Here is a 56,827-nt window from a genome sequence, read left to right as displayed (position 1 = left end):
CGAATGATCGAGGTGCACCACTATGATGTCACTTTAGACCTCAAGTATTCGGATACCCACTTCCTGTCCACCACGAAGGTGAGCTTTACCTCGCGAGAGATCGGCTCCACCTTCATAGATCTGCGCGCCGAGGAAATCCATGAGGTGCGCCTCAACGGAAACCCACTGCCCACGAATTCCTATAACCCCACCTACGGCATTCCACTGTCTGGCCTCCAGGTAGCCGACTACACGCTAGAAGTCACCGCCAAGATCCCGTATTCCCGCACCGGCGAGGGCCTGCACCGTTTTGTCGACCCCGCCGATGAGAAGGTCTACCTTTATACCCAGTTTGAAACCGCCGACGCCAAGCGCGTATTCGCCTGCTTTGATCAGCCGGATATGAAGGCCACCTACGCGCTGCATTTCAAGGCGCCCGAAGAGTGGACCATCATCAGCAATGGCCCGATGCGCTGGGAAGGCGATGTAGCCAGCACGGCTATTGACTATCCACTATCGACCTACCTGGTGGCCCTGTGCGCCGGCCCATACCACGAGGTCACCGATACCTGGCGCGGCGAGCTGACCGCGCACCCAGAGGGCAAGCCGGCCCAGAAGCTCGAGGTGCCACTTGGCATTTACTGCCGGTCTTCGCTCGCCCACGCGCTGGATGCCGAGCGCCTATTTACTGAGACTAAGCAGGGCTTTGATTTCTACCACCGCAATTTTGGTTTCCCCTACCCCTTTGGCAAATACGACCAGATTTTCGTGCCGGAGTTCAATGCCGGCGCGATGGAAAATGCCGGCTGCGTCACCATCCGCGATGAGTACGTCTTTGCTTCCCAGGCCACGCACTATAAGTATGAGCGCCGCGCAGATACCGTCCTGCACGAACTGGCGCATATGTGGTTCGGTGACTTGGTCACCATGCAGTGGTGGGACGATCTGTGGCTCAACGAGTCCTTCGCCACTTGGTCCGCCGCCATCTCCCAGGCGGAGGAAACCGAATATGATACCGCGTGGGTGACCTTTGCCAATGTGGAAAAATCCTGGGCCTATCAGCAGGATCAGCTGCCGACCACCCACCCGATTTCCACCGATGCCAGCGATATCGAAACGGTGGAGCAAAACTTCGATGGCATCACCTATGCCAAGGGTGCTTCGGTGCTCAAGCAGCTGCAGGCTTATGTCGGCCGCGACAACTTCCTGGCTGGCGTGCGCCGCCACTTTGCCGCCCATGCGTGGGGCAATGCCACCTTTGATGATCTATTGCGCCACCTAGAAGAGGCCTCCGGCCGCGACCTTTCTTTCTGGGCGCAGCAGTGGCTCAAGACCTCGGGCATCAATACGCTTAGCGTGGCACTCAATGCGGATGAATCCGGCGCGATTACCCATGCTTACCTCACCCAGAGCGGCGATACTTTGCGCACCCACCGCGTAGCGGTGGGCCTTTACAACCTGCAGGAAGGCCAGGTGGTGCGCACCGATCGCATCGAGATGGATATTGATGGCGCCTCCACCGAGATTCCTGAGCTCATTGGCCGCCCATTAGCCGATATCGATTTCTTGCTGCCCAATGACGATGACCTGACTTATTGCCTCATCGATCTGGACGCGGGTTCCCTGCAATTCCTACTGGATAATATTGATAAGTTTGCCGATCCCATGGCCCGCACCCTGTGCTGGTCTACCGCCTGGGAGATGACCCGCGCCGGCACTATGCGCGCCCGCGATTTCATCCAGCTGGTAGCTCGCGGCATGCAGGCCGAAACCGAGCTTGCAGTCCTCGAGCGCATTGTCCTGCAGGCCTCTAGCGCGCTGAAGAACTATGCCGATCCACAGTGGGCCACTCAGAGCACCCTGCTTGCCGACGCCCTCCTCGACGGCGCCCACAGCCCCGATGCCCAGCGCTCCATCATCTGCACCCAAGCGCTGGCGAAGATTCGCCTGCATGATAGCGCGCGCGAGTACCTGCGGGGCGTGCTCGAGTCCTCCGAGGATGCGGGGCTGCGCTGGTCCGCACTGGCGGCACTCGCCGCCGATGGCGCGGTAGAGGACGTCGCTGCTGCCACGGATGCGCAACTCGAGCGCGATAATTCCGCCACCGGCTACTACTCTTCCCTGCGTGCCCGCGCAGCCGTGGCAACCGCTGAGAACAAGCGCGCGGTATGGGAAGAAATCGTGGCGGGAAATCTCACCAACCGCGAGCTCACTTCCAAGCTGGAAGGCCTGCTCTACCCGCATAGCGATGAGTTCCTGCCCACCGCAGAGTTCTTCGACATCGCGGAAAAGGTGTGGTCTTCCCAATCCTCCGAGGTGGCGCTAACCACCGTGACGGGTCTCTTCCCTTCCTGGGATATCACGCAGAAAGGTCTGGACCGCGCCGATGCCTTCTTGAAGAAGGAGCTGCCGGGTGGTCTGCGCCGTACGATTACCGAGCAGCGTGACCGCGTAGCCCGGGCGCTGCGCAACCGGCAGGTAGACGCTAGCTAGGCCGGCTTCCCAGCGCCGCTTCCCTTCTCAGGTAGGGGTCGCGGTGCGGGATCCTCGCCCAAGACCACTTCTACGTTGGCGATATCAGAGCGCAGCGACTCTTCAATATAGGCAAAGACCGCGCCCGACTTATTCTTCAGCAGCCGCACAAACCGAAGCAGCGGGTGCGACCGACTCACGTGCAGGAGTTTCTGTTCTTCGGTGCGAGCGGTAGCGGCACTCATACTCTCGCGATTAAAGACGGGCTTGAGGTTATAGCCAGCCAGGATTTCCATAATGGGCTCGCGCAGATCGTGCTGATTGAGATCGGGAGCCATATCTACCGGAATGGTGTAGCGCGAAAGGATGATGGGCTTGCCATCAACGGTATAGAGGCGCTTGATATCCCACGCAAAGGTGGAATCGCTAACCCCTAGAACCGCTGCCACGTGCTTGGGCACGTGGGCTTTGTTAACGGAGACCACGCGCACGGCGGTGTCGTGCCCGCGCTCGCGCAGCTGGGTGACAATATTGTCCTTATTGGTCAGGCTCAGTGTAGGGGGAACCGTGCGCACATAGGTGCCGCCACTGCGCCCGCGGCGGCGGTCAATGAGGCCTTCTACTTCCAAAATGTCTAAAGCATGGCGCACGGTCATGCGCGCAACATGGAATTCTCGGACCAATTCGCGTTCGGTAGGAAAACGCTGACCGGGTTCTAATTCATTGCGTTCGATCTTGTCGCGTAGGGCATCCGAGATACGGAGATAGGCGGGCCGCTTTCGGCTTTGGGAATTCACAGCCCCCGAGTGTAATGGACACCCCTAGAAACCAACCCCATTAATGTGTGATGTCCATTACCACCACTTGCGTTCCTACTTGCGCAGATGTAGCTCGATTCGCGGCCTGACCTGGATTTCCGTCAGCTGGGTGGTGGGGCCTGCCTCTACCACGGTACGAATGGCACGAGCCACCTCAGCCGGGGCAATAACCTGGGAGGGATCATAATCCTGTAGTCCCTTAAGCATCGGGGTATCGGTAGGCCCCGGAGCCACGGTGGATACTCGGATCCCCGGCTCAGAGATGCGCAGTCCATCGGCGAGCGCATACAACGCGTGCTTGGTCGCCGCGTAGATGACGTTATCGCCGTAGCTGTGGCGTCCAGCGCCGGAGTTAATAAAGACCACGGTGCCTTCCGCTTTGCGCAGCTGCGGCAGCAAGGTGCGGGTCAGCTCAGCAGGGGCGTGCACGTTGAGGTCCATGTGCGCGCGCCAATTTTCCGGCGTGGCCTCCTCCACGGAGTACTTGGTAGCCCGTGCTGCAGCGTGGACGAGCACGTCCACGCGGTCTAGCTCCGGCAGCTTCATGCCTTCATCGAGGCCGGCGACGAGGTCGATGGCCATCGGAGTAATGGAGTCCGCTTCGGGCAGATCTGCCGCGCTCCGTCCCAGTGCGTACACGTGGTAATCACCGACCAGGTCAGCGATAATTTCGCGGCCCATGCCGCCGGTAGCGCCGGTGACGACGGCGACCTTCTGCGGGGCTTCGCTCTCCGAGCGTGCTGGTGCGGTGGCGTTCTTTGTATCAGTCATGCCGCCCCATCATAGGGATCCTTTGCTTTCAGCGCCGCACCGCACCAGTCGCCGGCGGTAGCCGATTAACGGAAGCGCTTAGGCACGTCCGGCTGGCCCAAGGTGAGCATCAAGCGATTAGCCCAGTTGAAGAAGGAGGAAGCGTAGATGAGGTCCAAGATGGATTGTTCATCGAATCCGGCCGCACGCAGGTCCGCGCATAGTGCCGTATCAAAGGCGAAGGGGGTTTCCGTCAGTGCCACGGCGGCGCGACGGATAAGATCCCATTCCTTTGAGCCAAGGTCGGCGTCGATGCCCTCGTCCAAGAGGCGGTCTACAATTTCACGGTCGCCGCCTTCCTGGACGCACCGCGCCTGATGCACGGAGGCACAGTACTCGCAGCCGTTGTAGCGCGATGCCACAGTAGCGGCGAGCTCGCGGTCCGCACGGGAGAGCCCACCTTCGGTGTTATAGAAAATGTCCAGGTCAGTCAGCGTGCGCGCTTTCAAGGCCGCAGGGTCGCGGGCGAGCAAGCGGAAGTACTCGGAATCGATACGCTCTGGCTTGATGAGGGCATCGGTATGCATCGCGGTAAAATCCTCCTTCGCCAGCGCCTCTACCCAAGGCTTCCAGCCCAGGGAGTGATTGACAAAGTGGTCCGGCAGCACGGTATTGGGCTGCAATGTAGTCGCGGTTACCTCCCAACCCGGATCGGCCACGCCGGCGGCGCGCTCGGCTGCGGGGTGGGATGCGGGATCCTCACCAGAAAGCACGCGCAGGCCGTGGACCACGCGCAGCTGGAAGGCCAAAAATGCCACCAGCTGGGACAGGCTGACGATATCCGTAGCAGACCATCCTGCGGCATCGAGGTGTCCGATCGCCTGCGGGGAGGCATCCTTGGGGTGGAGAGCCAGAAGGTGCGCCCAATCGAAGGCTGCAGCTAGGCGCGCGCCCAGCGCGGCTTCCGCGGCGGTATCGCCGAAGATAAGGAAATCACCCTGGTGGTACGGGCCGGTAGACACACCGCGCTGGCTCGCGGCGCGCACGGCGGCAACAAGATCCTCGTCGGCCTCATCTTCCAGCAAGTCGAAGTAGAAATCCGCAGCCTCGCTCGCCCGGTAGGTTGCAGCCGTAAAAGCCGCTACGGCATAGCGCTCCGTATAGGAGAACTCGCCTGGTTCTGCAGGCTCGAGCAAAGCGCTAAAGCTCAGTTGCGCATTGTCCTGCGCATCGTGGCGCGCACGGCGCAGCTGTTGCACCTCGGCGCTGGCATGGGAGAGTTCATTAATAATGTCGGTCATATTCTCAGTCCAACCTTTCTGGGGCGCGGTTATAGCCCCAAGTTTAAGTCTCCGGCACGATAGCGGGAGCCAGGGATGGCGTCAATGAGCTGGCGCGTGTACTCGGTTTCTGGGTGCGCAAAGACCTGCGCGGTAGGTCCAGATTCCACTTGCGTGCCGTGGGAGAGCACGGAGACGGTATCGGAAATTTGGTTGACTACCGCCAGATCGTGGGAGATGAAGATATAGGTAAGCTCCAGCTCGCGCTGCAGCTCGTCGAGCAAGCGCAGTATCTGCGCCTGCACGGTGACGTCGAGTGCGGACACGGCCTCATCAAGCACCACGAGATCGGGCTCAATGATCATGGCGCGGGCGATGGCCACGCGCTGGCGTTGGCCACCGGAGAGCTCGCGGGGACGCCGGGAAGCCATGGAAGAATCCAAGGCCACCAAATCAAGAAATTCGCGTGCTTTGGCACGCGCATCACGCTTGGAAGCACCGGTAAAATTGCGCACCGGTTCGGCGATGGTATCGCCAATGCTCAAGCGCGGATCCAGCGAGCCAAAAGGATTTTGGTAGACCATCTGGATCGAGCGGCGCAGCTCACGACGGCACTTGCCACGGGCGGAGCTAATGTCTTCCCCGCCCAAGCGAATGCTGCCGGAGGTGGGCGTGCTCAACAAGGAAATGGCGCGGCCGGTGGTTGTCTTTCCGGAGCCAGACTCCCCCACCAATGCATGGGTGGTGCCGCGGGCCACGGAAAAGTTGATGTCCTCCACCGCGGTGAAATCCCCGAAGCGTTGGCTCAGCCCTTCCACCTCGAGCAAGGTTTCGCGGTGCGCGGGCGCGGCTGCCTGCACAGGAGATGCGGTCTGGGAGGAAGTGGGGGCGGTGAGCGAGGGGGCGTCGGCAAGCAGGCGCTTGGAATAGGCGTGCTGGGGGTCGGTGAGGACGCGGGCAGCAACGCCCGACTCGCGGACGGTGCCCTTTTCCATCACCACGATGTTATTGGCGCGGTCGCCCGCTACGGCCAGATCATGGGTAATGAAAAGGATGCCCATGGTGAGCTCTTCGCGCATCTCATCCAGGAGGTCCAGAATGATCTTCTGCACGGTGACATCGAGCGCGGAGGTAGGCTCATCGGCGATGATAAGCTCCGGCTCCAATGCCACGGCCGCGGCAATGAGCACGCGTTGCTTCATACCGCCGGATAGCTCATGCGGGTACTGGTCATAGCGGCGCTGCGGATCATCAATGCCCACGCGCTCCAAAAGCTCCAGTGCACGCTTTTTCCGGGAGGCCTTATCGCCCTGCCCGTGGATGGCCATACCCTCCTCCACCGAGGCACCGATGGTCTTGAGCGGGTTAAGCGAGTTATTGGGATCCTGCGGAATAAGTCCAATACGGCGACCGCGCAGTTCCCGCCATTGCTTTTGGGAATACTGGGTAACGTCGCGGCCGTCGAAAGTAATGGTGCCAGAAACGATCGACGCATTGTCTGGCAGCAGGCCGATGGCGGCCATGGCGGAGGTGGACTTGCCGGAACCAGACTCGCCAACGATGGCGGTCATTTCGCCAGGGTTTACCTCAAACTCAATGCCACTTACCGCTTCTACCTCACCATGAGCGGTGCGGTAGGTAATGGATAGATCACTAATGCTAAGCAGGGACATTAGGCCGCCTTTCGCAGTGTCTGGCTGAGGTGGTTGGCCGCGAGGACCACCGCGACGATGACAAGGCCCGGGGCGATGGTCAACCAGCCGGCCGTGGCGATGTAATCGCGCGATTCAGAGATGAGCAAGCCCCATTCCGGGGTTGGGGGCGGTGCGCCATAGCCCAGGAAACCTAGGGTGGCTAGCTGCAAAATGGCCAGGCCAAATTGCAGCGCTGCTACAGCGAAGACCGCGGTGAGTGAATTGGGAAGAATATGGCGCACGAGCACCTGGAAGGAAGAACCGCCGGAGCCATAGGCGGCCTCGACGAAATCGGAGCCGGCAACGCTAAGCACCTGGGAGCGTGCAAGGCGTGCAAAGGTGGCCACGGAGGTGATACCTACCGCGATGGCGGCATTAAAGATGCCGTGTCCGAGCACGATGATGACGGACAGGGAGAGCAAGAGTCCAGGGATGGACAGCAACACATCCACAACGCGCATGATGACGGCATCGACCCAGCCGCGGCGCACTCCGGCGATGATGCCCAAAATGGTGCCGACGATGAGGCCGAAGAGTACGGCCAGCAGCGCGCCAAGTAGGGATTGGCGCGCGCCATAGACCACGCGGGTATAAAGATCACAGCCGACGGCATCGGTGCCGAACCAGTGCTGGAAACTGGGTTGCAATAGCGCCGTGGTGTCCCCGCCCTGGTTAGGGTCCTGGGAGGTAAACAGTTGGGGGAATAGCGCGCAGAGCACCGCTAGGCCCAGCACAATCAGCGAGAGGATGGTGCCCGGGGTGAGCTTCAGCTGTGTGGATTTAAGCTTCATGCTTGGACCTTCTTCTCGTCTATTGCGGGGGTATCGGTGGTGGTGGCGGCGGAACTGCCAGATGCCGTGTCGTGCTCGCGCTCGCGCAGGCGCACGTCAAGCACTGGGTAGAGCAGGTCCACAATCAGATTGATAAGGACAAAGACGGCGGCGGCAAGCACCACAATGGCCAACAGCACCGAGGTATCGCGGTTAGCCACCGCATCCACGGTGAGCGCACCGATGCCGTGGCGGGCGAAGACCGCCTCCGTCACCACGGAGCCGCCGACGAGTTCACCAAAGGTAAGACCGGCCATGGTCAGCGCCGGCAGCAGCGCGTTGCGCAGGACGTTGCGCCACAACAACCAGGCACCGCTAGCACCCTTAGCGCGCACTACCTGTACGAAGGACATATCCATTACCTCATCGATGGAGCGCAGTAGCACCTGCGCCAGCGGCGCGGCCACGAAGATGGCCAGGGTAATTACCGGCAGGATGAGGCTTTGAGCGTCGCTCGCGCCGATGACTGGTACCCAGCCCAAGCCAAAGGAGAATATCTGGATCAAGATGATGCCGATCCAGAAGGTGGGCAGGGAAACCATCACGGAGGGCAGGCTGCGGAAGAAACTGCGCAGCCAGGAAAATGGGCCAAAGGTGGAGACAATAGCCACGACGAAGGCCAGGACCACTCCTACAAAGAAGGCGAAGACCGCCAGTGCCAGCGTGGAGGGAAGGGCATCTGCCAGCATCTCCGATACGGCGGTACCAGTGGCGACCGAAAAGCCGAAATCACCGGTGAGGAACCCGCCGAGCGCGCTGAAGTAGCGGCTCAAGAGTGGCTCATCGGCGCCATAAACCTCGCGGATAGCAGCCAGCTGCTCGGCGTTGAGCCCCAAGTTGGGGTTGTCATAACGGGTCGCGACGGCGTCACCAGGCAGTGCCGCCAAAAGGATGAAAGAAAGGGTGAAGGTTGCCCAGATGACGAGCACGGCTTGGCCGATGCGCAGGGCAATAGTTTTCAGGCTCATGGATTAGTCCTCCCCTTCCGCGGGGTTGATTTCTACCGCATAAAACGACGGGCGGCCGATGGCCTCGGTGCTAAAGCCTTCGATATATGGCTGGAAACCATAGACCTGCGGCTCTTCAAACATGGGCAGGATATAGGCCTGGTCGGACAAGTAGTCCTGCATGCGGCCAGTCATGGCCAGGCGCTCTTTTTCACTGCTGAGGTTGAAGTAGTCCTCCACCAGCTTCTGCAGTTTCTCATCGCCAAAGCTATCGGTCTCCTCGTCATAGTTGAGGAAAGAATTGCGCCCGGTGCCATCCAGCCACGTGGCCAAGGTATCCACGTTGGCACGGCCAGTCATGGTGTGGCGTACCTGCACGGTATCTTGGTCCTTCATTGCCTTCTGCTGCGCAGAGCGGTCACCTGGGTTGAGGTTGGCCTCGATGCCGACGTCTTTGAGCATCTCCTGAGCCTTGGTGAACATCTCTTTAGAGCGCGGCTGTGGGACGGCCTCATTGAAGGTGACAGAAAGGCGCTTGCCGTCCTTTTCGCGAATGCCATCTTCGCCTGGGCGCCAGCCGGCCTCATCGAGCAGGCGCTTGGATTCTTCTGGATCGAAGGCATAGTTCGCGGACTGATCCTTATAGCCAATTGCCGTCTTGGCCAGGATCGAGGTGCCCTTGGGGTAGGAATCAGAAAAGAGAGTGTCCAGGATGTTATCGCGGTCGATAGCGTGGATGATGGCCTGGCGCACGCGCTTATCTTCCAGGAGTGGATGGCGGAAGTGGAAGTGGAAGCTATTATTAACGCCACGGGTGGGGGCGGCGAAAATCTGCAGGTTTTGATCCTTCAGGTGCTTCTCATCGGGGGCTTCGATCTGGCGCGCGACATCGGACTGGCCGGCTACAAGCGAGCCCACACGCACGGAGTCCTCGGCCGCAAGCACGATATTGATGCCCTCAATATCGGCCGGGCCCTGGTGGTCCTTGCGGGCAGGGGGCGCCCAGTCATAATCCTCGCGCTTCTTGAGCACCAGCTTGGTGCCCAGCTCTTCTTCCTCAATGACGAAGGGGCCCGAACCGGAAATCGCGGTGGCGTTGCCCGGCGCGAAGCCGGTGTCATCCAAATCCAGGGTGGCATTAGAAAGCAGGCCCTGGTTCATCACGGAGGTGGACTGCGGGAAGCCTGGGGAAGGCTCACTGAAGTAGAACTTCACCGTGTAGTCATCGATGACCTCGGACTTTTCATAGTTGGGCAGCTGCTCCGATGGAGTGAGCATGCGATCTTCGTCGCCTAGGGCATAAAGGTCATAGTTCTTCTTCACGTTCGCGGCATCTAGGCGGGAGCCATCAGAGTAGGTCACGCCCTTGCGAATCTTGAAGGTGAATTCGGTGTTGTCCTTGTTTGCCTTGGGCATCTCCTCCGCAATCCACGGGTGCAGCTCGAGCGTATCCGGGTCCTGCCAGAGCAGGCGGTCCGTGATGTTATTGAGCACACCCCCATTGGGGTAATAACCGCCGGAGGGCGGATAGAGGTTGTTGAACATATTGGGCTCGACATAGGTGACCATGCCATCTTCCGCGGCGTGGGAAGTAGAGGCACACGAGGTAAGCGAGAGAGCTAGCGCGCCACTGGCTAGGACCGCAGCTACGGGCCGCAGGAGCCGAGAAAGTTGCTTCATAAAAGCTCGAGTTCCTTTAAGTCTTAAGTAGTACTCGCCCATTAGACCACACACCTTCCCTCAAATACAAGACCGGACGGTCTACTTCATTACCTGGCAAAACAATAGTTTATAAATCCGTCGATAGACCTTCTGGTCTATTTTATTCTTACTGCCAGGTCCGATGATCCTGAAAGGGCCTGAATGTGGCACGATAGGAGGTATGTCTACTCCAGCAATCGCGATCGTCGGCATGGGCCCGCGCGGCATTTCCATCTTGGAACGCCTCTCCGCCCGCATGGACGATTCCAGCGACCCCATTACCGTCCACCTCATCGATGAGGCCCAACATGGCGCCGGCCGCATCTGGGAAACGGACCAAACCAAAACCCTGTGTATGAACACCCGCGCCGGCGCGGTCACCCTCTTTACCGAGCCCGGCTCCACCGTGGATGCCCCTGTGCTCGAGGGCCCCATTCAGTACGAGTGGATCCAGCTGCTGCGCGGCGATGGCGAGAATATCTCCGCCGCCAAGCGCGAGCTTTTTGAGCAGCACCCACCGGCCGCACATATTGCCCAGGACTACCGCGAGGAACTCGCGGCTACCCGCCCCGAATCCAACCCTTCGCGCGCACTGTATGGCGAGTACCTGCGCTGGGTCTATGACGTGGTCATTGCACGTCTGCCCAAGAGTATTTCCACCGTGAATCACTTCAGCCGGTTGGAGACCATCAAAGAGGACGGTCACCAAGATGTCCTCCACCTAGCCGATGGCTCCGAGGTGCGCGCCGATGCCACAGTACTGGCCTATGGCTGGATGACTCCGGAATACAACGAGCAAGAAAAGCAGTTAGCCGCTTCCGGTTTAAACTGGATCGCCCCTGATAACCCGGTAGAGCAAGACTACGCCGCCATTCCGGGCGGCGAGGACGTGCTGGTACGCGGTCTGGGCATGGGCTTTTATGACATTATGGCGCTGACCACCATCGAGCGCGGCGGCAAATTCGTGGAGGATCCTTCCGCGCGCTCCGGCCTGCGCTATGAGCCTTGCGGGCAGGAGCCCAACTTCATCATTTCCTCCGGCCGCGGCTACCCCTACCACCCCAAGTCCGAGTACGGCGAGCTGCCGCCTACCATGCCGCGTCGCCGCCTGAAGGAGGTCATCACGGAGCTCAGTGGCGCCCAGGACATCGACTTTGACGCCCAGGTTTGGCCCGCCATCGCGCGCGATAGCTACGAGGCTTATATCACCACCTTGGAGCGCGTGCGCCCGGATTCCCTCCTGCGCCCGCGCGCAGAGATTCTCGAGGCCATCGATGCCACCGCCCCCGATGAGCTGGGCGCGGCCATTGCGCCCATGGTCACCGAGCCATGGGACATGAACGATCTCATGTACCAGATTGCCGGGTTTACCGGGGACATCGCTGAGCTCACCGAGCACATTGCCCAGTCCATGGAAGGCGATATTCGGGAGGCCGCCGCCGGCCATGACTCCCCCATCAAGGCCGCGTTGTGGTCGCTATCGCAATCCCGCAAGCCGGCCTCCATCCTCGGCGCAGAGGGCCGCTACACCCGCGAGTCCCGCACCGGCCGCTACGGCCAGGTCATGTCCTTTGGCCAGATGATCGGCTCCGGCCCACCACTCTTCCGCGTGCGCCAGTTGCTCGCGCTTGTCGACGCCGGCCTGGCCCACTTCCTAGGCGATCACCCCACCGTGTCCATCGAGGCCGATCACTTCACCCTGACCTCCGGCCCTCGCTCGGCTTCGGCGCCCACGCTTGTCGACGCCTTTATGCACCGCCCCGATATCCGCACCGCCGGCGATGCCATGACGCGCTGCTTGGTGGATTCCGCCCGCGTGCGCCCCTTCCCCGATCACGGCCAACCCACCGGCTCCCCAGAGACCGATGGGGCTACCCGCCGCACTGTTCACCCGGACGGTGAGTTGGATGCACGCCTGCACATCGTGGGCATCCCCACCTATTCCCAGTGGCCGGACACCACCATTTCCCCCATGCCGGGCACGGACCCGCTCATGCTGCAGGAAACCGACAAGGCTGCCGGTTCCCTCCTTGCCGTGGTGCGCTCCTAGCCACCGCACCTGCGCTATGGGCCAGTGCCGCGGCCTATAGCGCGTCAAGGGCCTGCTCCAAGTCTGCGAGCAGGTCATCGATGTCTTCAATGCCGATGGAGATGCGCACCAGATCCTCCGGCGGCACCAGCTCGGACCCTTCCGCGGATACGTGCGTCATATTCATTGGATGCTCGATGAGCGATTCCACTCCGCCCAGCGACTCCGCCAAGCAGATAAGCCGGGTATTGAGGCAAATCTGCTTGGCATGCTCCGCGCTGTGGAAGCGCACTGACATCATGCCGCCGAAGCCACGCATCTGCTGTGCCGCCAGTTCATGCCCTGGGTGCTCCTTGAGTCCCGGGTAGAGCACCTGTTTGACCTCGGGTCGGCCCTGCAGAAATTCTGCTACCTTTTGCGCATTGGCGCAGTGGCGGTCCATGCGCACCGACAGCGTCTTGATACCACGGGCGGTAAGGTAGGCGTCAAAAGGCGAGCTCACTGCGCCCACATTGCCTTGGAAGTAGAGCAGGCGCTCGTCCACGTGGGCGTCATTAGTAACTACCGCGCCACCCAGTACATCTGAATGCCCACCTAGGTACTTGGTGGTCGAGTGCAGCACATGGTCGGCGCCGAGTTCCAGTGGGTTCTGCAGGTAGGGCGTGGCAAAAGTATTGTCCACCAGTACCTGCGCTTTGCCCTTAATCTTGGCCACCGCGGCAATATCGGTGATATTGAGCGCCGGATTGGTGGGCGTTTCCAGCCAGATAAGCTTGGTATTCTCTTGGACCGCGGCCGCAACCGCAGCGGTATCGCTGGTGTTCACGATGGACATCTCCACGCCCCACTCAGTGAAATCATTGAGCAAGCGGTAGGAACCACCGTAGGCGTCATTGCCCAAAATGACGTGATCTCCTGGGCGCACCAGGATGCGGATCAAGGTATCGGCAGCGGCCATGCCGGAAGAAAACACGCGTGCATACTCCGCGCCTTCCAGTGCCGCTAATGTGCGCTCCAGCGAGCGCACGGTTGGATTGGCCACACGGCCATATTCGAATCCGCCGCGCAGCTGCGCCAAGCCGTCTTGCGCAAACGTGGTCGAGGCATAGATGGGCACGTTGATAGAGCCCATGTGCGGATCCGGGTGATAGCCGCCGTGGATGGAACGGGACGTAAAGCCTTGAGCGAGGTTCTGCGTGCTGCGTTCTGTCATAGCCACACAGTCTAGACCAAGCTGTTCAGTCCCAACGGAAAGAGGAGTATTTATTTTCACGCTCTCGGACGCCCACGACTCAACGCGCTTTCAGCCTCTGCCCTTACAATGGGCGCGGTTCATATTGTCCTCGACTAAGAAAGAATGATGAGTACACAATTCTTAGCCTCAGCCGCTTCCACCACGGACTCGGCCGTCGAGTCCGTGTCCAGTTTTTGGAATGACGAGAAGGTGCAAAGCTGGCTTATCGAGCGCCCGATTCGCATCGCCATCATCCTTATCCTGGCCATAATCGCTCACTGGCTGCTCCACCGCATCATCAACAAGGTGGCTGACAACAGCATAAAATCCACTGGCCTGGATAAGCAGCGCTTCCGCGAGAAGTTTAAGGGACGGCCCCACCGCCCCGAGCTAAGCCAGCAAGAAGAGGCTATGCGCCATACCCGTGAAGTTCGGCGTGCCTCCCGCATCAAGACGCTAGCCGGGGTGGCCCGCTCCGCCGCCGCCATCTTCGTTTGGGTGTGGGCTGTTATTGCTATCTTGGATGAGCTCGACGTTAACGTGGCACCGCTTATCGCCTCTGCCGGTGTTATCGGTGTCGCCCTCGGCTTTGGCGCCCAGGCGCTGGTGAAGGATTTCCTTTCCGGCATCTTCATGCTCATTGAGGACCAGTACGGCATTGGTGACGTGGTTGACTTGGGCAATGGCGTCTTTGGCGATGTCGAGTCCATTTCCCTGCGCATCACCACGGTCCGCGATATCGATGGCGCCCTGTGGTACGTGCGCAATGGTGAAATTCTCCAGGTGGCCAACCACTCTGATGAGTACTCCGTTGCCCGCATCCAGATTCCGGTGGGTCTTTCTAACGATCCAGAGGTGGCCGGCGAGGTCATCGAGGACGCAGTGAAAGAAGCTGCACAGGACGATAAGGTGCGCAAGCTCATCCTCAGCACGCCACGTGTGGACGGCATGTCTGGCTTTGAGCCGGATTATGTATCCTTCCGCGTCTCGACCAAGACCTTGCCAGGCAAGCAGTGGGACGTTCAGCGTTTCCTGCAGTCCCGCGTGCTCAATGTCATGCACACTAAAGGTATTACTACCCCCTACCCTCACGGCATCGGCATTCCCGATCCCCGCAAGGAAGAAGAAGAGTAAATGGATTCTGTTTATGAGGCCATTGGCGGCATGGAAACCTTTGAGCGCCTCGTCCACGGCTTTTATTCCCAAGTCAAAGAGGATGATGTCATTGGCCCGATGTACCCCGATAACGACTGGGAAGGCGCCGAACAGCGCCTTACCTGGTTCTTAGCGCAATACTGGGGCGGCCCGCAGCTATTTTCTGAAAACCGTGGGCACCCGCGCCTGCGCATGCGCCACGCCCCCTACCCCATCGATATCACCGCGCACGACCGGTGGTTAGAGCTTATGGGTAACTCCCTCGCGGACATCGACGAGGAAACCATCCCGCCGGCCTACCGCGAGATGATCTGGGATCATATGCAGCGCGTGGCCGCCATGATGATCAACAAGGCACCATAACCGCACCGTCTTCCCCCGCGCACGAGACAAGCCCGGCCCCCGCTATTTAGCGAGGAGCCGGGCTTGTGGTTTATCTAGCCCACACTATGGGGACCCGATGCTTAGTCTTCCCAGTCAAAGGCCTTACGCACAGGCTCGGAGACCAAACGGCCACCACGAGTCATTACGCCACCTTCTAGGCCCGGGAAGCGCTTGATGGCAGCATCCAGGTTGTCATTGGCCACCGCGCGAATGTAGGGCAGGGTTGCGGAGGACAGGGCACGGGTGGAGGTATTGGCCACCGCACCTGGCATATTCGCCACGCAGTAGAACAGAGTGTCATGCACCTTGAAGGTCGGTTCATCGTGAGAGGTCTTCTTGGAGTTTTCGAAGCAACCACCCTGGTCGATGGCAACGTCCACGAGGACGGCACCCTTCTTCATTTTCTTTACGGTCTCCTCACGCACCAGCTTCGGTGCGGCAGCGCCTGGAATAAGCACGGCGCCAATGACAAGGTCGGCTTCTTGCAGTTCCTTATCGATGGTGGCCGGATCCGAAATCAAGGTACGAACGCCGCCGGCGTACTGATCATCGAAGCGCTGCAAAACGTGCGGATCAAGGTCGAGCACGGTGACCTCGGCACGCAGACCATGGGCCATGGCAACGGCGGACGCGCCAACCTGGCCGCCGCCGATCACGACGACGCGTGCTGGCTGGGTACCCGGAACTCCAGAAACCAACAGGCCGCGGCCACCCTGCGTGGAGAGCAGGTGGTGGGTGCCCTCGATTGCAGCGAGGCGGCCTGCCACCTGGGACATCGGGGTAAGAAGTGGCAACGTACCGTGGCGGTCAGTAACCGTCTCATAGGCGATGGCAGTGGTATTGGCCTCAACAAGCGCTTCAGTCAAGGGACGATCCGCGGCAAGGTGCAGGTAGGTAAAGACGATAAGGTCCGGACGCAGGTACTGGTACTCAGACTCGAGCGGCTCCTTGACCTTCAGCAGCAGTTCCGCCTGCGCCCAAGTATCCTCCGCGGTACCAACGATGCTGGCACCGGCGGCCTCGTACTCGGAATCCGGGAAGGATGCGCCCTCACCAGCACCGGTCTCGATGAGGACCTCGTGGCCGTCGTGAACGAGGGTCTGCGCGCCGCTCGGGGTAAGAGCCACGCGGTTCTCGTTATTCATGATTTCTTTAGGCACAGCAATACGCATTACGCAATCTCCTTACGGGTGGAGTAAATTACATCGACCACGTAAGGGTAACGCAGGACACGTTTGCGTGTCGCACTATGTTCATGAATTCACAAAGCGGGGGTAGCAACACAGCGAACCATAAGGTAAATGTGCAGTTCAAAAGAGTATTACTCCCCACTTGGGCAGAATCCCCCTCCCCCTTAGGCGGACCACTTTCGGGCAAAATCGCCAAAGCAGGACGCGTTCGCGCCGATTCTATTGAACAGAACTGGGCCGTGGTGGGCCGGTTTCTCGCGAGCCAGCGAAGTTAGAACAGCGACAGGCGGGTGGAACGGTAGATGCTGCCAAAGGGGGCGTCGAGACGCACCCATCTTCCCAATTGAGCCACCCGCAGGTGCCGCGGCACATCCATCGGTGCCGAAAAGCCAGGAATCAAACCTAAATTGGTGCAGGCAAAAATCATGCGCATAGGGATTTCCACCGTGGCACCTTGCCCCTCCACCGTGACGACAGTCTGATTCAACAAGCTGGACGGCGGGCCCATGGGGCCGGAAAATTGCCGGGTCAATTGCTGACCTTTATCGGAAAGTTCACGAACAACGGTGACCGGCAAGGTATCGACCACACTGTAGCCAGTCGCCGGCGGCAAGGCTCCCGGCCAGGATGGATCGCGGGCTGGACCCAAATCTAACGTGCCGCTGGATTCATGCTCTTTGAGCTGCTCGGCGAGCGTGGCAGCAGAAACCACTGCCCCATCGCGGGACACGACGCCCTGCACGCGGCGGGAGGCAACCACCTCGAAGGGGGTGGTGACAAAGACATCGACGACGTCGTCAGTCAGCTGGCGCAGCCTTACCGAGGCACCCGCGTCCAAGCCGACTGCGCGTGTGACAAGGGCCCGAAGGCCAGGTCCACCGCTTCCAATTTCTAGAGTCTCGGTGACCATACCTTCGGGCCCTGCCTTTCTCATCTTCGCTCTGCGCCGCGGTTAATTAGCCGCGGTATTTTGCAGAATATCCTTTTCCTGTTCCGTCAGCGGACGAGGAGTCTGCCGCTGACGATCGATGACTACCTGCACGCACTCCACAGTTGCCGCGACTTCCCCTTGGTCATCCTTGACCTGCTGGGTAGTGGTAAACGAGGTGGTGCCAATCTGCGAAATGGTAGTTTCTACCTCCACCGTAGTGGTGTCCTTAAACTCCATCGGGCGAAGGAAGTCCACATCAAGGTGGCGCACGAACGCGATGAAGTCAAGGCCCTTGGAATAGATATGCTCCTTCGCAAAGGCCAAGCGCGCCTCCTGGGCGAGCTCGATGTAGTTTGCGTTCATCATGTGGCCGTACATATCAAAGTCCGACCAGCGGGTTTGAATACGATACGTGTGCACACTTGGGGTTGCCATCATTCTCCTCAATAAAGGCTTCAGCTACTTAGCGGGTCAGCTTGCGGTGGGTCACGCGAGAAGGACGAGCTGCCTCTTCACCGAGGCGATCGACCTTATTCTTCTCGTAATCGCCGAAGTTACCCTCAAACCAGAACCACTGGCCTTCTTCCACATTGCCCTCCCAGGCCAAGATGTGGGTACAGGTGCGGTCCAAGAACCAGCGGTCGTGGGAAATGACCACGGCACAGCCCGGGAACTTCTCTAGCGCGTTTTCCAGCGAGCCAAGGGTTTCCACGTCCAAGTCGTTGGTCGGCTCGTCAAGGAGGATCAGGTTGCCGCCCTCTTTCAAGGTCAGCGCCAAGTTCAGGCGGTTGCGCTCACCACCGGAAAGCACCTTGGATGGCTTCTGCTGATCCGGGCCCTTGAAGCCGAAAGCGGACAGGTAAGCACGCGAAGGCATCTCGTTCTGACCCACGTGAATGTAATCTAGGCCGCCGGAGACGACTTCCCACACGGTTGCCTCAGGATCAATATTTTCACGGTTCTGGTCCACGTAGGACAGCTTGACGGTATCGCCCACCTCGACAGAACCGGCATCCGGCTGCTCCAGGCCAACGATGGTCTTAAACAGGGTGGTCTTACCCACGCCATTCGGGCCGATAACGCCCACGATGCCGTTGCGCGGCAGGGTGAAGGAGAGGTCCTTAATCAAGGTGCGACCATCAAAGCCCTTCTGCAAGTCCTTGACCTCCACGACCTTATTGCCCAGGCGCGGCGGGGTAGGAATCTGGATCTCTTCGAAGTCGAGCTTCTTGTACTTCTCGGCCTCAGCAGCCATCTCTTCGTAGCGCTCCAGACGAGCCTTATTCTTGGCTTGGCGAGCCTTCGCACCGGAGCGTACCCACTCCAGCTCGTCCTTCAAGCGCTTGCGCAGCTTCGCATCCTTCTTGCCGGCGACCTCCAGGCGCTCCTGCTTCTTATCCAGGTAGGTGGAGTAGTTACCCTCATACGGGTAGAGCTTGCCGCGGTCAACCTCACAAATCCAGCCCGCGACGTGGTCCAAGAAGTAGCGGTCGTGGGTCACGGCCAAGACAGCACCCGGGTAATCGGCCAAGTGCTTCTCCAGCCACTGCACAGACTCCGCGTCCAGGTGGTTCGTAGGCTCGTCGAGCAGCAGCAGGTCCGGCTCGGTGAGCAGGAGCTTAGCCAGCGCTACACGACGGCGCTCGCCACCAGAAAGGTTGGTCACTGGGGCGTCGGAAGGCGGGCAGCGCAAAGCTTCCATGGCCTGCTCGATCTTGGAATCAACCTCCCAAGCATCGGCGGCGTCCAGCTCTTCTTGCAGCTTGCCCATCTCTTCCATGAGCTCATCGCTGTAGTTGGTGGCCATTTCCTCGGCGATCTGCTCGAAGCGCTGCTTCTTTTCAAAGATATCGCCCAAGCCCTCTTCGACGTTGCCGCGCACGGTCTTCTCGTCATTGAGTGGCGGCTCCTGCTGCAGGATGCCCACGGTGGCACCCGGATCCAGGAAAGCCTCGCCGTTGGAAGGCTGGTCCAGGCCGGCCATAATCTTCAGAATGGAGGACTTACCGGCACCGTTAGGGCCGACCACACCAATCTTGGCACCTGGGTAGAACGCCATTGTTACATCGTCAAGGATGACCTTATCGCCAATTGCCTTGCGCACGTTTTTCATCGTGTAGATGAATTCGCCCACTTTTACCCCTTTGCAAAAATTTGGGAGACGTATTTATCTACACAAACACTACATCAGAACCACCGCCCAAGTGCCTCGGGTCAGGTATACCCGAGGCGATCAAGCCGGGGAGGAAACGCTTAAGCGTTCACCGGGGCGGATTCTGCCTCGGCAGCCTCCTCTTCCACTTCGGCGTCGAAGGTATCTTCTTCCCCACCGCGTGCAGCTGCGGCTCGTTCGGCTAGGTAGCGGTCCGCTGCGGTATCGGCAGCGGTATCTCCCTGCCCCGCCTGCTGTGACGGCAGGCTGTGGTCCACGTCCGGTTCGATGGCGTTGTCCCCTAGTTCTGGGACCGCAATATTTTCCTGGTTGTACTGCGGAGCAAGCCGCTTCGTACCGATAACGTGGCGGTTTAGATCCAGGCCCACATACTGCGCCTTAATGAAAGTGCGGAAGTGATCGGTGCCCTGGTCATCGCGCCATTGTTCTGTCACTAAGGAGCCCACGATGATCAGCGGCATGCCTTTAGCCAGGGATTTGCGCACATTGATGGCGAATTGATTCCACATTTCGACGTCGATGTAGAGGTGGTCCACGTCGCGCCACTGCGGGGCTTTGGAGTTGTGTCCTTCCGGATCATTGGCGCTGGCATCGACCTGACGGTCCGGTATTCGGCGCGAGGAGGCAACGCGCAGCTTGGCTTTATAGGCGCCAGTAGAGGTTTTGGTCAGGATGGGATCGCGAGTAAGGCGACCGGTCAAGGTAATTGGGTATTGGGACATGGTGCTAGAAAATCCTTTGCTGGATAGTTGGATAGGCGAGTTCGGTTTTCCTCGCTCGCTTCCACATCCTGATACCGGCGCGCAAGTCACACCATGCCGACCGCCCTTAGCCTGTGAATAACTTGTTGTACCCGTCAACAAAACTCGGGATTTGCGGTGATTTTTACCCGGTTATCCACAGGCTAGCGCCCGCGGAAGCTCGATTCATCGCCGTGGCCCATATCCTGCAGCATCGCGTTATAGCGTTCGAGCTCGGCATCATCGTCCGCATCCGCCTGCATATCGTGGCGGCGAGCCGTAGCGCGATCATCGCTAAGCCAATCCAGGAAGAGCTTGCCAAAGACGATAACCAGCGGGAACTGACCAAAGCCCCACGCGATGCCACCGCCCACGCGTTGGTCTTGGAGCAGATCCTGATCCCAGGGCAGCTCCAAATACTGGTAGAAGTCTGCCCCCAACACGCTTTGCAGCTGCATCAGGTACACGCCGGCAAAAAGGTGGAATGGCATGGAAAGGAACAACACGGCCAATCGGAACGGGGTGGAGTGGCGCTTGGGCAGCGGATCCGGCCCGATGATTTCCCAGAAATAGAAGCAGCCGGAGATGATGAACATAAAGTTCATAATGAGGTGGCCGGCGTGCTCGGAGATAGCGAATTGATATAGGCCCGGGAACAAATACAGCACGTAGAGGAAAAATAGGTACTGCACGAGGTTGACAAATGGATTAGTGATAAACCCGACGATCTTGGACTGGGTGGCCGCCAGCGCATAGTCGTGCAGGCTAGGCTTTCCCTCCGACCCCGCTTCAAAAGCCTCCATAAGCAGGGTCAGTGGCGCACCAAGCACGAGCAGGAGCGGTACCGCCATGGACAAAATCATGTGCACCAACATGTGCATGGAATACATCGCGGGCATGTAAAGACCTAGGCCGGTAGACATTACAAGAGTCAGACCAAGCGCACCGCACATAAACCATGCGGTGCGCCCCTTGCTCCAGGTCAGGCCACGCTTATGCACGCGGTAGACGCAGTAGCCATACGCCGCGGCCAAGAGCAGGCCAATGGTGCCAAACATGATGTCAAAGCGGAACATGGTCCACACGTTGAGCACCGTAGGCTTTTCAAAGAGCTCATAGCCCATCAAAATCTGCATCGAGTTGAGGTTAGGATCGCGCGGCGCCGGCGGCACAGTGCGGCCCAGCGTAATGGCCACGCCAATGGTGGCGGCCATGACCGCTACTTCCACGATGGCGATGCGAAGGAAAAGGCGCGGATTCTTGCCCAGCTGCGGGATGGTGAGTTCACGGTGTGCAAGGCCGAAAATGCCCAGCAAAATCGTCAGCACGAACTTGGTAATCAGAATGATTCCGTACGCGGAATCCACCAGATCGGAGATATTCATGCGGATAAGCGTGTTAATCAAGCCCGAAACAGCGAGCACCACAATAGCCATAAAAGCGATACCAGAGTAGCGCTTCACCGCAAAGGCGAGATTGGGGCCGAGACGCCGACCGTGGGCGATAAGCGCCATAAGCCCGCCTACCCAGAGCATGACAAAGACCAAGTGCCACAGCAGCGAATTGGTGCCGTAATCATGGTCGCCGCCCGCCGCGGAGTGGCCTTCCATGCCAATTGGTACGACCTGCATTATGGACAAGAAAAGCAGGACTGGCTGCATGGACCAGCCGCGGCCCACGAAACCGAGAATGCCCACTACTAGGGCGATGACCACGGAGATTGCCCACACAATGGTGGTGGAAATTTCCGTCAGCGCCATTTTCAAAATAGAAGGAGTGAATACCTGAGAAAAAGGCGCGCCGGTGAGGTCTGACATAATGAGCGGAATTTCCACGAGCCCTACGGCCGCCACACCAAAGGAAGCCCACGTACCGGTGCGCGCGGCGATGTGGCCGTCGACGGACAAGGGGGCATCGATAAGCGCAGCGTTATTTCCGCGCGGAGCGATGAGGAAGGACGAGGCCAAGAAAGAGCCCACGGATAAAGCCATGAGAACCCACGCCATGCCACGAAAAAGGGGCAGGCCAAAGGTGGTTATGCGGCCGGGATCCGGAATGCCTAGGGCAGCTAGGGAATCGGCTAGGAGAAACAGGGAAATAAAACCGGCAACTAGGCCGGCAATAAGCATCGCTGCGATATAAATTCCCCAGGAAGGGCGGGGCTTCCTACCCGCCGCGTTCACACTGTTAACCTGCTCATTTGCCATAGTGCGCATTGTATAGCGCGACCTAGTTTCGCACATAACACACGTTTTGTCTTTACATGTGTCATCATGGAGCTTATGGACACCCGTCAACTTCTTTATTTCCGCGCCGTTGTAGACAATGGCTCATTCACGCACGCTGCTGAATCCCTCGATATGACCCAGCCATCCCTGAGTCTTTCCATCCGGAAGCTAGAAAAGGAACTGAACGCGCAGCTGCTCTCGCGCGGGCGCTCTGGCGTCTCCACCACGGAGGCTGGCGATTATGTCTACGAAACGGCCGTTAAGGTTGATGCACTACTGAGCGAAACCCAGCGCCATATCAGCGAAATCACCGGCGATAAAGCCAGCACCGTGTCGCTAGCCTCCGGCGCTATTTTGAACTGGGAATTTACCCCTGCCGCCCTCGCTGAGCTCAAGCGGATTTACCCCACCGCCAATATCTCGCTGGATGACGCCGAGCCAGTCACCGCTATCAAACACCTACTGGATGGCCAGGTGGACCTAGCGCTCTTGCCGACGTCCGATCCGAAGGCCTTCATTCGCCGCTACTCCCCCGAACTCACCGTCCACCAAGTGGCCACGTTCGACTACTCCGTCGCCCTTCCGCAGCGCCTCGCCGAGTTGGAATCCCCCGTTTCCCTCGCCGAGCTAAAAAAGGAAACTTGGCTTGTCCCACCGCGCAGCCGCGAAGTTCCTGAACTGGCCGAGTTCTATCACGACCTATGGAATAGCCGCCCGGGTCTCAAGCCGGAACAGACCCAGGAGGTCGCCAGCCTCAATAGCGCGATTCCTATGGTCTCCAGTGGCCTCGGCGTCAGCATCGTGCCCAATTGCGCACCTACTGTGCAGCCACACGGCATTATCACCCGCCCCATTGCTGATGATCTGCCGCGCTACTACGCCATCGTGGCCTACCGCACGGATCGCGAGCTGACCGCAGCTGCCCAAGACTTGGTGGACATCCTGCGCACGCCGCAGCGCACCCTGGCTTAGGTTTCCCCGCCCTCGTGGGCTACTATGAGTGCGTTGTAAGCCCCCATAGCTCAGTGGATTAGAGCAGTGGGTTTCTACCCCATGTGTCGCGGGTTCGAATCCTGCTGGGGGCACCGTGCGAAAGCCTTGAGGCGTCGAGTTTCTCGCCGCTTCAAGGCTTTTTGTTTACGCTAGGACTCACCATGCCCCACTCCGGAAAGGCTTAACCATGTCACTTCCCGCCCCTTCCCGCACGTCTTATGCCCTCGTTACGGGTGCCAGCCAAGGCATTGGCAAGGCCATGGCGCAGGATTTCGCAGCACTGGGCTATAACGTCATCCTTGTGGCCCGCCGCCGCGAGCTCCTGGAGTCCATCGCCGCCGAGCTCGAGCAGCGCCATAATATCGAGGCCATTGCCCTGCCGGCGGACCTAGCGGTAGCTGACGACGTCGCCCGCGTGGCCGAGACCATCGCCACCCGCGAGGTGTCGATCCTGGTCAACTCCGCCGGCATCGCCAGCTTCGGCCCCTTCATGGACCAGGACTGGTCGTACGAGACGACGCAGTTCGAGCTCAATGGAACTGCCGTCCACCACCTCACGCGATCCGCCCTGGATCAGATGCTGCCTCGCCGTAGCGGCGCCATCTGTAATGTCGGCTCTGCCGCGGGCAATATCCCCATTCCTAATAACGCCACTTACGTTTTCACCAAGGCGGGCGTCAATGCATTTACGGAGGCCCTGCACTATGAGCTGAAGGGCTCCGGCGTCTCGTGCACCCTGCTTGCCCCCGGCCCAGTGCGCGAGGCCACCATCGCAGAGGAAGACCAGACGATCGTGGACAAGGTGGTACCGGACTTTTTGTGGACCACCTACGAGTCGTGCTCCCAAGAAACCATCGAGGCCATGCGCCGCAATCAGCGCCGCGTGGTGCCCGGCCCGCTGTCTAAGGCGATGAATACCCTCAGCCAGGTGCTGCCCACCCCGGTGATTGCACCGCTGGTAGGCAGCTTCTACGCCAAGATGGGCTAGGCCCCGGCGCCTTCTAAGTCCTTGTCTTTGTCTTTGAGCACGCTGCCCTCGCCACGTGCTCGTTTGCGCTCTACCCAGAAGTCCGCATTCTTAATGCCCAAAGCTTCTGGGTCGAACTGCGGATCCTTGCCGGCCTTCTTCTGCTTTTCGTAGTCCTTGAGTGCCTTGATGGCGGGGACCTGCAGGAAAAGAATAGCGATGATATTGAGCCATGCCGTCGTGCCGACGCCGATATCGCCCAGCGCCCACGCCGCACCTGGAGTGGTGGTGGCGCCAACGATGACAGAAATAATAATCAGTGCGCGCAGAACCCAGATCAGGCCACGGCGGGCCGTGCGCGAGCGAACCCAACGGTTGAAGTAGGTCAGGTTGACTTCGGACATGTAGTAGTACGCCAGGACCGTAGTAAAGGCGAAGAAGGCAATGGAGACGGCAATAAAGGTTGGGCCCCAGCCGGCAAAAACACTATCGAGGCCGGACTGCACGTAGCCGGGGCCGACCTCGACGCCATCAGGAAGCGAGCCGTTGAAGACCACTTCGCCGTCCTCGGAGCTGCCGCGGAAGACGGTGTACATATCCGTAGAAATAATCATGAACGCGGTGGCCGAGCAGACAAAAAGCGTATCAACGTACACCGCGAAGGACTGCACAAAGCCCTGCTTAGCAGGGTGGGAGACCTCAGCAGCCGCCGCGGACTGCGGGCCGGTACCCTGGCCGGCCTCATTGGAGTAGATACCGCGCTTCACACCCCACATAATGGCCGCGCCCAGCATGCCGGAGAATCCGGCTTCCATATTGAATGCAGACTTGAGGATGAGCCCGAAGACCTCCGGAATCTGCGAGAAGTTCATGCACATGACCACCACGGAAATCACGATATAAATGAGCGCCATAAAGGGCACGACAATGGTGGCGAAGTTCGCAATGCGCTTGACGCCACCAATAATGATGATGGCCAGGATGCCCGCGAGGACGACGGCGGCCCAGGTGGAGTTGATACCCCAGGCGGTATCGGCCGCAGCGGCCACCGCATTGGCTTGGATGGCCGGCAGGAAGTAACTCGTCGCCAGGATCATGGCGACGGCAAATACGATGCCGTAGACCACCATGAACGGCGCGGCCTTAGTGTGCTTGTAGGCCTTTTCGATGTAATAGGCGGGCCCGCCGCGGTACTCACCGGTGTCCTGATCCTTTTCCTTGTAAATCTGAGCCAACGTACATTCGATGAACGAGGTGGGCGAGCCCAAAAGCGCCACTGCCCACATCCAGAACACGGCACCAGGACCACCGAAAGCGATGGCTGTGGCCACGCCGGCGATATTGCCCACACCCACGCGGCCAGAGAGCGAGACCATCAAGGATTGGAAGGAAGACACTCCATCCGCGGACTTTTCTCCGTTAACGATCTGCTTGAGCATGTCCGGTAAACAGCGCACCTGCAGGCCGCGTGTCACCACGGTGAAATAAATACCCGCGCCGAGGCATAAAAACACCAAGACGGGGGACCAAATTACGGTATTGAGGGCATCGAGGAAATTTGCCATCTGGTCTCTCCTAAGTCTGTCGCACCTCCCGGATGAAGAGCGATTAACCAAAGTATGCCGTAGCTCACATCTACAAGTGAGGCAAATCACCTATTAATTTTATGCAGCACAGCGCCACACTCTCTAAAAGGTTGCGTTGTCCAGTAGCAATCGTCCCTCCAGGGCAGCCGGGTTCGTACCCCATACAGGGGTAAAAGCACGCGGGCGTAGAATGGACCGCATGCCACATTCCGAGATAGCCGCAAAACACGACCGCCTCGTCTGGATCGATTTGGAGATGACGGGCTTGGACCCCGAACGCCACGTCATCGTCGAGGTCGCTGCCGTCATCACCGATGGCAACCTCAATATCCTGGGCGAGGGCATCGACCTCGTCGTCCACGCCACCGAGGATGAGCTGGCACAGATGGATTCCTTCGTCACCGAGATGCACGCTAAGTCCGGGCTAGATAAGGAAATCCGCGAGTCCACCACCTCCATCGGGGAAGCCGAAGAGGCCGTACTCGCGCTCATCAATGAGCATTGCGATCCTGAGCACCCCGCTCCCCTAGCCGGCAACTCCATCGCCACAGATCGCAGCTTCATCCGCGCTTATATGCCACGGCTCGATAACGCCTTGCACTACCGCATGATTGACGTCTCCACCATCAAGGAGCTTGCCCGCCGGTGGCACCCGCGCGCTTACTTCAACCAGCCTGATAAGGGCATGGCCCACCGCGCACTGCAGGACATTATCGAATCGATCCGCGAGTTGGACTTCTACCGCCGCAGCGTCTTCCGCACCGACGAGGGCCCCACCTCCCCCGAGGCGGAGGAGATCAAGGCCGAAACCACCGCTGACTACCAGGCGTTTTTGTAATTTAGGCGGCGTGAGTTAACCTATATCTCGTTGCTTTCACGCAGCGATGGTGGCTGTAGTTCAGCTGGTAGAGCACCAGGTTGTGATCCTGGGTGTCGCGGGTTCGAGTCCCGTCAGCCACCCCAAATGCCCGAGCCTTGTGCTCGGGCCTTTTCAGTTTTCCGCCTGCATGCTCGCCAGCAGCTCCTCCGAACGTGCCCGACCAGCCACATCTGGCATGTCTCCGGTCACCACAAACTCGCTAACACCCAGCCGCTTGCCGACGCCCCTAAGCTCCTCCCCCACTTCCCTCACCGTTCCCCATACGTCTTGGGCCAGCGCCTCCTCAATGCGCCGGCGCTGCTGCCCCGTGAGCGCATCCATATCCAGCTCTCCTGCAGGCCGCAGGGCCGGGAACTCGCCGGTAGATTGTGCGAGTACCTTGGCATAGGCCTCCGGTAACAACAGATCACGGGCGGCCGCGGATGTCTCGGCGACGGCAATATTGAGCGAGGAGATGATAGGTGGGGCGTCGGCAAGCGCATGCTCCCGATACACCCGCGCGGCTGCCTCCTGCGTGGCCACCGGACCACCCAAGATGACGCCGAGCCCCATCTTGGCCGCAACCATGGCCGATCGAAAGCCCGCCAAGACGTAGATCGGAGTGCCCACATACTCCGGCCGCACCGTCACCGCCTCCTCGCCGCGCAGGTAGCGCACCAACGTCGCCAGCTCCGCCTCAAAGCGCTGTTTCACCTCGGCCGGGTCGCCCTGGCGCAGCGCCCGCCGCACCGGGCCGGTAAAGCCAACAGAGGAACCAATTCCAATATCGATGCGCCCGGGATACAGCGCCTCGAGGAGGTTTATCTGCTCGGCCACCAGAAACGGCGGATGATTCAACAGCATGATGCCGGCCGTTCCCACCCGAATGCGCTGCGTGTGCGCCGCCACGTGCGCCGCCAACATGCCCGGCTGGCCTGCCGGAATTCCCGGCACACCGTGGTGCTCGGCCACCAGAAATCGCCGGAAACCAAGCCCCTCTACGTGCCGCGCGTGCTCAGCCACCTGGTCCAGCGGGCTGGCCGCCCCGCGGTCTAAAACAGAAAAACGCATGGCCACCACTGTAGCCATGCGCTCATCGCCTGCACCGCGGTTGGGCGCTACTGATTGGCGTCCGCGTTACCCTTAGACCACTCGTCCCAGGACATATTCCAGTCACCTAGGCCATCCAGCGCATTAAGCGTTTCACCGTAGGTATTGAACACGCGCACCACGTCGCCGCGCTTCATCGTCTCCTGGAACCACTGGGCAGCCTCCGGCGTCACGTTGATGCAGCCATGAGAGGTATTGGTATTGCCCTGCGCCCACACTGACCACGGAGCGGAGTGGACATAGATGCCGGAATAGGACATCTGGGTAGCCCAGTCCACGGTCGTGCGGTAGCCGCCTGCCTCATGGGCTAGGCCAAAGGTCTCCGAGTCCATGACTAGCTGCGGGTGCTCGTCACCGATGATGTAGCGTCCGTTCGGCGTATCGTACTGATAATCGCGGCCTAACGAGACCGGGATGGCGCGCAAGAACTTCTTATTCTTGAAGACCTTCATGGTCTTGGTGGCGTTATCAATAATCGCGACGGTGCGGTCCCCAATGGTGAAATTGGTCTTGGCGTTCTCGCCGCCATAGATTCCGCCGCCTAGGTCCTTGCCGTACTGGTCCACCTTTACTTCAACCTTAGTGCCCGGCTCCCAGTAGTCCTTCGGACGCCAGCGCACCTCCTGGTTGTTGACCCAGTGGAAAGCGCCTTTCACCTTGGGGTTGGTGGTCACAGTAATAGTCTTCTCGGCTGCCTTGCGGTCCGTAATCGGCACACCAAAGTTCACACCAATAACCTGGCCTACGCCCACCTCAGAGTCCGGGATCGGAGTAAGCGAGACTTCGGCAACGCCCGCCGCTTGCGGGGTGGAAAAGCTGAGGTTCTTCTTGTTGCCATCCACATCGGAGGCAACGATGGAATAGGTGTGGTTATAGCCCAAGTCCTCCGCGGTAGACCACTTCTTAGCGTCCTTGGAGAGCTTTTCTTCTACTTCCACGCCCACTTCATTGGTCATGGTGACGCTCTTGAGCTTGCCGTTGGTCTCCACCGTTACCGGCTTCGACGGGTCTACGTCCTGCGCCCCGTCCTTTACGGAAACCTTCAGGCCGTCCTTTTTCTTTTCGGACTTTTTGTCACCATCCTTCGCGCCGTTCGCGCTCGCGGCGGCGGTGGATTCTTGGTCAGCGGTTTGATTCTCGGCAGAGGAATCAGAGGAGCAGGAGGCGGCGGCTAGGGAAATGCACGCAACGCCCGCGGCCGCGATGAGGCGGCGCGCAATAGGGAGGGAATGTTTCACTGAGTTGCCCTTAGACACGTAATTGCTGCTTTCAAAGACCAATTTAGATTAGCGTCTCACTCCAGCAATTACCAGAAGCCACTTCAGGCATTAACCAATTCGTTATAGACCCCTAAAAACACGCCGTAACCAGGCGATTTTACACTTTTTAAGAATGGCTGCTAGAGTATCTACTCGTTGCACAGAGAGCCACACGGCAGGAAGTCAACAATGCGCCATTAGCTCAATTGGCAGAGCAACTGACTCTTAATCAGTGGGTTCGGGGTTCGATTCCCTGATGGCGCACCAGTTAAAAATTTAAGTTAAAAAATTAGGCCGGGCAATAGCCCGGCCTTTTGTTATCTCACCCGCAGCGGGGCGATGAGTGGAGCGCCGCCATGCTGGACGACGTCCGCCTCTACCCCATACACACCTTCCACCAGCTCCCCCGTGAGAACGTCCGAAGGTTTGCCCTGAGCGCGAATATGGCCCTTTTTGAGCACTACCAGCTGGTCGCACATGCGCGCAGCCAGGTTAATATCGTGGATGGCCACCAAGCCCAGGCTGCCGTCGCGCTTCGCCTTGGCACGCACCTCGTCCAATACAAAGATCTGGTGATGGAGGTCGAGGGCGGACGTGGGTTCGTCGAGAAGCATGAGGCCCGGGTTGCCCACCAACATCTGCGCCACCGCCACCAGCTGGCGCTGGCCTCCGGAAAGCTCGTTAAGGTAGCGCGAGGCAATCGCATCCAGCCCCAGCGAGTGCAGCACCTCACCGGTGCGCGTAATCGGGTCCTCGCAGGCCTCACGGCGCGCAGAGATCAGCACGGCCTCAAACGCCCGCAGCGCGGCCGTGCTCGTGAGATCCTGCGGCACGTAGCCGATGAGCTGCCGGCGGCGCTTGCCGCGCGGTGCCGTACCATCGACGCGAAAATCCACTTCGCCCTGGCAGCCGCGGTGGACGCCGGCCAGGGACTTAATCAGCGTGGTCTTGCCGGAGGCATTCGGCCCCAACAGGCCCACCAACTGCCCGCCGTGGAGTTTTTCCACATCCACGGACTCCAGTACGCGGTGCTTGCCATAGGCCGCACTCAGCCCGGAAATAGTCAGTTCTACGTCCACAGTGCCCTCCTTCGGGTCATGACGATGGCAATGAAGAATGGCACGCCCAAAAGCGAGGTAACGATACCAATGGGAATGGCCAAGCCCGGCTTAATCATCAGGCTGACCGCATGCGCGGCACACATCACGGCCGCGCCCGCAGCCATTGAGGCGGGTAAGAAGTAACGCTGGTCCTCGCCCACCAGCATGCGGGCAATATGCGGGCCAACCAGACCAATGAAACCGATGATGCCGGCAAAGGCCACGGTCGTCGCCGCGACGAGCGACACCACGATGAGCACCACGATGCGCAGGCGGGAGGTATTAACGCCCATGGCGGTGGCGCGGGCATCGCCAAGCCGCAAAGCAGTAAGACGCCAGCCCAGCGCCCACAGAATGGGCAGGGCGATAATCAGCACGGCCGCCAGCACGCCGTTGGCCGCCCAATTGGCGCGGGTAAGAGAACCCATGGACCAAAAGACGATCTGTTGCAGCGCCTCGGCCGAGGACTGGTACTGGATAAGCGCCAGCATGGCTTGGAAGAAGAACACCAAGCCGATGCCCAACAGCACCATGGTTTCTGCCTTCGCACCACGGATGACGGCCGCGATAACAATAATGGCCGTAGCCACCGCGGCCGCAAGCCACGCCATCAGCGCCAGGTTGAACTGCGGCTGCGCAATCAGCTGCCACTTGAGCACGATGGAGGTGGCGCCGCCAAACGCGGCGGCCGCAGAAATGCCGAGGGTAAAAGGCTCGGCCAGCGGGTTATTGAGGATGGTCTGCATTTCCGCGCCGGCCAAGGACAAGGCCATACCGATAAGCACGGCCATCACGGCCATGGGCAGGCGCAGTTGCCATAGCACCGTGCGCGTCTGGTCATCCAGCCCCGCGGGATTGACTATACCCTTCATGACCTCGCCTGGGCTGATATCAATCGCACCCACGAAGTTGCTGATAATAAAAGCCACGGCTGCGATGAGCGTCAGGCCCGCAACGATGCCTATGCGTTGCCAGGTTAACTTCTTATGTTGCCGCGCGAGGGCGGCTACCTCTGCGCCCTCCATTAGTTGGTGCTAAAGAAGGTTCCCTCGCCAGAGACCGGCGAGTACTTTTCTTGCGCATCCATCCACTGCTTGGCGACGTCCATATCGGCATACGCCTCCGGGTCGATCCACTCCGCTACCTGCAGCAGTGCCAGGTAGTTAAACGGCGAATCATAGAACTGGTGCCACATGCTGTGCAGGTGATGCTCCTTAACCGCCCGCAGCTTATCGAAGCCGGCCTGCTTCTCCGGAAGCTTCGCGATGCTACCCTTGGCTTCCTTTTCATCAATGCCGTAGCCCACTGCAGCGTATCCGACAGGGTGGCCTTCATCGTCCTTCATCTCGGACCAATCGCCACCGGTGGCGATGATCATATCCGGGTCAGATTCCAGGACCTTTTCCGGGGTGATTGTGCCGGACTCGCCCGGAATGACTTTATCGCCGATATTCTCGCCACCGGCCGCGTTGACCAGCTGGGAGATATTGGAATCGTTCCAGGAACCGCAGCAATCGGACACACCTGCTGCTCTCCAAACGAAAGTCTTTGGTTTATCTTTTACCTTCTCTGCGCGGTCCTCAACCAGATCCACGGTCTTTTGCCAATCTGCGTTGAATTCCTCAGCGCGATCCTCTTGGCCAAAGATCTCGCCGAAGATGTCCATAGTCTTGGGCGTATTCTCCAGCGGGTCGCGGCGGAAGTCGGTGACCGCATACTTCAAGCCAGCCTGGTCCATCTTGTCGGTCAGGCCCGCCTCACGGGAAGCATCGTATTGATCCAGCGACAGCACGATAAGATCCGGATCCAAGCTCACAAGCTTCTCCACGGTGACATCGCCCTTGGTAAAGCCGCCGATTTCTGGCACCTCGTTGACGGAGGGCAGCTCCTTTTCCAGCACGTTATAGTAATCCGGCACGTTTTGTTTGAGGTCCGTGCCGATGCCAACGACCTTGTCCAGCGGATTATCGGTATTGAGTACGCCGGTAGCAAAAAGCGATCGGCCCTCCCCCAAAATCACGCGATCGGGAGCCTTATCCAGTTCCACGTCACGGCCGGTGATATCGGTGAAGGAGAACTCAGCATCGCCGCTGGAGCCGCCAGTTACTTCCTCAGCTGCGCCGCAGCCGACGAGTGCGGTTGCCGATGCCGCCACAACCGCCATCACCTTGAAGGGAGTATGAGCCATTTTTAGTCCTTGGTCGTTGGATGCCCTCGCGGCTAACGCGAAGGGCCTTACATAGGACATCCTAACCTGATTAAGTAAGGCAACCCAAACCTAAACGGGTTCACCGTTAATCATGTAGTCTTCCGGCTCTCCCTTGGGCACCTGAGTACCGTCCGACATGGTGCGATCTTCCAGCTCTCCATCCGGATCCACGATCGCAATATCAAAGCCGGACTCGCGGATGCGGCGCAGCCCCTCTTTCAGCATGCGCCGACCCATACGGTTTGTACCGGTGATATGCGATAGCTCGAGCACTACCGTACCTTCGCCAAAATCCGACTCCATCAGCTCGTACAAGATGGTCTCGGCCGCGTTGAAGTTAATCAAGCCCTGCAGATAAATGACGGTCAGCTCCGCATCCTGCTCCACCTTGCGCACCGGGTTCACGCCATAACGCTCATCCGTAGACATCAGGTGTAGGCCCATATCCTTCGACAACAACTTAAACGCATCCACCCCGCGCACCGAGTTGCCTTCCTTGTTCAGCCGCGGTGAGAATGTAGCCACGCCCAACTGGCCCGGCAACGTGCCCAACAGGCCGCCCGAGACGCCCGACTTCGCCGGGATGCCCACCTCGGCCATCCACCGACCGGCGCCGTCATACATGCCGGCCGAGCTCATCACCGAAAGCGTCAACCGGCACACGTCCGCATCCAAAATTTGGTCGCCCGTCACTGGCTGGACGCCACCATTGGCCAAGGTTGCCGACATCACGGCCAAATCCCGTACCGTCACCACAATCGAGCACTGCTCGATATAGGTCGAAACCGCATCGTGCGCCTCATCCTGGATGATGTCGTAATTGCGCAGCATATGCGCCAGGGAGAGGTTGCGTTCGCTGACTTCGAGCTCGGAGTCGCGCATGGGGGCGTCGATAAGCAAATCGCGGCCCGCCAGCCGCGAAAAATAGGTGCGCAAACGCTCCACACGCTCGGCCGGCTCCGAATCCACGCCATTAATTAACTGCGTGACCGCAATCGCGCCCGCGTTAATCATGGGGTTGACCGGCCGGTGATCATCACGGTTGAGCGAAAGCTCATTAAAAGCCTCCCCCGAAGGCTCCATGCCCACAATATCGCGCACCGCAGAAAGGCCGAGCTCCTGCAGCGCCAGTGCGTAGACAAACGGCTTGGACAAGGATTGCAGGGTAAATTCCACCTCATCATCGCCCGCTGAGTAGACGTGGCCGGTGGTGGTGCACATCGCGGCGCCGAGATACTCGGGCTCAGCCTTGGCCAGCTCCGGAATATAATCCGCCACGGCACCGTCGCGATTATCGCGCACCTTGGTGAGGATTTCCTGCAAATAAAAAGGGATTGGTGTCTTCATCCCAACCCAGCCTACGAAAAAAGTCCCCGCAGTGTGCGGGGACTTCCATAATTTAGTGGCGCTCGGACAGCAGGCGCTGCAGCTCCTTCAGGTCGCTCTTGCGGCGGCGAGAGCGGAAGACCGAGAAAGCAATCAGACCAACCACAGCGGCGCCGACGCCGCCCAGGGCCATCTGCACGTTGCGGTCCTGCAGCTTATCGGTAGCCGCGTTCTTAGCCTCGTTGGCAAAGTTCTGCGGGCTGCTGCGCTGTGCCAGCTCGTCCAGGGTGCCGGCCAGCTGGCGGCGGGTGCGCTCGATATCGCGCTGAATGTCTTCAATATTGCGTGCCACGAAGTTCTCCTCTTAACTTAGGTTCGCTCTTAACGGGGTCATTCTACCCCGCCGGCCCAAAAGCGTGCAGCCCGGGCGGTAAGTAAGGTGGAAACTATGACTGAAAACCGTTTGAATGTTGGAGATACCGCCCCTGCCTTTGCGCTTGCCGACGACGCCGGAAACACCGTTTCCCTCGCCGATTACGCAGGCCAGCGCGTACTGGTCTACTTCTACCCCCGCGCCAATACCCCAGGCTGCACCAAGGAAGCCTGCGATTTCCGCGATTCCCTGGAACAGCTCAATGATCTCAATATCGCCGTCGTGGGTATCTCGCCCGATAAGCCGGAGGCGCTGGCGAAGTTCCGCGCAGACCACGAACTGAACTTCCCCCTGCTTTCGGATCCGGATAAGTCTGTCATGACCTCCTACGGCGCGTTTGGTGAGAAGAAGAACTACGGCAAGATCGTCCAGGGCGTTATCCGCTCCACCTTCTTGGTCGAGCCGGATGGCACCATCGGCCAGACGCACTACAACGTCAAGGCCACCGGCCACGTCGCCCGCGTGATGAAGGGTCTTAACTAGCGCCGGGGCACCCGTCGGTGCGTTGTACCCCGCCTGCGATCTCACTCGGCGCGACACCGCCGCGGATGCCGAGCGCATTGACCAGGCCAGCTCCCTTATCCACAGCGTCGTCGCGCAGCTCAATTGCGCAACTGCGGGCGACTCGGACGACTTTGATGCCGTGGTCGTAGAGATTAAGCGCCTGCTCGTTTCGTACCTTTTTGCCATTGCGGGCCACTGGGAAAGTTGACGCTTAAACAAGTTATCCACAGTTGCGGACGTCTTCGCCTCGGCTCGCCCGCCGGCTCTGCTTAAAGTTGCAGCTATGAGCGCACTGCAGGCCTATGCCACCAATATTGCCTCGGCGATGGACATCCTCGCCGAGGCCCACGGCATGTCTGAGCGCGCCCTTCTCGAGCTTGGTTTGCCGGACGTGGAAGCGCGCGAACTGCGCGCCATGGCCGAAGTTTATTTCGGTACGACCGGCTTTAGCCGCAAGCAACGCCACGCGGCCACGGCCGCCCGACACCACGACCTCGTAACGCTCAAGCTCATCGAAAAATACGTCTCCCGGCTGCGCAATAAACGTGATGCCTGGAACTTGCGCGTGGAGCTGTGCCGCCTGCGCGGGCCGGCTTCTGAAATCGCCCGCCGCGCCAAGCGGCGTCTGCGCGACCTCCGCCCGCGTCGCATGCCGCCCCGCGAGGGAGTACAGTTGCTGCGCCGGCCGAATGGCCCGTGGACGATGCGGATCACTGCCCCCTCAGCCTTCCTCGCGGAGTTCGACGCCGCGCTCGACCCCGACCGCCCTCTCGATTCCCTCCGCGATCTCCTTCGCGGCTCGGGCGCGCCTTCCGCGCGCACCACAACCAATGTCATCATCCCGCTCAACGCGCTGGACCGCATTTTGGACGGCGATGGTGAAGAAGTCACCCTGCGCCTAACAAATGGCGCCACCATTACCGGCGCCGAGCTGGTCGAACGCACCTTCACCGAGCATGGTCTAGCCACCCTTATCCATCCCGTCAAGGGCCCAGTCAACCTGTATCGCACATCGCGTTACGCCACCGAAAAACAGCGACAGATGGCCGCGGCCGAAAATCCCACCTGCCCGTGGCCGCCGTGCAACCACCCGGCGGACAAGGCCCAGATCCATCACCTCAAGGCGTGGAAACACGGCGGGTTGACCAATATGGAGAACCTGACGGTGTGCTGCCCCTACCACAACGGGGTCAACCAAGATGATCCCAATGCCCCGCCACTGCGCGGGCGCCTTGCTCGGGTCAATGGCAAGGTCCGCTGGGTTCGTTAGCGCTGCCTCTGCGAGGTAGCGCTACTCGGCGTGTCATCGGCCATAAGAACATCGTGGACAAGGTCGCGCGCGGCGTTTAACGCATCACGGCCAGAGTCAGGATGGCCGTCGGTAGCGAAAACCTGGCACTCGTGATCGGGGATCACCTCCGCGCGGCGGGTTATGCCACGCTGCGCGGTATAGGCATCAAAGAGGTTATCGATGCTCAGGGCTAGTCCTCGCTTTTCAGTTGCTCGCGCAGCTGCTGGAAGTACTCGCGGGCAGCCTGGGGCTGCGCGGTGGAGTGTTGGCCCTGCTGCACCTGCGGCTCTGCCTGCTGGTTCTCGGAGCGTTGCTGCTCAGCGCGCTGGGAAGCGGCGATGGCTTCGCGCTTAGCGCGTTCGGCCTGACGCTTAGATTCGCGCTCGATTTCTTCAGCACGGGAAGGCTTCTTAGGCTGCGGGCGACGGCGTTGGGACGGCTCCTCGGCGGAGTCGAGGGCACGGTTGGCCATGAGCACGTCGCGCATACCGCCGAAAAGATCGCCCATCCCCTGCGGGTTGGAGGGCATGTAGAGAACGGACGCCTGGCCGTTGTGAGAGACGTCGACCATTGCGTCGAGGTACTGGGAGACCAGCATGAGAGCTTCGGGGGACTCTTCCACGCCGGCGTCGCGAAGCATCTCGTACTGCTGTGCAATGCCCTCGACGATTTCCTTACGCTGGTCGGCGACGCCGCGGCCCTGCAGCTTCTTCGCCTCGGCTGCGCCCTCGGCCTCCTTCACCACGCGGATCTTTTCAGCCTCCGCCTGGGCTACGGCCGCCTCGCGCTCGCGCTGCGCTGCGTTAATGGAGTTCATGGACTCGCGCACGCGGGAATCGGGGCGGATATCGGTAACCAAGGTATTGACGAAGTTCCAGCCATATTCGGCCATGTTGTCGCGCAGGGAGGCCGCAACATTGCGGGCGATGGTGTCCTTAGAGGAGAAGGAATCATCTAGGTTCATATTCGCCACGGAAGAGCGAACATTGTCTTGGACGTAAGCCACAATCTGCTGCTCGTGATTGGAGAGCATGTAGTACGCCTCGCGCTCGCGGCCCTGGACTACCTCGTACTGCACGGCAACAGGGATCTGGACGAAGACATTATCCTTCGTCTTGGTCTCCACCATCACGTCCAGCTGCCGCACCTGCAGCGAAATTTTATCGCGGACGCGATCTATCCACGGCATCTTAAAGTGCAGGCCAGCATGTGCCACCTTTTGGAATTTGCCCAAACGCTCCAGTATGGCAGCTTCGCGAGTGCGAACGATGAAATAGCCATCGAAGAGCGTTCCCAAGATAATCAGCAGAATAAGGACTATTACTATGGTGGCAATCATTGAGTCTCCCTAAATGTTGTGATGATCACCAATATTTTCGCATAGGAAATAGCGAAATGCTAGTGATCGTCGATAAGCGCAAAGAGCCTGGCAAGGATGGTAGCACCGTCCTCGCGGATGCCGTTGTGCTGGAATTCATTGTTAATCCACGGCCGCAGGTCTCCCAGATGTGTGGCGGTGGCCAAGGACTCCTCGAGCGGGACGAAAATATCATCGACGTAGATGGCCGCGGCTGTGGTCGGCACCTCGCCCAACGCATAGGGCGGGGAGAATTCGTGGCGGGCGAGGCCATGGGCGGCGTCGGCAAACGCGTGCAAAGCCGGATCCTCGTCGAACTGCCAGGGGAAAATGTGCTCGCCGGTTAGCCACGTACCGGACTCGGCAAACTCGGGGAACTCCTCGCGCACGCGGTGCGCCGCCCAGTTCGTAGTGGCCTGGCCACCGGCGCCGCCATAGATGGATTCATGAATGGCGGCATATAACGGGCCGTCCGCAAAGCTCACGCGCTGGCCGACGTCCGCCAGGAAATCACCCCGCAACCGCTTCTCCCCCGCCACGGTGCGGAAGGGCTCTTCCAGCAGATAGGCAAGCGAATCAAAGCCGGTGCCACGGCCGAGCTCAATGCCGATGGTGCGAAAACGCAGCGCGGACAGGCGCTCACCGGTAGGTAGCCGCTCATCTGAATTGTCCAGGTGAGAAATGATCTCCTCGATACGGCCCTGCGCCCAGGGGAATTCGCGGTAGAACCGCTGCTGGCGGGCCTTAAGCTTGCTAAAGGTAGCGCGGTAGAGATCGTCCGCGCCCTTCAAGGTGGGGATGCCGCCGGTGAAGAAGGCATGCTCGACCCGCTCGGGTGCCTGGGACAGGTAGGCGGTGATGCAAAAGCCGCCGAAGGATTGGCCGAACAGCGACAATTTTTCGAGTCCGAGGTGCTCGCGCAGGCGCTCGGCATCGCGGACGATATTGTCCTGGCGTAGCAACGCCAAGTGCTTGGCGGTGCGCTCTGCGGCCGGGCTAAGCGCATCAATGCGGTGCGATCTGCCGGTGCCGCGCTGATCCATGAGGATAACGCGGTAGCGCTCTAGCGCCTTGCCAATCAGCCCCGTAGGCGCCAACGGCCGGGGCGCCGGGAAACCAGGACCGCCCTGCAGGTAGACCAATGCGGGCAGGTCCTCTCCACCGGGCGGGATTATTTCGCGGGCGTAGAGCCCAAAAGTCCCGTGGGGATTGGAATAATCCCACGGGACTTCTAGGTGGTGCTCTTTAATTGTGTGGCCGAAGCGGTGATAGGACGTCATGTCCTCCCAGGCTAGTGGACTTCCAAGCCCTTCGAGCGGAAGACGTCACGGATTTTCTCCACATCCTCCGGCTTTGGTGGCTTCGTGTCAGCTAGCTGGTAGTTCATGCCCAAGCTATCCCACTTGTCCTTGCCCATATTGTGGAAAGGCAGGACCTCAACGCGCTCAACGTTGGATTTCCAACGCGCCACGATATTGGCCACATTTTCCACGTTCTCTGGCGAGTCCGTGAGGTCTGGCACCGCCACGAAGCGGATCCACACCGGTTTGCCTATCTTGTTCAGCCTGTCGCCGAAGTCCAGCGTGGGCTGAAGTTCGCGCTGAGTGACCTTGCGATAGGTTTCCTCGTCGCCCGACTTGACGTCGAGAAGCACGAGGTCGATATTGTCCAGGTCCTCGTCACGCAACCGCGCACCGAGATAACCGGCAGTATCGATGGTGGTGTGGATGCCCGCATCGTGAACTTCCTTGAGCACGCGGCGCGTGAAAGAAAGTTGGAAGAGGGGTTCACCACCGGAGATGGTGAGACCGCCACCGGAAGCGTTGAAGATTGGCTTATAACGCTTGATGCGCTTGACCACATCCTCGACCCGCTCCAGCGTGCCGGTCTTCATCTCCCAGGTGTCTGGGTTATGGCAGTACTGGCAGCGCAGTGGGCAACCGGACATGAACATCGTCATGCGGGTACCCGGGCCATCGACGGCGGTCACGAGCTCCCAAGAGTGCACGAGGGCAATATCGCCGGTACGGCGCGCCTCCATGAGTTCGGGGCGGGTAATGTCATCGAATTGAGCGTCATTTCCCAGGCCCGCGGCCGCGCCGCGGACTCGCTCTCCCTCTTCAGGAGAGAGGGTAACGACACCAGTAACGCCATCTGCCATGATTAGGAACCCTGGTGGAAGGTACGGGAGATAACGTCGAGCTGCTGCTCCTTGGTCAGCTTAACGAAGTTGACTGCGTAGCCAGAGACGCGAACGGTGAGGTTCGGGTACTTCTCTGGGTGCTCAACGGCATCTTCCAGGGTGGACTTGTCCAGCACGTTGATGTTGGCGTGGTACAGACCAGAGTTCATCTGGTGTGCATCGCGGTTTGCCTTCATTGCTGCCATGCGGTCTTCGAAAGTTGGGGTTGCCATGATTTTCTCCTTTTCGAGATGGTTGATGGGATGAGTGGTTCTTACTTTTCCATGATGAAGCCGGCGTCCAGAACGCCCACCAAGTTATTGATGCGCTCTTCTGGGGTGCGGCCCAATCCGGAAGGAGTAATGGTGTTGGTCAGCGAGATACCGTCGAGGGCATCCTTGTAGTCCAGTTTGCCGACCGACAGCATGGACGCGACCATACCGTGGCTGTCAGCACCGTTTTCTGGGTTAGCACCCGGGGAGAACGGCGTGCCAGCCTTGTGGCCCGACGGGAAGGCGCCTGTTGCCTTGCCGTAGACCACGTTCGAGGTAATGGTCAGCACGGACTGGGTTGGGATGGCGTTGCGGTACATCGGGATGGCCTTAATCTTTTCCATCACGGTGTGGACAATGGTAGCGGCGATATCATCGGCGCGGTCGTCATCGTTGCCGTAGAACGGGAAGTCACCTTCGGTGACGTAGTCCGTAATCAAGCCGGTCTCGTCGCGTACCGGGGTGACCTTGGCGTACTTGATAGCAGCCAGGGAGTCGGCAACGATGGACAGGCCGGCGATGCCGCAGCCCATGGAGCGGACGATATTGGAATCGTGCAGCGCCATCTCGACTGCCTCGTAGGCGTACTTGTCGTGGGAGTAGTGGATGATGTTGAGGGCCTCAACGTAGGTGCCAACAACCCAGTCCAGCATCTCCTCGTACTTCTGCCAAACCTCGTCGAAGTCCAGCGGGCCGTCGCCCTTGATGGGCTCGTAGCCTTCGACAACCTGCTTGCCGGTTACCTCATCGCGGCCACCGTTGATGGCGTAGAGCAGAGCCTTTGCGGCGTTCACACGAGCGCCGAAGAACTGCATCTGCTTGCCAACTTGCATCGGGGAGACACAGCAAGCAATTGCGGCGTCATCGCCCCACTGCTCACGAATCTGGCGGTCAGACTCGTACTGGATGGAGGAGGTCTCAATGGAGATGTGGGCACAGAATTCCTTGTAGCCCTCTGGCAGCTTCGGATCCCAGAAGATGGTGATGTTTGGCTCAGGTGATGGGCCAAGGTTCACCAGGGTCTGCAGCAGGCGGAAAGAGGTCTTAGTGACCAAGTGGCGGCCATCGTTGCCAAAGCCAGCGTCGGACCAAGTTGCCCAGTATGGGTCGCCGGAGAAGATCTGATCGTAATCGATGGTGCGCAGGAAGCGAACGATACGCAGCTTGAGAACCAGGGAGTCGATGATCTCCTGGGCGTCTTCCTCGGTGATGATGCCAGCGGCGAGGTCGCGCTCGAAGTAGCAATCGAAGAAGGCGGACAGGCGGCCGATGGACATTGCGGCGCCATCCTGGGACTTAATGGAAGCCAGGTAGCCGAAGTAGGTCCACTGCACTGCCTCGTGAGCGGTCTTAGCCGGCTGGGAGATGTCGAAGCCGTAGGACTCAGCCATCTTCTTGAGCTTCTTCAGGGCCTTGATCTGCTCGGAGTGCTCCTCGCGGAAGCGTGCCCAGTGCTCAGAGAAGCCAGCATCTGCGACGGAATCGCGGGAAGCCTGCTTTTCCTCAATCAGGTAGTCCACACCATATAGTGCGACACGGCGGTAGTCGCCGATGATGCGGCCTCGGCCGTAAGCATCCGGCAGGCCGGTGATGATGTGTGATGAACGAGCAGCGCGGATGCGCGGGGTGTAGATATCGAAGACCGCATCGTTGTGGGTCTTGCGGTAGCGGGTGAAGATCTTCTCCACCTCAGGATCTACTTCCTTGCCCGCTTCAGCAATAGCCTGCTTGACCATGCGCCAGCCACCGAAAGGCATCATGGCGCGCTTCAGCGGGGTATCAGTCTGCAGGCCGACGATGACGTCATCGTCCTCTGAGATGTAGCCGGCCGGGAAGGCGTCGATATCGGTCGGGGTGTGGGTGTCAACGTCGTAAACGCGCTGCTCGCGCTCGACGGACAGGTACTTCTTTTCCAGAGTGTCCCAGACACGCTCGGTCTTCTCGGTCGGGCCTGACAGGAAGCTGGAGTCACCGTCGTACGGCGTGTAGTTGCGCTGGATGAAGTCGCGGACGTTGATGCCCTCGGTCCACGGACCGGACTCAAATCCCTTCCAAGCTTCAAACTGTTGAGGCTGCGTTGCGGTAGTCATAATTCCCTTCTTTCGGGCGAATTTCTATCAGGGGATAAATGCCGCTTTCTTCGAGCCACAGCACCAAGCCCCTCTGGCCCCAATTGTTGACTAATTCCCTGGTAATAACAAGTCTCGCAAACGTTTGAAAGCCAAGTAATAAACCGGTCGTGATGTTTCGCAGGTGAGTGATTTTATGCAGTACGCACGTACGTCTTCCATCGGGGGTGAAATAGCCCCGAACGTGTTCCTCATCACGGTAAGATTTTGGCCGCTACCTGCACGAACCTCTACTGTTAAAGCCGTTCAGCTTCGCTTCCGCACAAAGGAGGACTTCGTGGCTTCGCAGCCCAAGCATCCAGTAGATATTGTCCCGCCCGCCCCCAAACTAGCCGCCTTGGGTTTACAGCACGTGCTGGCGTTTTATGCCGGCGCGGTCATCGTCCCGCTGCTCATTGCCGGCTCGCTCAATCTGGATGCGGAAACCACCATCCACCTCATTAATGCGGACCTGTTGACCTGTGGCATAGCGACGATCATTCAATCCTTGGGCGTCGGCAAGCGCATTGGCGTGCGCCTGCCCATCGTGCAGGGCGTGACTACAACGGCCGTCTCCCCAATTATTGCCATTGGCTTGGGCGCGACCGACGGCGCGGGTGGGGTCGCCTCGCTGCCAACCATCTATGGCGCCATTATTGTCGCCGGCCTTTTTACCTTCTTCGCGGCGCCGGTTTTTGGCAAGGTGCTGCGCTTCTTCCCGCCGGTGGTCACCGGTTCGGTCCTGCTGGTCATGGGTACGTCACTGCTTGGGGTGTCGGCCAATGACTTTGTCAATTATGCCGAAGGCGTGCCGGCCACCCGCGACTTGCTCTATGGCTTTGGCACGCTCGCGGTCATCATCTTGGTGCAGCGTTTTTCCTCCGGCTTCCTGGGTACCTTGGCCGTGCTCATCGGCCTAGTCTTAGGCACTGGCGTGGCGCTCGTGCTTGGCGACGCCTCCTTTGACGAGGTCTCCTCCGCCCCCGCCCTCGGCATTACCACCCCGTTCTACTTCGGTATGCCGAAGTTTGACCTGGTAGCGATTTTCTCGCTCATCATCGTCATGATCATCACCATGGTGGAGACCACCGGTGACGTCTTTGCCACCGGTGAGATTGTAAAAAAGCGCATCCGCCGCGATGACGTCGTGCGTGCCATTCGCGCCGATGGCCTGTCCACCCTGGTGGGTGGCGTGATGAACTCCTTCCCCTACACCTGCTTTGCCCAAAACGTTGGCCTGGTGCGCCTGACCAGCGTGAAGTCGCGCTGGGTGGCCGTTGCCGCCGCCGGGTTCATGATGGTGCTGGGCATTTTGCCCAAGGCCGGCGCGGTCGTAGCCTCCATCCCCTCCCCTGTTCTCGGCGGCGCCTCCCTGGCGCTTTTCGCCAACGTGGCGTGGGTGGGCCTACAGACCATCGCCAAGGCCGATCTTTCCGATGGCCGCAACTCCGTTATCGTCACCTCCGCGCTGGGACTGGCCATGCTGGTGACCTTCAAGCCCGATATTGCCACCGCTTTCCCGGAGTGGGCGCAGACCTTCGTCTCCTCTGGCATGTCCATCGGCGCGATTACCGCCATTGTGCTCAACCTTTTGTTCTTCCACACTGGGGGCAAGCAGGGAACGCAGGTGTCTCGGGCCGTCGGCAAGAGCGTAAGCCTGCAGCAACTCAATGGCGCCTCCCGCGAGGAATTCGTCTCCGCGCTGCGCCCGCTGTTTAATAACGAGACCTGGCCGTTGGAGCTGGCGTGGGAGTCGCGGCCCTTCGGCGATATAAATGAGCTGCGGGCGGCCATTCAGGTGGCCGTGCTGACCGCGGATGATTCCCGCCGCGCCGCCCTCATCCACGATTACCCGGCCATGGATGATCTGCTGCTTGCCGACGCCGACGAAGCCGCCACCATCTCCGCCGACCGCGGCTCCCTCGGTCTGACCGACCTAGATGATGTGCAGACCGAGCGCATCACCGAGCTCTCCGCCGCCTATCGCGAGCGCTTTGATATGCCGTTTGTGGCGTATTTGGATACCAATGACACCGTCGACCGCGTCATTGATACTGGCGTGCGCCGCCTGGCCAACTCCCCGGAGCAGGAGTACCGCACCGCGTTGGGCGAAATCGTAGAAATTGCCAACGACCGCTTCGATATCCTGCTGGCCGATGCCAACCCGGTCCGCTCCTCGTGGGACCGCAAGTTCACCGAGGTGGACTAGTTAGCGAAAGGAAAAGTCCACTTCGGCCTCTGGGTCCACGCCGGAAATAATGCCGGTGTAGAACTCCTTGGCTTGGGATTGGAGGACATCGCGATTATCCGCGATGTCCTCTTTCTTTTTGTCCTCGTTGAGGATCTTGGTGATGGTTTCCGCCTTATCGATATCCGGGGTAATCCAGCTCAACGCGCCATTGTCCTCCACCGCGGTTTCGAAATTCTCATCCGAGTGCCCGATGAAAATGAACTCGGGAATATCCACGCGGAAGTGGTGCGGAGATTCTTCTTCCACCTGAACCTGCGAACCTTCGATGCCGAGCTTGGCGCGGTAAGAGTACTTGATGTACTGGGTGCGCTCGCTGCCCGGGACCTGCCAATTCCACAGCGTGCTCGTGGCGGATTCCTCCGATAGGCCCTCGATACCCAGCGAGACGAGGACCACCTGCTCTTCGCGCTCCACGGCCTTGATGACCTTGGTATTACTCGATTCGGTCTCCACCTCCACCGGTTCCCGTACCTGCCAAATGAACACCGCGGCGGCAGCCACGGCGGCAATGAGAATGACGGCGATAAGGGTGGAAAGCAGCTTTTTCATGATGACTATCTTAGGGCGACTATGCGGGCGGTGATATGCGAAAGCGCCGCCGGCTCTGCGAGCCGACGGCGCCGATTGTGCGCCCGGTGAGACTTGAACTCACACGTCCTAAGACACTAGAACCTAAATCTAGCGCGTCTGCCAATTCCGCCACGGGCGCGGGGGACTTGCCATAGTGTACACGGCATGCCTTCAATCCAGAAACCAGGGGTGTTCTGTTTTCCGGCCGTTGGTGGGTAGGGTGGATCGCGTGAGCACTCAAGAGGAAAAGAAGAACAAGCGCGTGCAGGTGCGGTGGTGGCACATCCTCCTCATCGCGTTTTTCGTCGTGCTCTTCCTATTCCTGGCCTATTGGCAATGGACGCGCTTCCGCTCCGGCTCGGGCACCTTCCAAAACTTGGGCTATGCCTTCCAGTGGCCACTGTTCGCCGTGTTCGTGGTCTACGCCTATCGCACCACGCTGCGCTACGAAAACGAGCGCCTCGCGGCCGAGGAAGAAGCCCGCGACATGGATAGCACCGTCACTGAGGCCCCGGCTGAGTCTCCGGCACAGCCGCAGACGGAAACCAAAATCGATGAAGATTTCCTGCCCCAACGGCCTCAGATAGATGTGGAAACGTTCAACGCCATGAATACCCCGCGCCGCCGGCGCGGCGAGAATGAAGAAAGCTGATTATGACCAATAAAGTTCACCCCGCTCGCCAGGCCCGCATCCGCGGACCTTTGAAGTTTTTCTCCATCGCAGCCACCGTGACCGGTATCTTCCTGATTATCCTGGTCATCCGCATGGTCTGCCAGTACCTCATCGGCATGGAGATCCCCGAGTGGGCCACCTATATCGCGATCGTCCACGGCATCGCGTACATGACTTACCTGCTGTCCATCCTCATCCTCGGCCCGCGTGCGCTGTGGCCGGTGGGCAAGCTCTTTACCACCGCCCTTGCCGGCGTGGTGCCCTTCCTGTCCTTCTGGATGGAGCACAAGCGCCGCAGGGAAATTGAGGAAGAGTTCCAGCTTTAGGAACTGCGAACCAGCTCCGCGATGGCGGGGACTAGTTGACTTAGAGCGCGGCCGCGATGCGAGACCGCGTTCTTTTCTTCTGGGGACATCTCCGCAGCCGACTGGGACTCGCCTTCTGGCTGAAAGAGCGGGTCATAGCCAAAGCCGTTGTCCCCGCGCGGCTCGCGCAGGAAGCGGCCTTCCCAACGGCCCTCGGCCACGTGCTCGGTGCCATCGGGAGTCACGAGCGCGCAGACGGAGACAAAAGCGGCGGCGCGGCGCTCATCGGGAACATCGGCCATCTGTGCCAAGACCAGGTCATTATTGGCCTGGTCATTGCCGTGCTGCCCGGACCAGCGGGCGGAAAGCACGCCGGGCATGCCGTTGAGCTCTTCGATGGCCAGGCCGGAATCATCCGCGACGGTAGCAAAGCCGGTGGCAGCCGCGCCGGCGCGGGCCTTGATGAGCGCGTTATCGGCAAAGGTGCGGCCGTCTTCCACCGGCTCCGGGTAACGCTCCACAGCGGATAGCGGGCGCAGCTCGACGCCCTCGATGCCGGCATCGGCTAGGATGCGCTCGAGCTCCGCGAGCTTTTTCGGATTATTGGACGCGACGAGAATTACCACCCCAGCGCCGCCTTTTGTGCGGCGATAAGCTCGCGGCAGCCCTTCTGGGCTACGTCCAGCATCTCGTTGAGATCCTCGCGGCCAAAGAGTCCGTGCTCGCCGGTGCCCTGGATTTCTACGAAATCGCCGGATTCTTGCATCACCACGTTGAGGTCGACCTCGGCGCGGGAGTCTTCCTCATAAGGCAGGTCGAGGCAGATTTCGCCGTCAATGATGCCTACCGAGACCGCAGCGATGGGATCGAGCAGCGGCTCGCCGGGGACAACGCCCTCGGCCTTGAGGTGTGCGATGGCGTCGGCAAGCGCAACATAGGCGCCGGTGATAGAGGCAGTGCGGGTGCCGCCATCGGCTTGGAGGACGTCACAGTCGAGCTGGATGGTGTTCTCGCCCAGCTCCTCCAAGTCCACCGCGGCGCGCAGGGAGCGGCCGACGAGGCGGGAAATCTCATGGGTGCGGCCCTTGACCTTGCCCTTCATGGATTCGCGAGGCATGCGGTCGTGGGTGGCGGAAGGCAACATGGCGTACTCGGCGGTAAGCCAGCCTTCGCCCGAATCGCGCTTGAAGCGCGGCACGCCATATTCTACGGATGCGGTGCACATGACGCGGGTATTGCCAAACTCCACCAGCACCGAGCCGGCCGGGTTGGTGGTGAAATTGCGGGTAATGCGGACGCTGCGCATCTGGTCCAGCGCGCGCCCATCGGCACGAGTAAATTCAGTCATGCCGTCCAGCGTATCTTAGAACTCCATCCCCGCGGCGCCGAGGACAATCTCGCCATCGAATTCGGAGCGGGCTGCCTCCAAAGTAGCTTGCGCATCGCCCCACGGCTGAATGTGGATGAGCACCAGCTTACCCACACCCGCCTCGCGTGCCGCCCTACCGGCTTCCGCGCCCGACATGTGCATGTCCGGCGCCTTGCCCTCAGAGGTCTCGCCCCAGGCCGCCTCGCAGAGGAAGATATCGGCACCACGGGCGGCTTCGACAAGCGCGGGCGTATACGAAGAGTCACCGGAATAGGTAATGGTGTGCCCGGTCTTCGTGTGCTCCACGCGCAAGGCATAGGCCTCTACCGGGTGGTTTACCGGGAAGGGAGTGATATAGACGTCATCCACGAGCTGGCGCTCGCCCGGCTCCCAGGCACTAAAGGCGAAGGTATCGGACATGTCATCGATGCCATCGACCTCATCAGAGGACAGGCGACCCAGGTGCGTGGGCGTAGCTTTCGGCCCGAAGCACATATTGCGCGAAGCAGCCGGCGCGGTGGGATGGAAGCGGCGCCACACCATCAGGGAAGGAAAATCCAGGCAGTGATCGGCATGCAGATGGCTAAAGGCCACGTGCGCATCACAAGGATCCTGCTGCTGTTCCAGCTGCGCCAAGGTGCCAGGGCCCATGTCGAGGACGATGGACGGCGCATTATCGAAGGACAGCAAGTAGCCGGAGGCGGGATTCTGGGCGGTGGGGACGCTACCGGAGCAGCCTAGGATGGTCAGCTTCATGGGCTCAATAGTTCCATGAAATCACCCCGCATGCGTATTCAACGTGCAAACGGGGGAGAAATTGCACTTCCTTATGCAATCTGGGGGCCGAGAAAGCGCGTGGCAAGGCGGGCAAAAGCCTCCGGATCTCCGGTGGATTCAAAAGTGTGGACCGGCTGATTCTCTGCGGGGGCCAACATATCCGTTTCCGTGAGGATCCGCATCACATCCTTGGTGGTCTCCTCCGAAGAGGTCACCAGCGAGACATTATCGCCCATCGCCAGCTGGATGATCCCGGTCAACAGCGGATAATGCGTACAGCCTAGAACCAGCGTGTCTACCCCTTGTTCCTGCAGCGGGGCCAGGTAGCCCTCGGCAACGCCGAGGATCTGGCGACCGGCGGTAATGCCGCGCTCGACAAAGGGAACAAAATCTGGGCAGGCGGTGGCAAAGGCCTGCACCTTGGGGTTGAGCGCGAAGAGATCCTGATAGGCACCGGATTTGACGGTGCCCTCAGTGCCGATGACGCCGATTTTTCCGTTGCGCGTGGTGGACATGGCGCGGCGCACCGCAGGCCGGATGACTTCCACGATGGGAATATCGTAGCGCTCGCGCGCATCGTGCAAGAAGGCGGCGGTGGCGGTATTGCAGGCAATGACCAGCATCTTGCAGCCGCGCTCCACCAGCCGATCGGCCACGTCTTGAGAAAAGGCGCGGACTTCAGAGATGGGCCGCGGGCCATAAGGGCTGTGAGCGGTATCGCCGGTATAGATGACGGATTCGTGCGGCAGCTGTTCCATCACCGCGCGGGCCACGGTGAGCCCGCCCACGCCGGAATCAAAGATGCCGATCGGAGAGGTTGCAGTTGGCATTAACGCTTCACTGCCTTAACCGGGTCGTCCGAGGTAATGGTCATGCCGGCGAGGATTCCGCCGATGGCGCCGAAGAGGTGGCCCTGCCAGCTCACGCCCTCGTAGACGGGCAACACGCCCCATACCAAGCCGGAGTAAGCGAAGCCGAGCACGATGCCCAAGATGGTCTGGATGAGCGAGCGGTTAAAAATTCCGCGCACAATCAGATATGCCAGCCAGCCATAGACCAAGCTGGAGGCACCGATATGCGAGGTACCGGGACCGCCGATAAACCAGGTTCCGAGGCCAGCCACCAGCGTGGTAATCAGCGTGACCTCCCACCAGGCCTTGCGGCCGGAAAGACCGATGAGGAAGCAAAAGATGGCGCCGGGCACCGAGTTAGACATCAAGTGCTCAAAGTTCGCGTGGAGCAGTGGAGCGGCAAAAATCCCCCAAATGCCGTTGAAATCTAACGGGCGGATGCCGTAATTGGATAGCTGGCCGCCAAAGAGGAAGGCGTTGACAATATGGACTGCCCACTCCACGACAAGGAAGCCAAAGGCTATGGAAAAGCCGGTGGTGATGCGGCCGCTGCGGGTGTAATTCTTGGAATCGCCGCGATTGACCGGCCCCGAGGGTGCCGGCCGGTAGTTAGATATTCCGCCTGAAGTCATAATGCGCTTTATCTTAGTCCAGCAGATCGCGGTACGCGCTCAAGCCTAGGCCGGGATTGGCGGCGGTAACCGCGTTGGCGATAGCCTCCTCCACGGCATCGGCGGCCGCGGCGCATAGCTGGGTGATCTCCTGCGTGCTGAGTTCAGCTGGGCGCTGCGCGGTCGACAAGGCAAAGATGGTGTCGCCGTCTAGCGGTGAATGGGCAGGCCGCACCGCACGAGCGATGCCATCGTGGGCAGTCATTGCTAAGCGCTGCGCTTGGGCGGTGGTTACGGGGGCGTCGGTAAGCACGGCGCCGATGGTGGTATTCAGCTTGGCCTCCGCTGGGTGCGGCAAAGCGCGGTAGGCGGCAGCATTGACCGGGGTGCGCCCCGGCGCGCCGTACAGCCGGCCGGACTGCGGATCGATGACCTCGCCTACGGGATTGGCGACCATCGCGGCGGAGACCTCATACTCACCCACTCGGCGCGAAGCGAGGCCAAACCCGCCGCGCAGCTTGCCAGCGGTAGCCCCCACGCCGGCTCCCACCGACCCCATGGATTCATCGTTGCCCGCAAGGGCAGCTCGCAACGCGGCCGCCCCTTCTTCCGGCCCGGGGCGGGAAGGCCCGACCAAGAGGTCAAAGATGACGGCTCCGGGGACGATGGGCACGCGCGGTCCAGGCTTATCCTCGCCAAAGACAGGGAAGCCAATCCCCTCGTGTGCCAGCTCATTCATTACGCCGTCGGCAGCGGCCAAGCCAAAGGCGGAACCGCCCGCCAACACCACGGCGTGGACGCGCTCGACCGTATTATGCGGCTGCAAAAGGTCTGTTTCGCGGGTGCCAGGGCCGCCGCCGCGCACGTCGACGCTGCCGAGCGCTCCGCCGGGCCCGCAGTAGAGCACTGTGACTCCGGTATCGGTGCCGCTATAGTGCCCGATGCTTATGCCGTCCAGCATTAGTCCATCAGCACCTGCAGCAGCGAATCCTGGCAAAAGGCCAACCATTCCACGAGGCTGTCGCGGTCCAACATCAGGTTTTCATCGGAAACATCGCCTGCCGCAACATAGAGGCGCAAATCATTAAGGCCGGCAACAAAGGCTTGGGCCTCCTGCTCACTGATGGTGACCTCTACCCCGCCGGTGGGGCCAAGGGCCGAACCGATGACCTGAAGGTTTTCTAGCTTGGCGCGCGCAATGTCATTCTCGTGCAGCGAGCGCAGCAAAGAAGCATCGCCTTCGTATTCCTCATCGCCGGGCATCTCAAAGTCTGGAAAGAGACGGGCCAGTGAAGGATCGTCCGGGGCTTCGGTGTGGCCGGTAGGCATGTCCAGCATCTCTGCTAGCTCATCCTTAGGTGCGGACTGCGCGCGCCCGATGATCGCCTCGGAGACGGTAGCGGTGAGATCACCTAATACCTCGCGCTCCATTGGCTCAAAAACGGCCGTTATCTTCGGCGCGCGCATAAGGGACTTCTTTTTCTTCCACGGTTGCATATATTTAACCTGCCTGCTGCATCGTTGCCCACAGACCCGCGATCTGGAGCTTTTTCACGTCTGCCTCAATTTTGTCGCGCTCGCCGCTGGAGACGGCGGCCTTGCCCTCAGTATGGACCTGCATCATGAGTTCATTGGCTCGCTTCTTGTCATATCCCAAAACGGTTTGGAATACGTAGGACACGTAGCTCATTAGGTTGACTGGGTCATCCCACACGATGCACATCCACGGGAGGTTCTCACTCGTGGCCACATCTACGTCGAGTTCTTCATCCAATTCGGGCGTAGCCATAGGAGAGCTCATGCGGACTACGGGAAATTGCGCCTTCATGCTTTCTAGCCTAACCACTTTTGGGGATTTATTGTGGGCCAGCCCAATCTAGCTGCGGACAATCTAGGCCCAAAGAATCTAAACCTCTGAAAAACACCTAGTCAGTGGGTATTATCACTCCCGTGAATGACAAAGCTATTCCTAATGATCGCTCCACTGCTCTACTGACGGATAAATACGAGCTCACTATGCTCCAGGCCGCGCTGCGAGACGGCTCGGCAAACCGCCAGGTCACCTGCGAGGTATTCGGCCGCCGTCTGCCCAATGAGCGCCGCTACGGAGTGGTTGCCGGCACCGAGCGGGTCCTGCGTGCGGTGGAGGATTTTCGCTTTTCAGCCAATCAGCTAGCAGAGATGGACTTCCTGGATGACAAAACCAAGGAATACCTGCGTCACTACCGCTTTTCCGGGCAGATTGACGGCTACCGCGAGGGTGAGCTTTATTTCCCCAACTCCCCCATCCTGACGGTGCGCGGCACCTTTGGGGAGTGCTTGGTTTTGGAGACCGTCATCCTGTCCATCATGAACGCCGATTCCGCAGTGGCTTCGGCTGTTTCCCGCATGGTCACGGCTGCCGATGGCCGCCCGATTATCGAGATGGGCTCGCGCCGCACCCACGAGTATGCGGCGGTAACCGCCGCCCGCGCAGCCTACCTGGCTGGCTTCGAAGCCACCTCCAATTTGGAGGCTGGCTACCGCTACGGCATTCCGGTCTCCGGCACTGCCGCGCACTCTTGGACCTTGGCGCATACCAACCCGGACGGCACCCCAAACGAGGAAGCCACTTTCCGCTCCCAGATCGACACGCTGGGTGTAGAGACCACCCTGCTGGTCGATACCTATGACATCACGAAGGGCGTAGAAACCGCAGTGAAAGTAGGTGGCCCGCAGCTAGGTGGGGTCCGCATAGATTCCGGTGACTTGGGCGCCGTCACCCGCCGCGTACGCAAGCAGCTGGATGATTTGGGCAACCACAATACCAATATCGTGGTCTCCTCTGACCTCGATGAGTTTGCCATCGCTGGCCTGCGCGGCGATCCGGTCGATGTCTACGGCGTCGGCACGTCCGTGGTCACCGGCTCCGGCGCGCCTACAGCCGGCATGGTCTACAAGGTAGTGGAGGTAGATGGCATCCCAGTGGCCAAGCGCTCTACTTCCAAGCAGTCCGTCGGCGGTGCCAAGCGGGCGCTGCGCACCTACCGTTCCTCGGGCGTGGCGGTGGAGGAAATCGTCTACCCCTTTGAGGAACCGGCGCCAGATACCGGCCAGCTCGATACCCGCGAGATGACCATTCCGCTCATGCGCGATGGGCACATCGTTGACGGCTTGCCGGATCTGCATGCCTCTCGCGAGTATTTGGATCAGGCCCGCAAGACCCTGCCGTGGGAAGGCCTGGCGCTCTCGCGCGATGAGGCGGCCGTGCCCACGCGGATGGTGGGCTTTAAAAAGTAGGCCGCTAGACTGTGTGGGGTGAGTGAGCACGCAGATGAGCCCCTAAACCTCGACACGGAAACGCTGCTGGGCAAGGCCGTTGACGCGCTGGGCGGCAGCCGGCGCGAAGGCCAGGTGCGCATGGCCACGGCCGTCACGGCTGCGCTCGAAAAGGAGCGCCACCTGGCAGTGCAGGCAGGTACCGGTACCGGTAAATCCCTGGCCTACTTGGTCCCGGCTATCCGGCATGCGATGAACTCGGGGTCCACCGTCATCGTCTCCACCGCGACGCTAGCCTTGCAGCGCCAGCTGGTGGAGCGCGATCTGCCGCGGCTTGCTAAGGCACTCGCCCCTGTTATGGAGCGTACGCCTACCTTCGCCATCATGAAGGGCCGCAATAACTACCTGTGCATGAATAAGATTGCGGCTACGCCGGATGACCCGGAAGCTCTTATCGACGAATCCGAGATCTCCCACCGCGGCAAGGCCGTGCGCCGCATCCACGAGTGGGCGCAGGAAACCGACACCGGTGACCGCGATGATCTAGAGCCGGGTGTGCCGGACTTGGTGTGGCGGGCGGTGTCCGTAACGTCCAACGAGTGCTTGGGCGCGTCGCGCTGCCCGCACGGGCCAGATTGCTTTGCAGAAGAGGCTCGCAGGGCGGCTGCCGACGTCGATATCGTGGTCACCAACCACGCCATGCTCGCCATCGACGCGGTTTCTGAGGCAAATATTTTGCCGGAGCACGACGTCGCCATTATCGATGAGGCCCACGAGCTCGATGGCCGCATCACCTCTGTATCTACCGCGGAGATTACTACCCGCGCCATCAAGATGGCTGCCAACCGCGCGAAGTCACTGGGCAATGCTGGCAGTCTCTCGGACTTGGCCGAGGAATTTGATGACCTGATGAAAATCCAAGAGCCAGGCCGTTGGACGGACTTAGATGAAACCGCACAGGGCCACTTGCGCGCGCTTGCCGACGAATTCCTGCGCGTTAAGTCCCTCATTTCTCGCGCACCAGAAGGCGAGGCCACCGACGATCCGGAGAAAAACGCCGAGCGCCAAAACTTGAGCAACCACCTCTCCGACCTCGCGCAAGCCGTAGCGCGCATGCTGGAGGTCTTCGCCACCGATGACCCGGCCAAGCAAGATGACGTCGTCTGGCTCGAGCGCGATCCCCGCAGCGACGCCGAGACCCTCGCCGTGGCGCCTCTTTCCATCGCCCACATGCTGCGCGAGAACCTCTTTGGGGAGCAGACGGTGGTGCTGACCTCGGCCACCCTCGCCCTCGGCGGCCGCTTCGATGCCATGGCCGCGCAGTGGGGCATGCCGAGCGGCACCTACGACACCCTGGACGCGGGCACGCCTTTCGACCCAGCCAAATCCGGCATCCTGTACACCGCCAAACACCTACCCGCGCCGGGCCGCGATGGCCTGCCCAAAGAAACCATCGATGAGATCTACGAGCTCATTATGGCCGCCGGCGGGCGTACGCTCGGTCTGTTCTCCTCCCGCCGCGCCGCGGAAGAGGCGGCCACCGCCCTCAAGCCGCGCATCCCCTTTGACCTCTTCGTGCAAGGCGAGGATTCCATCGGCGCGCTGGTAGAGAAGTTCTCCCAGAAGGAAAACTCCTGCCTCTTCGGCACGCTTACCCTGTGGCAAGGCGTGGACGTGCCGGGGCCGGCCTGTTCGCTGGTCATCATCGACCGCATTCCGTTCCCCCGGCCGGATGATCCCCTAATGCAGGCGCGCGCCCAGGCAGCCGATGCTGCCGGCCGCTCCGGGTTCATGGAGGTTTCCGCCAACCACGCCGCCTTGCTCATGGCGCAGGGCGCCGGCCGCCTGCTGCGCCACGTGACCGACCGCGGAGTGGTGGCCGTGCTCGATAACCGCTTGGAGTATAAGCGCTACGGCAGTTTCCTCAAGGCCTCCATGCCGCGCTTTTGGCAAACCACCGACCCGGATACGGTGCGCGGCGCGCTTAAGCGATTGGTCGCCGCAAAACGCACACGGTAGCCGAGTCCGGCGCAATCTCCGTAAAACCGGCGTCCACGATGACCACGGCGCCGTCCTGCGCACAGGCAGTGCGAAAATCTTCTCCGGACACCTCGCGAACCGAAAGCTTAAAACCGGTATCGGCCCAGGCACGGGCATCCCCCACCGACATCGCCGCGGCGAGCATCATCGACCCGTGGCCCACCTGCGCTGCGGCCTTGCCCGCAGACATGTTGAGACTGCGGTCGACGTAGATGACGGGGACGTCGCCAAGCGGGGCTCCTGGCTCATCATAGGCAAGGTCAGTGTGACCGATTTGCAGCTTGCCGATGAGCGGCTCCACCTCCCCCACGGCCGAAGGCGCGAAGGCCCGGGCACGGTCCGCCACGGTCACGCCGGGCAGGCTCTGCACATCGCGCCAGGCCTTATTGCGCGCCCGGCGGGCGATCTTGCGGATGCGGTGGCCGTACCACTGGCCCAGGGCGTGGGCGAAGGACCCGTCCTCCCCCGCGCGCTCGTCCAAGCACACGGCCACAACGGCGCTGGCGGCCGCCTCCAGCACCTCCGTGCGCGCCGGCGGCTCCTGCTTTGGCAGGTTAAGCGCAATCTGCATCGCTTGGATGGTGGCGGGCTCGTCAGGGTTTTCTGGGTCATCGCGCCACGAGCGCGAGTCACAAGCTTCTACCAAGCGCTGGTGGGCGGTTCCAAACTTATCCACGCACAACCTCTTCGGCCGGGATTCCCAAAATCTGTAATACCTCATCCAGCCGCCGGTGGTTCACCGAGGTATCCGCCACTTCTTGCAGCGCCGGCTTAGCGTTAAAGGCGATGCCCAGTCCCGCGGCGGTAATCATATCGATGTCATTGGCACCATCGCCCACGGCGACCGTCTGGCGCATGCCTACCCCGGAATCTGCGGCGAATTCCCGCAGGAAGTCCTCCTTGGCCTTGCGGTCAACCACCCTGCCGGTTACGCGACCGGTGAGCTTGCCATCGGCGATTTCCAAGGTATTGGCGCGGACGTAATCTAATTGCATTTCTGCGGCTAGGCCCTCCAGGACTTGAATGAACCCACCGGAGACCACAGCGGTGCGATAACCGATGCGGTTGAGCGTGGCAATAGTCTCGCGGGCACCGGGGGTCAGCTGAATCTCGCGGGCTACCTCATCAATGATGGAAGCATCCAGGCCGGCCAAAACGGCCACGCGCTCGCGCAGGGACTCCTCAAAGTCCAATTCGCCGCGCATAGCCCGGGCCGTGATTGCGGCAACCTCTTCCTCCTTGCCGGCGTGCGCGGCCAGCATCTCGATGACCTCGCCTTGAATGAGGGTGCTATCGCAGTCGAAGCAGACGAGGCGCTTGGAACGCCGGCCCAGACCCGCCGGTTCGATGGCAATGTCGATGCCAATCTGCTGTGCCAGCTCTGCCAGCGCCTGGCGAACGGGTGACGCGGAACCATCGAGGGACAAGAAAAGCTCTAGGCCGGTCAGCGGAGAGGTGGAAAGCCCGCGGATGCGATCGATATTGGCATCGAAGTTGGCCAATACGCGGGCGACCTCTTCTACGTGGTGGGCGGTTACTTCCGTTCCCATGAGGACCACCGCATGCGTAGAGCGAGCTCGCGCGCTAGATTCCTCCTCCCGCACGTCCACGGATACCTGCTGCCCATAGATGCTCAAGGTATTGCGCAGCCCCTGTGCAATCTGCTCGGCGCGCGCACTGGGAATGCGGGTATGGGCAGCGAGGGTGATACGGCCGGAAAAGATGGCCTGTTCGACGTCGACAAGCGCGGCGCTATAAGACGCCAACACACGGAAGAAAGCAGCCGAGACCCCAGGTTTGTCCGGCCCAGTGGTGGTTATGACGGCATAGGTATCAACTTGGGTACTCACGCCGCCTATTATCGCACGTGGGGCAAATAAGATACGCCAAAGCCGCCTCCCACGGCCCTTGTGAACTGGCCCCCGAAAGTTGGACTGGTTTAATTCTAGGCGGTTAGGGCTTCAAGGGTCTGATTTCGATATTGCATCGGGGTTAGACCCTTGAGTCGTTGTTGGATGCGTTCGGTGTTGT

General features: G+C 60.2%; 54 protein-coding genes and 4 tRNA genes (1 of these 58 cut by a window edge). 17 read left to right on the top strand and 41 right to left on the bottom strand.

All coding sequences use genetic code 11. The features are described from left to right. Positions 1-2,472, top strand: partial view of an aminopeptidase N gene (gene pepN, locus RAE04_RS09740; protein ID WP_317027237.1) — the 3' portion only. The gene continues 45 nt to the left of window position 1, outside the view; the window shows 2,472 of its 2,517 coding nt (coding positions 46-2,517); its start codon lies off the left edge, out of view; the stop codon is at positions 2,470-2,472. Here the strand turns inward: pepN and RAE04_RS09735 are convergent. The 7 genes from RAE04_RS09735 to RAE04_RS09705 form a co-directional block, all read right to left on the bottom strand. Continuing rightward, positions 2,469-3,248, bottom strand: a complete 780-nt coding sequence (locus tag RAE04_RS09735) for a GntR family transcriptional regulator (RefSeq protein WP_317027236.1) — start codon at positions 3,246-3,248, stop codon at positions 2,469-2,471. The two genes, pepN and RAE04_RS09735, sit on opposite strands and share 4 nt — an antisense overlap. Positions 3,249-3,323: 75 nt before the next feature. Beyond that, positions 3,324-4,040, bottom strand: a complete 717-nt coding sequence (locus RAE04_RS09730; RefSeq protein ID WP_317027235.1) for an SDR family oxidoreductase — start codon at positions 4,038-4,040, stop codon at positions 3,324-3,326. A gap of 65 nt (positions 4,041-4,105) precedes the next feature. Continuing rightward, the gene (locus RAE04_RS09725; protein WP_317027234.1) at positions 4,106-5,320 is read right to left on the bottom strand and encodes an alkylhydroperoxidase domain protein; all 1,215 of its coding nucleotides are present in this window, start codon (positions 5,318-5,320) and stop codon (positions 4,106-4,108) included. Positions 5,321-5,349: 29 nt separating this feature from the next. Continuing rightward, entirely contained in the window at positions 5,350-6,972 is a 1,623-nt protein-coding gene (locus RAE04_RS09720; protein WP_317027233.1) for an ABC transporter ATP-binding protein, read from the bottom strand. Then, on the bottom strand, positions 6,972-7,784 hold the full coding sequence (locus RAE04_RS09715) for an ABC transporter permease (RefSeq protein WP_317027232.1): 813 nt from the start codon (positions 7,782-7,784) through the stop codon (positions 6,972-6,974). Before RAE04_RS09715 ends, RAE04_RS09720 begins: the two co-directional genes overlap by 1 nt. Then, the gene (locus tag RAE04_RS09710; RefSeq protein WP_317027231.1) at positions 7,781-8,791 is read right to left on the bottom strand and encodes an ABC transporter permease; all 1,011 of its coding nucleotides are present in this window, start codon (positions 8,789-8,791) and stop codon (positions 7,781-7,783) included. The genes RAE04_RS09715 and RAE04_RS09710 overlap by 4 nt, the downstream gene beginning before the upstream one ends. Before the next feature lie 3 nt (positions 8,792-8,794). Beyond that, complete coding sequence (locus tag RAE04_RS09705) at positions 8,795-10,450, bottom strand: TIGR04028 family ABC transporter substrate-binding protein (protein ID WP_317027230.1); 1,656 nt, start codon at positions 10,448-10,450, stop codon at positions 8,795-8,797. A gap of 202 nt (positions 10,451-10,652) precedes the next feature. On the opposite strand from RAE04_RS09705, the gene RAE04_RS09700 reads away from it, so the two are divergent. Further along, positions 10,653-12,521, top strand: a complete 1,869-nt coding sequence (locus RAE04_RS09700) for an FAD/NAD(P)-binding protein (RefSeq protein ID WP_317027229.1) — start codon at positions 10,653-10,655, stop codon at positions 12,519-12,521. Positions 12,522-12,555: 34 nt separating this feature from the next. On the opposite strand, the gene RAE04_RS09695 is transcribed toward RAE04_RS09700, so the two are convergent. Next, positions 12,556-13,713 (bottom strand): cystathionine gamma-synthase, encoded by a 1,158-nt coding sequence (locus RAE04_RS09695; protein ID WP_317027228.1) that lies wholly within the window; start codon positions 13,711-13,713, stop codon positions 12,556-12,558. A 144-nt stretch (positions 13,714-13,857) separates the two neighbouring features. On the opposite strand from RAE04_RS09695, the gene RAE04_RS09690 reads away from it, so the two are divergent. Together RAE04_RS09690 and RAE04_RS09685 are read left to right on the top strand one after the other, a co-directional pair. Then, complete coding sequence (locus tag RAE04_RS09690) at positions 13,858-14,868, top strand: mechanosensitive ion channel family protein (protein WP_317027227.1); 1,011 nt, start codon at positions 13,858-13,860, stop codon at positions 14,866-14,868. Next, positions 14,869-15,252: a globin gene (locus RAE04_RS09685; protein ID WP_179386901.1), complete on the top strand. Its 384-nt coding sequence runs from the start codon at positions 14,869-14,871 to the stop codon at positions 15,250-15,252. A 101-nt stretch (positions 15,253-15,353) separates the two neighbouring features. On the opposite strand, the gene ald is transcribed toward RAE04_RS09685, so the two are convergent. The 6 genes from ald to RAE04_RS09655 all read right to left on the bottom strand — a co-directional run bounded on the left by ald (position 15,354) and on the right by RAE04_RS09655 (position 22,523). Continuing rightward, the gene (ald, locus tag RAE04_RS09680) at positions 15,354-16,445 is read right to left on the bottom strand and encodes an alanine dehydrogenase (RefSeq protein ID WP_317027226.1); all 1,092 of its coding nucleotides are present in this window, start codon (positions 16,443-16,445) and stop codon (positions 15,354-15,356) included. A gap of 289 nt (positions 16,446-16,734) precedes the next feature. Further along, complete coding sequence (locus tag RAE04_RS09675) at positions 16,735-17,373, bottom strand: hypothetical protein (protein ID WP_317027225.1); 639 nt, start codon at positions 17,371-17,373, stop codon at positions 16,735-16,737. 42 nt (positions 17,374-17,415) lie between these two features. Beyond that, positions 17,416-17,832 (bottom strand): thioesterase family protein, encoded by a 417-nt coding sequence (locus RAE04_RS09670; RefSeq protein WP_317027224.1) that lies wholly within the window; start codon positions 17,830-17,832, stop codon positions 17,416-17,418. A gap of 25 nt (positions 17,833-17,857) precedes the next feature. Continuing rightward, positions 17,858-19,528, bottom strand: coding sequence for an energy-dependent translational throttle protein EttA (gene ettA / locus RAE04_RS09665; protein ID WP_049377249.1), 1,671 nt, complete (start codon positions 19,526-19,528; stop codon positions 17,858-17,860). Between the two features lie 119 nt (positions 19,529-19,647). After that, positions 19,648-20,289, bottom strand: coding sequence for a single-stranded DNA-binding protein (locus RAE04_RS09660; RefSeq protein ID WP_317027223.1), 642 nt, complete (start codon positions 20,287-20,289; stop codon positions 19,648-19,650). A gap of 182 nt (positions 20,290-20,471) precedes the next feature. Beyond that, the gene (locus tag RAE04_RS09655; protein ID WP_317027222.1) at positions 20,472-22,523 is read right to left on the bottom strand and encodes a cytochrome c oxidase assembly protein; all 2,052 of its coding nucleotides are present in this window, start codon (positions 22,521-22,523) and stop codon (positions 20,472-20,474) included. A gap of 66 nt (positions 22,524-22,589) precedes the next feature. Between RAE04_RS09655 and RAE04_RS09650 the strand changes: the two genes are divergently transcribed. From RAE04_RS09650 to cmrA, 3 genes are all read left to right on the top strand, one after another. Further along, positions 22,590-23,507, top strand: a complete 918-nt coding sequence (locus RAE04_RS09650) for a LysR family transcriptional regulator (RefSeq protein WP_317027221.1) — start codon at positions 22,590-22,592, stop codon at positions 23,505-23,507. A 39-nt stretch (positions 23,508-23,546) separates the two neighbouring features. After that, positions 23,547-23,620: transfer RNA gene (locus tag RAE04_RS09645), tRNA-Arg, on the top strand. Between the two features lie 95 nt (positions 23,621-23,715). After that, positions 23,716-24,516 carry a mycolate reductase gene (gene cmrA, locus RAE04_RS09640; protein ID WP_317027220.1) on the top strand — a complete coding sequence of 267 codons (801 nt, stop codon included), beginning with the start codon at positions 23,716-23,718 and terminating at the stop codon, positions 24,514-24,516. On the opposite strand, the gene RAE04_RS09635 is transcribed toward cmrA, so the two are convergent. Further along, complete coding sequence (locus RAE04_RS09635) at positions 24,513-26,060, bottom strand: alanine/glycine:cation symporter family protein (RefSeq protein WP_317027219.1); 1,548 nt, start codon at positions 26,058-26,060, stop codon at positions 24,513-24,515. The two genes, cmrA and RAE04_RS09635, sit on opposite strands and share 4 nt — an antisense overlap. Before the next feature lie 211 nt (positions 26,061-26,271). Between RAE04_RS09635 and orn the strand changes: the two genes are divergently transcribed. Then, the gene (orn, locus tag RAE04_RS09630) at positions 26,272-26,919 is read left to right on the top strand and encodes an oligoribonuclease (RefSeq protein ID WP_317027218.1); all 648 of its coding nucleotides are present in this window, start codon (positions 26,272-26,274) and stop codon (positions 26,917-26,919) included. Positions 26,920-26,968: 49 nt separating this feature from the next. Further along, positions 26,969-27,044, top strand: a tRNA-His gene (locus RAE04_RS09625). A 28-nt stretch (positions 27,045-27,072) separates the two neighbouring features. On the opposite strand, the gene RAE04_RS09620 is transcribed toward RAE04_RS09625, so the two are convergent. Beyond that, on the bottom strand, positions 27,073-28,029 hold the full coding sequence (locus RAE04_RS09620) for an MsnO8 family LLM class oxidoreductase (protein ID WP_317027217.1): 957 nt from the start codon (positions 28,027-28,029) through the stop codon (positions 27,073-27,075). Between the two features lie 29 nt (positions 28,030-28,058). Next, positions 28,059-29,288 (bottom strand): Ig-like domain-containing protein, encoded by a 1,230-nt coding sequence (locus tag RAE04_RS09615; protein WP_286688438.1) that lies wholly within the window; start codon positions 29,286-29,288, stop codon positions 28,059-28,061. Between the two features lie 212 nt (positions 29,289-29,500). Here RAE04_RS09615 and RAE04_RS09610 point away from each other — a divergent pair. Next, positions 29,501-29,576, top strand: a tRNA-Lys gene (locus tag RAE04_RS09610). 50 nt (positions 29,577-29,626) lie between these two features. Here RAE04_RS09610 and RAE04_RS09605 read toward each other — a convergent pair. The 5 genes from RAE04_RS09605 to RAE04_RS09585 form a co-directional block, all read right to left on the bottom strand. After that, positions 29,627-30,388, bottom strand: coding sequence for an ABC transporter ATP-binding protein (locus RAE04_RS09605; protein ID WP_284767084.1), 762 nt, complete (start codon positions 30,386-30,388; stop codon positions 29,627-29,629). Continuing rightward, on the bottom strand, positions 30,379-31,434 hold the full coding sequence (locus RAE04_RS09600; RefSeq protein WP_284788719.1) for a FecCD family ABC transporter permease: 1,056 nt from the start codon (positions 31,432-31,434) through the stop codon (positions 30,379-30,381). Before RAE04_RS09600 ends, RAE04_RS09605 begins: the two co-directional genes overlap by 10 nt. Continuing rightward, positions 31,434-32,597, bottom strand: coding sequence for an ABC transporter substrate-binding protein (locus tag RAE04_RS09595; RefSeq protein WP_317027216.1), 1,164 nt, complete (start codon positions 32,595-32,597; stop codon positions 31,434-31,436). The genes RAE04_RS09600 and RAE04_RS09595 overlap by 1 nt, the downstream gene beginning before the upstream one ends. Before the next feature lie 90 nt (positions 32,598-32,687). Then, complete coding sequence (locus tag RAE04_RS09590; protein WP_317027215.1) at positions 32,688-33,965, bottom strand: glutaminase; 1,278 nt, start codon at positions 33,963-33,965, stop codon at positions 32,688-32,690. A 52-nt stretch (positions 33,966-34,017) separates the two neighbouring features. Further along, complete coding sequence (locus tag RAE04_RS09585) at positions 34,018-34,296, bottom strand: DUF3618 domain-containing protein (protein ID WP_317027214.1); 279 nt, start codon at positions 34,294-34,296, stop codon at positions 34,018-34,020. Positions 34,297-34,392: 96 nt separating this feature from the next. Between RAE04_RS09585 and bcp the strand changes: the two genes are divergently transcribed. After that, a complete protein-coding gene (bcp, locus tag RAE04_RS09580; RefSeq protein ID WP_286688435.1) occupies positions 34,393-34,860 on the top strand; it encodes a thioredoxin-dependent thiol peroxidase in 468 nt (155 codons plus the stop codon). Here bcp and RAE04_RS09575 read toward each other — a convergent pair. Continuing rightward, a complete protein-coding gene (locus RAE04_RS09575) occupies positions 34,853-35,077 on the bottom strand; it encodes a hypothetical protein (protein ID WP_286688434.1) in 225 nt (74 codons plus the stop codon). The two genes, bcp and RAE04_RS09575, sit on opposite strands and share 8 nt — an antisense overlap. Before the next feature lie 87 nt (positions 35,078-35,164). Here RAE04_RS09575 and RAE04_RS09570 point away from each other — a divergent pair, with 87 nt between their 5' ends. After that, positions 35,165-36,151 (top strand): HNH endonuclease signature motif containing protein, encoded by a 987-nt coding sequence (locus tag RAE04_RS09570; protein WP_286688433.1) that lies wholly within the window; start codon positions 35,165-35,167, stop codon positions 36,149-36,151. Positions 36,152-36,362: 211 nt separating this feature from the next. Here the strand turns inward: RAE04_RS09570 and RAE04_RS09565 are convergent, their stop codons facing one another. The 5 genes from RAE04_RS09565 to pflB are packed head-to-tail and all read right to left on the bottom strand — an operon-like array spanning position 36,363 to position 42,073. Further along, positions 36,363-37,511 carry an SPFH domain-containing protein gene (locus tag RAE04_RS09565; RefSeq protein ID WP_286688432.1) on the bottom strand — a complete coding sequence of 383 codons (1,149 nt, stop codon included), beginning with the start codon at positions 37,509-37,511 and terminating at the stop codon, positions 36,363-36,365. Positions 37,512-37,570: 59 nt separating this feature from the next. Then, complete coding sequence (locus tag RAE04_RS09560; protein ID WP_317027213.1) at positions 37,571-38,809, bottom strand: alpha/beta fold hydrolase; 1,239 nt, start codon at positions 38,807-38,809, stop codon at positions 37,571-37,573. Between the two features lie 11 nt (positions 38,810-38,820). After that, positions 38,821-39,690: a pyruvate formate-lyase-activating protein gene (gene pflA, locus RAE04_RS09555; RefSeq protein ID WP_317027212.1), complete on the bottom strand. Its 870-nt coding sequence runs from the start codon at positions 39,688-39,690 to the stop codon at positions 38,821-38,823. A 2-nt stretch (positions 39,691-39,692) separates the two neighbouring features. Beyond that, entirely contained in the window at positions 39,693-39,944 is a 252-nt protein-coding gene (grcA2, locus tag RAE04_RS09550) for an autonomous glycyl radical cofactor GrcA2 (protein WP_317027211.1), read from the bottom strand. Between the two features lie 41 nt (positions 39,945-39,985). After that, a complete protein-coding gene (pflB, locus tag RAE04_RS09545; protein ID WP_317027210.1) occupies positions 39,986-42,073 on the bottom strand; it encodes a formate C-acetyltransferase in 2,088 nt (695 codons plus the stop codon). A 316-nt stretch (positions 42,074-42,389) separates the two neighbouring features. Between pflB and RAE04_RS09540 the strand changes: the two genes are divergently transcribed. Then, positions 42,390-44,300: a solute carrier family 23 protein gene (locus tag RAE04_RS09540; protein ID WP_317027209.1), complete on the top strand. Its 1,911-nt coding sequence runs from the start codon at positions 42,390-42,392 to the stop codon at positions 44,298-44,300. Here RAE04_RS09540 and RAE04_RS09535 read toward each other — a convergent pair whose 3' ends face one another. Then, complete coding sequence (locus tag RAE04_RS09535; RefSeq protein WP_317027208.1) at positions 44,301-44,891, bottom strand: hypothetical protein; 591 nt, start codon at positions 44,889-44,891, stop codon at positions 44,301-44,303. A gap of 78 nt (positions 44,892-44,969) precedes the next feature. After that, positions 44,970-45,051, bottom strand: a tRNA-Leu gene (locus RAE04_RS09530). Positions 45,052-45,141: 90 nt separating this feature from the next. Here RAE04_RS09530 and RAE04_RS09525 point away from each other — a divergent pair. Then, positions 45,142-45,564 carry a hypothetical protein gene (locus tag RAE04_RS09525; protein WP_049377273.1) on the top strand — a complete coding sequence of 141 codons (423 nt, stop codon included), beginning with the start codon at positions 45,142-45,144 and terminating at the stop codon, positions 45,562-45,564. A gap of 2 nt (positions 45,565-45,566) precedes the next feature. After that, positions 45,567-45,911, top strand: a complete 345-nt coding sequence (locus RAE04_RS09520; RefSeq protein WP_225746500.1) for a DUF3817 domain-containing protein — start codon at positions 45,567-45,569, stop codon at positions 45,909-45,911. Here RAE04_RS09520 and rdgB read toward each other — a convergent pair. The 8 genes from rdgB to clpS all read right to left on the bottom strand — a co-directional run bounded on the left by rdgB (position 45,908) and on the right by clpS (position 51,326). Continuing rightward, positions 45,908-46,516: an RdgB/HAM1 family non-canonical purine NTP pyrophosphatase gene (rdgB, locus tag RAE04_RS09515; RefSeq protein WP_316127898.1), complete on the bottom strand. Its 609-nt coding sequence runs from the start codon at positions 46,514-46,516 to the stop codon at positions 45,908-45,910. The genes RAE04_RS09520 and rdgB overlap by 4 nt on opposite strands. Next, positions 46,510-47,238, bottom strand: a complete 729-nt coding sequence (gene rph, locus RAE04_RS09510; protein WP_198491986.1) for a ribonuclease PH — start codon at positions 47,236-47,238, stop codon at positions 46,510-46,512. The genes rdgB and rph overlap by 7 nt, the downstream gene beginning before the upstream one ends. Positions 47,239-47,253: 15 nt before the next feature. Further along, complete coding sequence (locus RAE04_RS09505; RefSeq protein ID WP_198491987.1) at positions 47,254-48,015, bottom strand: MBL fold metallo-hydrolase; 762 nt, start codon at positions 48,013-48,015, stop codon at positions 47,254-47,256. 71 nt (positions 48,016-48,086) lie between these two features. Next, complete coding sequence (gene murI / locus RAE04_RS09500) at positions 48,087-48,866, bottom strand: glutamate racemase (RefSeq protein WP_284791478.1); 780 nt, start codon at positions 48,864-48,866, stop codon at positions 48,087-48,089. Continuing rightward, a complete protein-coding gene (locus tag RAE04_RS09495; protein WP_198491989.1) occupies positions 48,866-49,519 on the bottom strand; it encodes a rhomboid family intramembrane serine protease in 654 nt (217 codons plus the stop codon). Before RAE04_RS09495 ends, murI begins: the two co-directional genes overlap by 1 nt. 13 nt (positions 49,520-49,532) lie before the next feature. Next, positions 49,533-50,459 (bottom strand): P1 family peptidase, encoded by a 927-nt coding sequence (locus RAE04_RS09490; RefSeq protein WP_317027207.1) that lies wholly within the window; start codon positions 50,457-50,459, stop codon positions 49,533-49,535. Next, positions 50,459-50,995, bottom strand: a complete 537-nt coding sequence (locus RAE04_RS09485) for a DUF2017 domain-containing protein (protein ID WP_049377279.1) — start codon at positions 50,993-50,995, stop codon at positions 50,459-50,461. Before RAE04_RS09485 ends, RAE04_RS09490 begins: the two co-directional genes overlap by 1 nt. 4 nt (positions 50,996-50,999) lie before the next feature. Continuing rightward, the gene (gene clpS / locus RAE04_RS09480; protein ID WP_005323948.1) at positions 51,000-51,326 is read right to left on the bottom strand and encodes an ATP-dependent Clp protease adapter ClpS; all 327 of its coding nucleotides are present in this window, start codon (positions 51,324-51,326) and stop codon (positions 51,000-51,002) included. A 122-nt stretch (positions 51,327-51,448) separates the two neighbouring features. On the opposite strand from clpS, the gene RAE04_RS09475 reads away from it, so the two are divergent. Further along, positions 51,449-52,777, top strand: coding sequence for a nicotinate phosphoribosyltransferase (locus RAE04_RS09475; protein ID WP_317027206.1), 1,329 nt, complete (start codon positions 51,449-51,451; stop codon positions 52,775-52,777). A gap of 18 nt (positions 52,778-52,795) precedes the next feature. Further along, positions 52,796-54,775, top strand: a complete 1,980-nt coding sequence (locus tag RAE04_RS09470) for an ATP-dependent DNA helicase (protein WP_317027205.1) — start codon at positions 52,796-52,798, stop codon at positions 54,773-54,775. Here the strand turns inward: RAE04_RS09470 and RAE04_RS09465 are convergent. The 3 genes from RAE04_RS09465 to RAE04_RS09455 form a co-directional block, all read right to left on the bottom strand. After that, a complete protein-coding gene (locus RAE04_RS09465; protein WP_317027204.1) occupies positions 54,741-55,472 on the bottom strand; it encodes an aminoacyl-tRNA hydrolase in 732 nt (243 codons plus the stop codon). The genes RAE04_RS09470 and RAE04_RS09465 overlap by 35 nt on opposite strands. Next, positions 55,465-56,655: a phosphoserine phosphatase SerB gene (gene serB / locus RAE04_RS09460; RefSeq protein WP_317027247.1), complete on the bottom strand. Its 1,191-nt coding sequence runs from the start codon at positions 56,653-56,655 to the stop codon at positions 55,465-55,467. Before serB ends, RAE04_RS09465 begins: the two co-directional genes overlap by 8 nt. Before the next feature lie 86 nt (positions 56,656-56,741). Continuing rightward, positions 56,742-56,827: IS3 family transposase (locus tag RAE04_RS09455; RefSeq protein WP_239274592.1), on the bottom strand; the 86-nt coding region annotated here is incomplete at its 5' end.

The organism is Corynebacterium sp. CTNIH16 (assembly GCF_032821655.1).
Lineage (GTDB): Bacteria > Actinomycetota > Actinomycetes > Mycobacteriales > Mycobacteriaceae > Corynebacterium > Corynebacterium marquesiae.
This window is presented reverse-complemented; position numbering and strand designations above follow the sequence as displayed.

Excerpts from the sequence above, each read along its gene's own strand:
- cmrA (WP_317027220.1), top strand. The coding sequence starts at position 23,716 with ATGTCACTTCCCGCCCCTTCCCGCACGTCTTATGCCCTCGTTACGGGT.
- RAE04_RS09505 (WP_198491987.1), bottom strand. The coding sequence starts at position 48,015 with ATGAAGCTGACCATCCTAGGCTGCTCCGGTAGCGTCCCCACCGCCCAG.
- RAE04_RS09490 (WP_317027207.1), bottom strand. The coding sequence starts at position 50,459 with ATGCTGGACGGCATAAGCATCGGGCACTATAGCGGCACCGATACCGGA.
- RAE04_RS09685 (WP_179386901.1), top strand. The coding sequence starts at position 14,869 with ATGGATTCTGTTTATGAGGCCATTGGCGGCATGGAAACCTTTGAGCGC.
- RAE04_RS09660 (WP_317027223.1), bottom strand. The coding sequence starts at position 20,289 with ATGTCCCAATACCCAATTACCTTGACCGGTCGCCTTACTCGCGATCCC.
- RAE04_RS09690 (WP_317027227.1), top strand. The coding sequence starts at position 13,858 with ATGATGAGTACACAATTCTTAGCCTCAGCCGCTTCCACCACGGACTCG.
- RAE04_RS09495 (WP_198491989.1), bottom strand. The coding sequence starts at position 49,519 with ATGACTTCAGGCGGAATATCTAACTACCGGCCGGCACCCTCGGGGCCG.
- ald (WP_317027226.1), bottom strand. The coding sequence starts at position 16,445 with ATGCGTATTGCTGTGCCTAAAGAAATCATGAATAACGAGAACCGCGTG.
- RAE04_RS09725 (WP_317027234.1), bottom strand. The coding sequence starts at position 5,320 with ATGACCGACATTATTAATGAACTCTCCCATGCCAGCGCCGAGGTGCAA.
- RAE04_RS09485 (WP_049377279.1), bottom strand. The coding sequence starts at position 50,995 with ATGCAACCGTGGAAGAAAAAGAAGTCCCTTATGCGCGCGCCGAAGATA.
- RAE04_RS09675 (WP_317027225.1), bottom strand. The coding sequence starts at position 17,373 with ATGGTCACCGAGACTCTAGAAATTGGAAGCGGTGGACCTGGCCTTCGG.
- RAE04_RS09635 (WP_317027219.1), bottom strand. The coding sequence starts at position 26,060 with ATGGCAAATTTCCTCGATGCCCTCAATACCGTAATTTGGTCCCCCGTC.
- RAE04_RS09650 (WP_317027221.1), top strand. The coding sequence starts at position 22,590 with ATGGACACCCGTCAACTTCTTTATTTCCGCGCCGTTGTAGACAATGGC.
- orn (WP_317027218.1), top strand. The coding sequence starts at position 26,272 with ATGGACCGCATGCCACATTCCGAGATAGCCGCAAAACACGACCGCCTC.
- RAE04_RS09730 (WP_317027235.1), bottom strand. The coding sequence starts at position 4,040 with ATGACTGATACAAAGAACGCCACCGCACCAGCACGCTCGGAGAGCGAA.
- grcA2 (WP_317027211.1), bottom strand. The coding sequence starts at position 39,944 with ATGGCAACCCCAACTTTCGAAGACCGCATGGCAGCAATGAAGGCAAAC.
- RAE04_RS09700 (WP_317027229.1), top strand. The coding sequence starts at position 10,653 with ATGTCTACTCCAGCAATCGCGATCGTCGGCATGGGCCCGCGCGGCATT.
- RAE04_RS09620 (WP_317027217.1), bottom strand. The coding sequence starts at position 28,029 with ATGGCTACAGTGGTGGCCATGCGTTTTTCTGTTTTAGACCGCGGGGCG.
- RAE04_RS09670 (WP_317027224.1), bottom strand. The coding sequence starts at position 17,832 with ATGATGGCAACCCCAAGTGTGCACACGTATCGTATTCAAACCCGCTGG.
- RAE04_RS09655 (WP_317027222.1), bottom strand. The coding sequence starts at position 22,523 with ATGCGCACTATGGCAAATGAGCAGGTTAACAGTGTGAACGCGGCGGGT.
- pflA (WP_317027212.1), bottom strand. The coding sequence starts at position 39,690 with ATGGCAGATGGCGTTACTGGTGTCGTTACCCTCTCTCCTGAAGAGGGA.
- RAE04_RS09535 (WP_317027208.1), bottom strand. The coding sequence starts at position 44,891 with ATGAAAAAGCTGCTTTCCACCCTTATCGCCGTCATTCTCATTGCCGCC.
- bcp (WP_286688435.1), top strand. The coding sequence starts at position 34,393 with ATGACTGAAAACCGTTTGAATGTTGGAGATACCGCCCCTGCCTTTGCG.
- RAE04_RS09715 (WP_317027232.1), bottom strand. The coding sequence starts at position 7,784 with ATGAAGCTTAAATCCACACAGCTGAAGCTCACCCCGGGCACCATCCTC.
- RAE04_RS09590 (WP_317027215.1), bottom strand. The coding sequence starts at position 33,965 with ATGAAGACACCAATCCCTTTTTATTTGCAGGAAATCCTCACCAAGGTG.
- rph (WP_198491986.1), bottom strand. The coding sequence starts at position 47,238 with ATGACTGAATTTACTCGTGCCGATGGGCGCGCGCTGGACCAGATGCGC.
- RAE04_RS09570 (WP_286688433.1), top strand. The coding sequence starts at position 35,165 with ATGAGCGCACTGCAGGCCTATGCCACCAATATTGCCTCGGCGATGGAC.
- RAE04_RS09600 (WP_284788719.1), bottom strand. The coding sequence starts at position 31,434 with ATGGAGGGCGCAGAGGTAGCCGCCCTCGCGCGGCAACATAAGAAGTTA.
- clpS (WP_005323948.1), bottom strand. The coding sequence starts at position 51,326 with ATGAAGGCGCAATTTCCCGTAGTCCGCATGAGCTCTCCTATGGCTACG.
- RAE04_RS09695 (WP_317027228.1), bottom strand. The coding sequence starts at position 13,713 with ATGACAGAACGCAGCACGCAGAACCTCGCTCAAGGCTTTACGTCCCGT.
- RAE04_RS09560 (WP_317027213.1), bottom strand. The coding sequence starts at position 38,809 with ATGACGTCCTATCACCGCTTCGGCCACACAATTAAAGAGCACCACCTA.
- RAE04_RS09595 (WP_317027216.1), bottom strand. The coding sequence starts at position 32,597 with ATGGCTCATACTCCCTTCAAGGTGATGGCGGTTGTGGCGGCATCGGCA.
- RAE04_RS09705 (WP_317027230.1), bottom strand. The coding sequence starts at position 10,450 with ATGAAGCAACTTTCTCGGCTCCTGCGGCCCGTAGCTGCGGTCCTAGCC.
- pflB (WP_317027210.1), bottom strand. The coding sequence starts at position 42,073 with ATGACTACCGCAACGCAGCCTCAACAGTTTGAAGCTTGGAAGGGATTT.
- murI (WP_284791478.1), bottom strand. The coding sequence starts at position 48,866 with ATGCCAACTGCAACCTCTCCGATCGGCATCTTTGATTCCGGCGTGGGC.
- RAE04_RS09520 (WP_225746500.1), top strand. The coding sequence starts at position 45,567 with ATGACCAATAAAGTTCACCCCGCTCGCCAGGCCCGCATCCGCGGACCT.
- RAE04_RS09720 (WP_317027233.1), bottom strand. The coding sequence starts at position 6,972 with ATGTCCCTGCTTAGCATTAGTGATCTATCCATTACCTACCGCACCGCT.
- RAE04_RS09565 (WP_286688432.1), bottom strand. The coding sequence starts at position 37,511 with ATGATTGCCACCATAGTAATAGTCCTTATTCTGCTGATTATCTTGGGA.
- RAE04_RS09710 (WP_317027231.1), bottom strand. The coding sequence starts at position 8,791 with ATGAGCCTGAAAACTATTGCCCTGCGCATCGGCCAAGCCGTGCTCGTC.